Source organism: Alkaliflexus imshenetskii DSM 15055, from assembly GCF_000517065.1.
GTDB classification, from domain to species: Bacteria; Bacteroidota; Bacteroidia; order Bacteroidales; family Marinilabiliaceae; genus Alkaliflexus; species Alkaliflexus imshenetskii.
Map to the genome: position 1 here is coordinate 1098676 of NZ_KI912105.1, position 57671 is coordinate 1156346.

A 57671-nucleotide genomic window follows, 5' to 3' on the forward strand; every position below is an offset into this window, starting at 1 on the left:
TCCGCAGAGTGAAAATGCACGGGTGGCCATCAACCTGAAACTGGGAATTGGATGGGACCGACCGGTTAACACCATGCTAAAACAGATAAACGATACCACTCTGGCAGGATTTCGCTATTCTACAGGATGGGCCGAAGACCAACGCGTGTACTTCGCCATTGTGACGTCGCGCCCCATCGAAAAGCTTGAATTTGACACCGTAAACAAACTCATTTCAGACCAACAAGCTGAAGGCAACGATGTGGTAGGCGTGCTTACCTGGGCCACCGCACAGGGCGAGCAGATACAATTCAAAGTGGGCATCTCCCCCGTGAGCATCGATGGCGCCATCAACAACATACGTCAGGAAATACCGCACTGGAACTTTGAAGCCGTTAAAAAAGAGGCCCGTGACAAGTGGAACCGCGAACTGGCCAAAATTAAGGTGTCGCACAAAGACCCGGCCGTGCTTCGGACGTTTTACACCGCCATGTACCATGCCTTTACAGCTCCGGTGTTGTTCAACGACCATGACACGAGCTATCGCGGCACAGACAAAGAGGTGTACACAAACCCCGGATTTTCAAACTACTCGGTGTTTTCTCTTTGGGATACCTACCGTGCCGTGCACCCGCTATTTACCATTGTGCAGCACGAACGTGTGGACGACATGGTGACTTCGATGCTGAAGATATATCAACAGCAGGGAAAACTTCCGATTTGGCACCTGATGGGAAGCGAAACCAACTGCATGGTGGGTTACAGCGCCGTGCCGGTAGTCGCCGATGCCTTCTTTAAAGGATTTACCGGATTTGCCCGCGATTTGGCTTACGAAGCTGTGTTGGCCTCCTCCATGCTGGACGAAGAGGGCATTCAATACCTGAAGAAATACGGATTCATTCCGGCCGACCTGGAGCAAGAGTCGGTATCAAAAGCGCTGGAGTATGCCATATCCGACTGGGCCATCTCGCGCATGGCAGAGAAAATGGGCGACGAAAAAAATCAGGCATACTACCACACACGCTCTAAAGCATTTGAAAGATACTTTGACCCGGAAACCCAGTTTCTGCGTCCGGTGTTGAAAGATGGCTCATTTAAATCACCTTTCGACCCCATTGAATCGATTCATGAGGGTTACGCCTGGACCGACTACACCGAGGGCAACGCGTGGCAGTACACTTTTATGGTGCCCCACGATGTGTATGGCCTTATAGATTTGATGGGTGGCGATGCGGCCTTTGAGACAAAGTTCGACAGCCTATTTTTTGTGACCGGCGACCTGGGCCAATTTGCATCGCCCGACATTTCGGGATTGGTGGGTCAATACGCACAGGGGAATGAGCCAAGCCACCACGCGGCCTATCTCTATGCCTTCTCGGGCAACCAATGGAAAACAGCCGAGAAAACCCGATATATCATGGACAAATGGTACACCGACCAACCCGATGGTCTTCCCGGCAACGAGGATTGCGGACAAATGTCGGCATGGTACATTTTCTCTTCGCTGGGCTTTTATCCGGTGAACCCCTCAAACTCGGTTTTTGTGTTTGGCTCACCCTTGTTCGACAAAGCCACCATCAGTCTGCCAAACAACAAAACCTTTACCGTGAAAGCATTGAACAACAGCAAAGAGAATATTTACATTCAGTCGGTAACGCTCAATAACCGGCCGATTACCAGAACGTACATCACTTACAGAGAAATCATGAATGGTGGCACGCTGGTGTTTGAAATGGGCAACACACCTAACAAATCGTTCGGCAAGCTTCCTGAGGACAGACCTCTGGATGCGCTTGCTGAATAAGTTGAGACCTCAATTTTTTAAAAAATGTCCCGTCCCATTTTGAGGCGGGACATTTTTTTTGATGGGTTGATGGGCGCACCGTGAGGTGAGCAAGTTCGGTAGAAATTAACAGTGCATCAACAATATATTCGCGCGCTGTTAGGTGCGAAAGATCGGTAGAACATATCAACATAAAAGAATCGCCCGCCCCTTAGGGGCGGAACAAACATCTGGAATACCTTTAGACCCCGACATAAAAAAACCAAGGAGCTGCAAACACATTGCAACCCCTTGGTTTTTGTCTATTTCAATTATTTATATGCTGTTTTAATATTCGATTTGCTGAACGGCAGTGGGTCCTGTGAACAACTCCTCGTTGAGTTCATCCAGTATGGGATGGTCTAAGCCGCTGATTTCGCTTTGCCACATCTTTAGCATCTCGAACACCACCACTTCGTTCTCGCCTTCGCGCAACCAGGGCGCAGGTATATAAAGCGTTTGCTGAGGCCCCACCTGCCAATAGCGACCCACATGGTGGCCATTTACCCAGAGGCTGCCTTTACCGAAGTCACGCATGTCGAAATAAGTATCCTCCACCTTATCCAAATGGAAGGTTCCACGGCGCAGCACCGGCCAGTCGCTATGTGCTTTAGCCGACTCAGAGAAGGTGTATCCATCGATTGACTTGAACGGATAGCCAAAAATATCCCATCCGGTAACCTCTCTTCCGGCAAAAAAGACCGTTTCAGTGATTCCCTTTCGGTTGTCGGTCAAAAAGGAGCCAAAATTAATCCTGCCCAAATTCTCGATAAAAAGAGACAGGCGCGTACCGTTGTTCGGCACTTTCAGGTAGATGGAGTCCAGTTCGGTGCGGCGATCAAGTACACCTATGCGTTTGCCATCGAGCAACACAATACCATAGTCGCGAAGCTCCCTCACCTTAAGCCATCCTTCGCCCTTTGGAAGCTCTGTTTCATAAAGCACATAGCCGTAGCCCTGGTTAATATCCTCAAAACTCAATGGTCGCTCCGACTTAATCACTGCCGGGCGCTGCTGCTCTATCAACGCAATTTCATCCAGTTGAAACGATTTTACGCTTATGGATTTTAGCGGCTGAGGCACTTCAGGAATATGGTATCCCTCAGGTGCATACTTCTTCACCAACTCACGGTAGGCAAAGAATTTGGCCGTTGGATTACCCGCCTCGTTGATGGGCGCATCGTAATCGTAGCTTTGCGTTTGCGACTGATAGGGCATGTAGGTGTCGTAGTTGGCACCATTCATAAAACCAAAGTTTGACCCACCATGCGCCATGTACATATTCAGCGAGATGCCATAGTGGAAGATAGAGTCCAGGTGAGCGGTAAAATTTTCTACCGGGGATGTATGGTGTCTTTTGCCCCACACATCGAACCAAGCGGGATACCACTCAGAGACGAAATAGGGTCCGCCGCCATTGATGCGATCCTGCGTGGCAATAACCTCAGCAGGCTTGGCACCGCCGTTAACAGCCGCGTAAATTCCGGGTAGATGTCCGGCATCGATGGTATAGGGCGGGTCGCAAGTGAAAAGGTCGCAAGTAAATCCTGCCTCGATAAAGATATCGCGGTTCATGGCCAGGTACTCCTTGTCGCTGCCATAAAAACCGTACTCATTCTCGATCTGCACCATGATGATGGGTCCGCCATTCTCAATGAGCAACGGCGTTAGCTGTTTGCCAACTTCCATCACATAATCGCGATAGGCATTGATGAAACGCGGATCTTTGCTGCGCACTTTCAAATCAGACTCTTTGAGCAGCCACCAGGGATAGCCGCCAAACTCCCATTCGGCACACACATAAGGACTGGGTCGCAACATCACCCACAAATCTTCTTCCTGTGCGATACGAATAAACTCGGCAATATCTGCATTACCTTCAAAGTTGTACTCGCCCGGATAGGGTTCGTGTACGTTCCAAAACATATAAATGCTGATGGCATTCATGCCCATGGCCCTCACCATCTGTAGACGCTGACGCCAGTATTCACGCGGAATACGCGATGGATGCACCTCGCCTGAAAAGAACTGAACCGGTTCACCATTGAGCAAGAAGTGCCCGTCGGCAATTCGGAACTCATTTCTCTTTTGAGTGCACGACGTTGAGAACATCCCTGTCATCATCGCCGCTACAAAAAGCATTAAGAGTATTTTTTGCATTTCAGATAATATTTAATAACAATTGTTTTTTTGATGCTAGATTATTAGATATTAGATGGATAGATGGATAGATGAGGATGTTCAAGATTCATTTTTGTCTGCTCTATCTCTCTTTTTATCTTATATCTAATTATCTATAAAACTCCAGTTGCAACCTGTCACCCTTGCTCAGGCTCACCGAAAACATGCCCTCCTCAACCTTAATTTGGGTCTTTTTTCCGTTGATGAATGCCTTAACGCTGTTGCGATTTCCGGGCATTTTAATGACAAAGTTGGCATCCTGTTGAGCCTCCAGAGAAGCAGTGGTGATTACACCATTGCGCCACGAAGCCCCAACAACACCATCGCCCCGCACGCGCAAACCCGAAAACGAACCATCAGCAAACTGGTCGGGCAAGGCTGGTAACAGATTTACAAAACCCGCGTGACTCTGCACAAACATCTCGGCAATACCGGCAGTACCGCCAAAATTCCCATCAATCTGAAAGGGTGGATGGGCACAAAACAGATTGGGATAGGTGCCCCCCTTGTTGATATAATTCATCTCACTATCAAACACCGGTTCCAGCAGGTTTTTCAGCAATTTAAAGGCGTGGTTTCCATCGTGCAAACGAGCCCAGAAGTTGATTTTCCAGGCACGCGACCAGCCTGTGCCGCCATCGCCACGCGCATAGAGGCTTTGGCGTGCAGCCTCGGCCAACTCCGGTGTGAGTTCGGGTGTGATTTCGTTGCCCGGATGCAAGCCATACAGATGCGACACATGTCGGTGCTCAGGCTCTGCCTCTCGGTACTCGTGCAGCCACTCCATCAAACGGCCGTCGCTTCCAATTTGGTTAGGAGGCAGCAGGCTGATGGCCGAAGCCAGTTTCCCGGAAAATGGCGAATCCACATTCAGCAAAGCCGCCGCCCTGATGGTATTGCCAAACAGTTCGCGAATGAGTTGGTTGTCCATGGTTGGCCCCATGCAAATGCTCACCACCTTATCGGTATCAGGCATAAAAAATGCGTTCTCAGGCGATGTAGAAGGCGCCGTCACAAGCCATCCAGAGTTTGGATCGGTCACTAACATATCCAAAAAAAACTGAGAAGCCCCTTTCAGTACCGGATAAATCTCTTTCAGATAAACCATATCCCTGGAATAGTCGAAATGCTCCCACAGATGAGCTGCAAGCCATGCCCCGCCCGTGTTGGTTGCACCCCAGGAGGGATGCTCGCCCGGCGCCGTAAACCCCCACACATTCGTCATCATGTGAGCCACCCAGCCTTTGGCGTTATAAAACACGCGCGCCGTTTCGGTTCCCGGCTCCACGAGCGACCTGGTAAGTTCAATCAGCGGCCTGTGCATCTCCGGAAGGTTCGTGATTTCAGCAGGCCAATGGTTCATCTGCACGTTGATATTTAAGTGATAATCGCCATTCCAGGGCGTATGAATGGTATTGGCCCATAAACCTTGCAGGTTGGGCGGCAACACCTGAGCGTGGGCACTACTTATGAGGAGGTAACGTCCATACTGAAAATAGAGTTCGATAAGTCCGTTGTCGTCCGGATCATCGGCAAATGCAAGAAGACGCTCAGCCGTTGAAATCGCTTCACGCGATTCATTGTGCGACAATGAAACAGATACCCGGTCGAAAAAACGCATGTACTCTTCCACATGGGCATCCCGCATTAGGAAATAATCTCTATGCGCGGCTGCATTCAGTTTGTTATCTATTGTAGCTTTAAAATCGACATCATTAAAATCGGTGCCTTTCGAAATGATAAGGATGACCTCATCGGCATTCTTAATTTCAAGCGCATTGGCATGCGAAAGCAACTCACCGCCTTTAACCACTGGCTTAACTTTAGCCTTGTAGCGCATCCCTTTTTCATCAGAGCCATTCTTTAGCTGTCCCTGCATTACCAAAACGCCATCATCAATAAACACTTCATAGTCGCGCGGACGATCCATCTCAATACTGAAATTCAAAGCCTTCTTTTTATCGGCCGTTAGCCGGATGATTGCCACATCATCGGTAAAACTGGTGAAATACTCCCGGTTAAAAGTCACACCATCCACACTAAACGAGGTGGATGCCAAAGCATTATCGATGCTCAACTCCCGATGATAATTGGTAATTGATTGTTGCTCGTTAAACCCAAAGTTTAGCCGGAGCACACCCAGCATTTCGAAACTGCCATAGGGCACCTCGGCACCATTGCCGTGACCCGAGCCTGCACCTTTACAGACAAACGTGCGATAGACCAGTGCCTGCGCCTCATTATTAAGACCCTCAAACAGCAGCCTTTGAATTTCGGGCAGATACATCCCTGCCTTCGGATTGTTTGGGTCTTCTACCCCGCCCGACCAAAGGGTAATGTCATTAAGTATCAGCGATTCTGTATAAACACCACCATCCGGCATGATGCCAATTCGACCATTACCCAGCGGCAAAGTCTCCTCCCACACAGCAGCAGGCTCATTGTACCAAAGCTTGTAGCGCGAATCATTTGTCGGCTGATGCACATGGCAGGATATAATCAGTAATCCAACCAAAATAATAGAGAGTAGTCTCATGGGCATAGATGTTAGATGATTGTTTTTACAGAAACATAGAGACTGTTTTGCGCAAGTAAAGTGCAACTTTCATCTTAAATGCTATTCCGACAAGATGTCAATTTCAGCAGCGCCCACACGCGTTAAGCCTCCTGGAGCCTTCAGGTTTGACAGACGCAGAAATTTGGCCTGATGTGTTGCATTGAACAACACAATGCGGCGCGAAGGGTCATTACGGATGTTTCCAAATTCACCCGAGTGAATTTTTCTCCAGTTTTGACCATCGGTACTAACCTCCACATCAAACGCCTCAATGAATCCGCCATGCGCATGCGGCAGATAGGCCAACCCCGTCACCTGATGTGTCGTATTCATCTCAATGGTAAGGCTCAATGGAGCGCCAGCCACCTTCTCTTCAGAAATCCAGACAGTGTAATTGTTGCCGTCCACGGCACGTGATGCACGTTCCGACTCACCACTTGCATCATAGGCACGCCATCCGTCCTTTGCAATGCCAAGACGCAAATCTGTAACAGCCCCTAATCTATCGCCCACAATGGCTCGTGCCTTTATTTGCCCTCCAAGAGGCAAGTTGATTGGTTCTGCATACAAAACAGAACTGCTGTTTGGCTCCGAACCATCGAGGGTGTAATAAATGCTCTGGGATAAGTCAGCAGTACCATGATCTTTCCAGGCAAAACTGGTTCCAACGCCCATGGTCACATTACCGGAGACATCGCTACGAACGACCACTGCTTTTGGTGGCTCATCATAATAATGAACCGAAAAACGAGAGATCGCTGGCGCCAGTCGGGAATTTGTTATTACAAGTTTCAACTCATCAGTTTCTACAGACGGGAAACGCAGGATGCGTTTATAGCCTATAGTTTTGCCCTCAGCTACTTTAATCCATCTCCCATCGATAAAAGCCTCCAGATGGTGCGCTTCTACCCGCTCGCCACGGTGGGCAATGGCCTCCTGAATCACAACCCTGTTGACTGTTGTCTTTTGTGGCAGCTTCACCATAAACTCAGCCGTTTTGCCGGGCGCCTGCCACCATGTATCCTGATTGTTATCCATCACTTTGGGTGCAGATGACGAGCCCCCTGCCAGCAAATCATTGTCATAGACCTGCCGTATGCGGCGCCCCACTTCACGAAGCACCTCGGCATCACGTGCAGAGAACTGTCCATCTTTGTTTGGAGGGATGTTTAGGTGAAACACACTGTTGCCACCTACCGACCGCTCATAAATGTCAAACACATCGTCGGCACTGCGCACCTGCTGCTCATCATCATTTCGCCAGAACCATCCGTGGCGAATGGATGTATTCGTTTCGGCAGGATAATAGTGGAAGTATTTAGTATCCTCCGTAATCATGTCGCGCCCTGCCACATTTTCACCCATTTTATCAGGCCAATGATAGGTATCAGGCGATTGAGTGAGTGGAATCACATTGTACTCGGCCTCACGGGTGGCACCTCCCTCATTGCCACACCAGCGGGCATCCGGACCTTTGCCAAAAATAACCGCGTCGGGTGCCAGGTTACGAATCAAATCAAACCAGGCATCGTAATTATAAGTTTGTTTCGTTCCCGGTTTTGGATGCGCCCCATCAAACCAAACCTCATACACGGGGCCATACTCTGTAAGAAGCTCAAACAGTTGGTTCAGGAAATACTCATTGTAATCGTCCGCTTCATAAGTGAAAGTGCGCTTGTCGTCAAATGCACGCCCCTCCACCGGTCTTGGGATCACACGTTGGGTAAATTCGCTGCCATTGCCATATAAGCCGTTGGGAGATTCTATTTGGTATAGGTCGGCTGGTGAGAGGTAAATTCCCAGTCTCAACCCGTATTTTTCACAGGATTTGACAAGTTCTCGGAGCACATCGCCCTGCCCGTTGAGCCATGGCGAAGACGCCACGGAATAGTTCGTGTATCTGGTTTGCCATAAGCAATAACCCTCATGATGTTTAACAACCATCACCACGCGACGAATGCCTGCATCTTTCATCAGTTCGCACCACTGGTCGGTATTCAAGTCTCCGGGCACAAACAGCGTGGCATCTTCAAAACCGTTGCCCCACTCACGACCAGTGTAGGTATTGGGGCCATAATGGATAAAGCCAAAAAACTCATCCTCGAACCATTTCATCTGGCGAGGATGGGGCAAAACCCGAGCGGACAGTTCCACTTTCTGCTCATGTGTATATCCCTCCGGTACTTGCGCGGTCTGGATATAATATGTGCCATCACCCTTACCACAGGAGCTGATTAGCAACATAATGAATAAAAAAAACGTTGTAAAAAGGAATCCTAATCGTTTCATCGAGATATTATTTTTGAAAAGTTACAGACCTCAAAGTATTATTAATGCAGAAATATTCACATTACGCCATACTAAAAATGCAATACATCAAATGACAGCTCAGACCATTTTAGAAACAAAAAACAGAGATTTCGAAATAATTGATAAATTATTACAAACTTAAGCAAAATTTTCAACAAACAATTGTTTTGGCGGTTTTTTATGTATTACATATATTGCGTTTTTTTTCAAAAAAAAAGAATACATCAACAGGTTATATAAACATCTTAATTTTGAGTCTCAATAGCTTTTTAAGGAACCTTTACACTAAATAAATGAAACCGTCATACAAGCCATTAAATTCCGTACTTATTAAACCGGCAGGTCCGGATTGTAATTTAGGATGCACCTACTGCTTTTATCTGGAAAAAGCTGAGCTGTTCAAAGAGACAACCGTTCATCGTATGAGCGATGAAGTACTGGAAGAAACCATTCGCCAGGTGATGGCGCAATCGGGTAAGGAGGTGTCCATTACCTGGCAAGGTGGCGAGCCAACTCTAATGGGACTTGAGTTTTTCGAAAAGGTAATTAAGTACGAGCAAATTTATGGTAAAGGCAAGACGGTGGGCAATGGACTTCAGACCAACGGGCTTCTCATTGATGAAGAATGGGCTGATTTTTTGCAGCGGTATAACTTTCTGGTAGGCCTTTCGATAGATGGCCCGCAGCATGTGCACGACCACTACCGCCTGACCCGAAGCGGACGCCCGTCCTGGGAGACGGTTATGAAAAGCGCCAAACTACTTATGCAACGAGATGTGGCCGTCAATGCCATGTGCTGCATCACAAACTATTCGGCGGGCTTTGCCAAAGAGATTTATGATTTCTATAAAACGAATGGTTTTGAATGGATGCAGTTTATCCCCATTGTTGAAACCGACAAACAAAATCCCAAAAAAGCAGCTGATTTCTCCCTTACCGATATTCAGTACGGGGAGTTTATGATTGAGATTTTTGACCTGTGGCTAAAGGACTTTGTGAACGGCCAACCAACCACCAATGTGCGGTTTATAGATACCATTTTTCATACCTACGTGGGTCTTCAGGCACCCGAATGCACCATGGCACGCGAGTGCGGTGTGTATCTAACAATAGAGCACAATGGCGACATTTTTTCATGCGACTTTTTTGTTGACCCCAAATGGAAACTCGGCAGTGTGAAAAACGGCCACCTGATTGACATGCTCAACTCTAAGAAGCAACAACAGTTTGGCGCATTAAAAGCCCAACTTCCCAGAAAATGCAGAACATGCAGCTGGTATAAACACTGCTTTGCAGGTTGTACCAAAGACCGCATTAAAGACCCACGAGACAGCGGACTGCCGCGCTTCTGCAAATCGCAGATTATGTTCCTGGAACATGCCGATCCAGTATTTAAGCAGCTGGCCAGGGAATGGCTGAGCCAGCAAGAAAAGATTCAAGCTGGCTCAGCCCCTGGTAAAAGCTACAATGCGTGGAACGACTTTATGCAGTAACCATTGGTAAAAAGGTTACTGCTGTTAGTCCATTGGAAATGGAAACTCGGGTGATGCCACTCTGGCGCTGCGCATTATCTCAGAGATACGCGCCACCACATCTGCATAATCACTTGCAATATTTGTTGTTTCGCCCGGATCGTTATCCAGATTATAGAGTTCAATATCTCGGTTTCCATCTGTCAGATTATACCGTACGCCTTTCCATTGATCCATGCGAACCGCCTGCCTGGCTCCCAACTCATGAAACTCCCAATAGAGATACTCATGTTTTGGCTGCTTATCCGCTTGTCCCATGAACACCGGCACAAGCGAAATGCCATCGGTTTCAACGTCTGTCACTACACCGGCTAACTCGCTAAACGTTGGGAAAACATCCCAGAAGGCCGAAATGTGTCCGGTTTCCACTCCTTTTGGAATGACACCGGGGAAGCGCGCCACAAACGGAACGCGAATGCCGCCCTCGTATAAATCCCGCTTGGTGCCCCGCAAGCCGCCACTGCTATTAAAAAAAGCCGGATCGTTTCCACCTTCCACGGCAGGTCCGTTATCAGAAGTAAATATCACCAGCGTGTTGTCATCAATCCCAAGTTGAGCCAGCAAATCCATGATTCTACCCACATCCGAATCCAAATGGGTTATCATGGCAGCCAAAGCGGCACGAGGATATGGCTGCTCGCCATAGCTATGACCTGCAGGCCACGGGTTTGGCTCGGGATACTTGCCAATGAATGGCTCCAGATACTCCTGGGGCAGAACCATTTCAGCATGAGGGATGGCATAAGCCATGTAAAGAAAAAATGGCTTATCCTTGTGGTCGCGAATAAACTGCATGCCCTTGTCTGTAACGGCATCATGACTATATACTGGCTCATCGTACGATACCCGCTGCCGGTTCTCCCATAGATAATCGACAAAATAGTGATGCGCATGTCGTTGACAGTTATTGCCAAAGAAGTAATCAAAGCCCATATCGAGCGGCTCACTTCCCGAACCTGGATATCCAAGCCCCCATTTACCAACAATACCATTGGTGTAACCTGCGTCTTTCAAAACGTGCGCAATGGTTCTTGTGGTTTGAGGTAAAGGCTGCTGGCCTTCGGGCCTGTACTCCTTGTTGCCACGCACCGGCGTATTTCCGGTATGCAACCCGGTCAAAAGTGAACTGCGCGATGGTGCAGAAACAGTGCTACCACTGTAATGATTGGTAAATCGAATGCCCTCTGCGGAAAGCCTGTCGATGTTAGGCGTTGAAAATTTCTCTTGTCCGTAACAACTCAGGTCACCATAGCCCAAATCATCGGCCAGGATAAATATGATGTTGGGCGGATTAACCTCTGCCCTTTTACCGTCTTGGGCACAACTGCCAAGCGTGATAGCACCCAGAGCTGCCAGAGAGATGTTTAAGTGGTTTATAAAATACATTTATATGATTGTTTAGCAATGTATAAAGCCTGTTGAATGTGAAAACTCAACTATTTAAACTGAAACACATTAAACGGAAGCGACTCTCCCTCAACCAGCAATGCCACCACGCCATGCGAGGGCACCTCAAACAAGAGAGAAGTTTCAATCAAATTATGGCGTGATTGTTTGTCCCACAAATCTTTATAGTTATATCCTTTATGAGGATTGATGCCCACATCCGCCAGACTGAGTGATATATTTGCAGAGGATTTGGTACGGTTGAACAGTACCACGGCAATCTTCCCACTCATGGTTGAAACAAGCGGCTTTGCCCACACTTCCAATCCATCGTTGGCACTCAATCTGCGGGCCTGGTAACCCAGTTTATCCTGATTAAGCGCAATAATCTCTTTATTGGTGAGGATAGACAATGTCTCATCGCTAATGGTAGTTAGATCGTTACCAGCCAACAGGGGAGAATTCATAATACTCCACATGGTGAAGTGTGACTTATCCTCCTCATAGCTCATTCCACGGCCAACCTGCAACATATCCATATCGTTGACACTGCCCGGTGATGAATAGCGCCACAAATCGGCATTCAGATCGATGATGGCCAGGATGGAACCAAAATGGTTGTCGATGTCGCCGGAAATACGCCACGAGTCGGCCACGGCAGTCACCCATCTGCCTGGGAAACGCCATGCACAGACATTAAACACCGCATCGGGGCGTATCTCCCGAATGGTTTTGGAAATCTGCGTATAGCGGGTTTCCAGATCCATATCGAGCCATTGCCCGCCGCACCAATCTACTTTTATAAAATCATAATTCCAGTCAATAAGCATCTGCGTAAGGTCACTGCGGTCAAATCCCCACAATCCCATGCCCACACCAATGGTATCTTTGTCCCAGTAAGATGCGCAGGTGTTAATGCCGGCATCGGTATAAATGCCTGCTTTAAGACCTTTGGAGTGGATATATTCCGCAAGCGCTGCCATGCCCGAAGGAAACTTCTCAGGATGTGCGATGATGTTCCCATTTTCGTCCCGTCCACCAAAATAGCCATCATCAATATTGATATACGTATATCCGGCATCTTTCATGCCGTTGGCCACCATGGCATCGGCTTGTGCTTTAATAATATCTTCCGATATCTCCACACGATAATTATTCCAGCTAGCCCAGCCCATAAGCGGGGTTACAGGCCTTGTCGGAGCCGGTACTTCAGACGCTGACTGAGGAATGGTACAACCACTTACTAAACTCACCAACATCACGATGCCCATCAGACTATCAATCTTCCCTTTCTTCATACAAAAAGCATTAATTGGTAACAGTTATTTTTCCATCGAAAACTCCAAGCGCCAGTTCATCATTATATTGAACGATGATGCGCCTTAACTCATCCTTCATCCGTTGAATTTCGCCCTGATAACCGGCACTACCAAAGAGGTTATTCATTTCATTGGGGTCGGCTTCAAGGTCAAAAAACTCCCACGCATCCACTTCGTAATAAAAACGGATAAGTTTGTAACGACCATTGCGAATGCCAAAATGGCGATTCACCATGTGTTCATCCGGATGCTCATAATAGTGATAATAAATGGCATCGCGCCAGTTTTCGGGCTGCTCATTATCCATAAGCGCCACCAATGAGCGGCCGTGCATATCCTTAGGAACCTCCAATCCGGCTATGTCCAGAAATGTTGGCGCATAATCAATGTTCTGAACCATTTGTGACACCTCGCCCCTTCGTGCATACCCCTTTGGAAGGCGCATAAGCAAGGGTGTTCTTACAGACTCTTCGTACATAAACCGCTTGTCGAACCAACCATGCTCACCCATATAGAACCCCTGATCAGAAGTATAAACAATGAGCGTATTATCGAGCAGGCCCATCTTTTCGAGATGCTCTAAAAGTCGGCCCACGTTGTTGTCGAGCGAGCGCGTACAAGCCAGATAGTCGCGCATATAACGCTGATATTTCCATTCGCTTAACGCGTCACCTGACAGTGCGGCTGCTTTAAACTCTTCAATAATGGGAAGATAATGCGCATCCCAAGCCTCGCGCTGCTCAGGGGTCATGCGCGCATATTCGCCGGTACGGTAGTAACGTCCCAAGGGTGTTTGAATGTCACCTTTGGGGTCAGCCATTTTAAGGTCATAGACCAAATCCATATCGTGATGGATACTCATTCGTTGCAGAGTAGCCGCTTTTCGTCCCTGGTAATCGTCATAGAAAGTTTCGGGGATGGGAAAAGAGGCATCTTTAAACTCATCCAAATCTGGCAGGTCGGGCATCCAAACGCGATGCATGGCCTTGTGATGCACCAGCAAGCAGAAAGGCTTATCCTTTTCCCACATATTATTGAGCCAATCGATGCTGAAATCGGTGGTAAGGTCGGTTACATATCCTTCGTATCTTTTAGTTGTGCCCATTTCGATGAAATCGGGATTGTAGTAATGTCCCTGTCCCGGCAAAATGCTCCAATAATCGAATCCGGTTGGATCACTTTTCAAATGCCACTTACCAATTAGCGCCGTTTGATATCCTGCTTGCTGCATCAGCTTAGGAAAGGTCTGCTGAGAGCCATCAAACACATCATGATTGGTTCGCTGCCCGTTGGCATGACTGTGTTTGCCTGTCAGCATTACCGCCCTACTGGGTGCGCAGATGGAGTTAGCCACGAAGCTATTGGAGAAAATAACCCCTTCGCTGGCAATCCGATCAAGATAGGGTGTTTGAATGAAACGGTTGTCATAAGCACTCAATGTTTGAAAAGAGTGATCATCCGTCATAATGAAAAGGATGTTTGGGCGCTGTGGCTTCTGTTCTGCCGCAGGTTTACATCCGCTGGCCGTGAGTAGCGCCAGGCCGGTCATTGCAAGAATTGAATCCTTCATTTTTAATATTGTAATGAGTAATAGGTTTTGCAGATATCAACAAACAGCCAGAAATGGATTAATTTACCACTGGCCTCTCCAAGGGTTCGTTGCTTTTAACTATCACATAGCTCGAAATGGCATAGTAGGCATGTTTGTTATCGGCCGATGACTGGAAATTATTTACCCATTCGTCCAGTTCATATGCGTAAGTAAATGATTCACCTGCCATGGGCAAATCAAATTTGTCAGTGCGGACGGGGACAGCCATACCCGGGCACCAGCCTGCTCTGTCGGGGCTCCAATTACCCCTCTGATTATTAATCGGGTTGGATGCACAACCCAGTGGTTTTAGCTCGTGATAAAACAAAGGTGCACCATTAATTAACGTTGCATGAGTTCGGAAGCACCACTCTGCACATGGTCTGCCATCAGGATCCAAAGGCGTGGCATGCCCCCAGCCGGTAATAACAGTTCGAAGCGAAGTCGCCTCGGCCATTTCTGGAATAGTGACGGTGCGTGAGAGGTCAAAGCCATGCTTCTCACCATAAGGAATACCGGCAAGGCTATGCTGATTAAACGCCAAAAGATTGACTACCTGATAATACTTGTAATCCGGTGTACCTTCTGTCACCTCAAAATTAACTGTGACCAACCATCCATCGCTACCCCATACTTCAACAAAAGAACGCAAGGTTACCTCGCCTGTTAACAACGACTTAAAATCAGTCACATCAATACGAAAACCTTTTCCAACGGCGGAGTTATCAACGCCGTAAGGGGTAATATACCGTCCAATTTCAAACCAGTGATCCGAATTTGGATCCTTTACGGATATGTTGGCGTACATATCCCAGATATTACAACCTTCAGGAGGACAATTCAGTTTAACAAACATCCAGATTCGCTCCACCTTAGTGGGATCCACATGAAAATCAAACACCCCTTCTACAGCCTGGTTAAACCCATTCCCGAAGGCATGCCTTTGCTTATCAAATGTTTTTATGGTATGGACCACAGGCAATGGCTCACTATTTGATGATTTGTCGCACGCAGAAACAATACCTGTCAGTACAGTCAATAATGACAAAACATAAAAACTAAATCTTTTCTTCCGCAGAAAATAATTCTTTAAAAGTCGAGTGGAACTCGGATAAATTTGTACATCCCGATTTGTGCATAAGTCAAAACCTGATTGTTTCATAATTTGATTTGGTTAAAGATTAACATTTAATATTTTTTTCAATATTAAAGTTAGTCTTTTATTATTTTTTTACAAAACACATGTTGTTAATCGCATAATTAAGATTAAAAGGTTGAGGCCAATGCTGTCAAGTATACAGACTAACAATCCTTGAGAGGTGTAATATTTACCAGATCAATTTACTTCACCTCAATACTAATTGAGCCACTTTTCACCCCGCGCGCATTGGCTTTCACGGATAACGTGCCAGGCAATTCTCCGGCCTGAACTATCAGTGTTAACTGTCCGCTGAATAGCGGCATTCGTGGCAAATGGAACATATTCAGATCAGTTGGATCTCCGTTGGCAACCGCCCTGAACTCACCGGCTCCCGAAACAGTAAAATGAATCATTCGAGCGTCGCTGGGCACCAAATTGCCGTCTTTGTCCACCACCCGCACATTGATGTAGCTCAAGTCTTTCCCATCGGCATTAATGACAGTTCTATCAGGAATAAGCTCAATTCGGTGAGGTTTACCTGCTGTAACCATCCGGTTGGTGGCTACTGCCCTTCCGGCGCCATCATAAGCCACAACCTTCACTTCACCGGGCTCATACACCACATCCATCCACATCAAACGGTACCGATGCTGAAGTGTGGAGTCATTCTTAATCCTTAAACCATAGCTTTTCCCATTCACAAAAAGTTCGGCCGAAGGGTAATTGGTATAAACAAAAACCGGTGTTATCTCTCCATCTCTTTCAGGCCAATTCCAATGAGGCAGAATATGCAATGTTTCGGCCTCCCGGTTCCATATGCTGCGATAGAGGTAATACCTATCCTTGGGAATGGATGCCAAATCGATTATCCCAAACATACTGCTGCGGTTTGGCCAGGCATCGGTATCGTAAGGTGAAGGCTCTCCCAGATAATCGAAACCTGTCCATACAAATTGACCCATGGTCCATTCATAATCATCAGCCAGGGCAAAATCATCATCGGGAAGGTTAGACCAGGGACAATACTCCATATCATAAGATGATGATTGGTGATCCTCATACAAAGCATTGATTCGTTTTTCGGGAGGAAACTTATAAACCCCTCGTGAGCTGACCGTTGAACCCGTTTCTGAGCCAAGAACAAATCGTTGTGGAAGCCGCTCATAAGTTTCAACATATCGGTGGGTACGGTAATTTAAACCCGGAATATCGATTAGTGCTGCAAATCCATTGTCGAGCACACATGAGACCTGGTCCATACCACAATTCACCGGCCGGGTGGGATCCTCACGGTGACATATATCCTGAAGAAATTTTGCCACTCTGTAGCCTTCCGGACTGCACTGTGTAGGCACTTCATTGCCAATGCTCCACATTATGACACTGGGATTATTGCGATAGTTGCGAATCATGTTCACCAGATCCCTTTCTGCCCATTCATCAAAAAACCGATGATAGCCATTTCGCACTTTGGCCCAATCCCACTCATCAAACGACTCAACAATCAACATAAATCCCATCTCATCGCAAAGCTGAACCAACTCAGGAGCAGGCATATTGTGGGCAGTACGAATGGCATCAGCACCCATATCCTTGAGCATGGTAAGCTGTCGGCGAAGTGCCGCAGTGTTTATGGCAGCCCCCAATGGGCCCAAATCGTGATGATTGTTTACCCCCTGAAACTTTCTTCGTTTGCCATTGAGAAAAAAACCTTTCTCCGGGATGAATTGGATGTCTCGAAAACCGAATCTTGTGCGGTATTCATCCACCAACTCGTTTTTATAATATATCTGGCTGATGGCTTCATAGAGGCGGGGCGATTCGGGCGTCCACAACTCAGGATTGGTAACCAGAAAATGTTGCTCATAAGGCCTGTCTTGAAAGACCTTTTGAGAAGTTATCTGACTGGCAACCGGATTTCCCCAACGGTCGTAAATCACGGTGCTGATGGTCACGTCGGCACCATTCTGTGCATTGCTGAGTTCTGTTACAAGTTTTATCGACGCATATTCATCAGACACATGAGGCGTAGTTAGATAAGTCCCCCATACCGGTACATGCACTTCACTGGTAACAATCAGATGCACATTGCGATAAAGCCCTGCGCCGGGATACCATCTTGAGGAATGCTCCAGATTCTCGAGTCTGACTGCAAGGGTGTTGTTCATTCCATCCTCGGTGAGAAAATCAGTCACATCCAAATGAAAAGAGTTATAACCATAAGGCCAAAAGCCAACTTCAATGCCATTGACGTAAACCCGAGCCTCACTCATGGCACCATCAAAAAGCAAAGTAGCTCTCTTCTCCCCTTTGCGGAAGTCGGTCACATCAAACGTACGACGGTAACATCCTACGCCCATGTATGGCAATCCACCGGTACGTCCAGTTTTGCGTGTTGCCACTTTTTCCATGTTCTGAACCACAGCCACCACCTGAACATCGTGCTCCTCGTTAAACGGGCCATAGATTGCCCAATCGTGAGGAATAACCACCGATTCCCAGTCTCTATCAGAAAAATCAGGCAGAGCTGCTTCAGTATGATCTCCTTTAGAAAACTTCCAGCCCTTATCCAGCAAAAAATGCTGCCTAATATCCTCCAAATTCTGACCAGGCAACTTATTTGCCCATAAGACTGGCACAAAAACAAAAAATATCCCCGCCAAAATCAGGGAATAAAAGCTAATACCATCTCTTTTCTTCATGAAGCAGAGTTTATTAAAATTCCCACATCTATAATGAATTATGTCATACTTATGCAAAAGTAAGAAAAAGTTGTTAAGTATGTATAGAATCAAAGTACCTGTTTATTATTGTATAGCCTAATGATAAAATTACTGATAGAAAAAATCGCTAGGCACAAGGGTTTTCGATGGAAAGGATAAAGTGCTAAACCAACATCGGCAAACAATTAATTCTTTTCGCAGACTTAGTGGTGGAGGATTACATGAAATGCGATTTCGCTGCGGTGTTACGCCATTGACATGTTTAAGAATAAACAGTGCGCAGCAAAATCAGCAACATGTATTTATTGATTATCAGGAAGATAAAAATAGAATGTGGTTCCTTTACCTTTTTGGGAGGTGAGCCAAACATCGCCATCGAGCAAAGTAATGAGCCGTTTGGAAATGCTCAGACCCAATCCAATGCCTTCGAAGAGACGCGTTTTATTATGAAGCTTACGGAATGGAATAAATAGCTCCTCAAAAGAGGCTTCATCTATTCCTATGCCCGTATCCTGAATGAGGAAGAGATAGGCAGACGCGGGCAAATCATTGGGATCAGTGTTGAAATAATTGGCAAGTGTACTTCTTGAGACTTTCCGAACCGTAAGACTCACGTAACCTTCGGCTGTAAACTTACGGGCATTGTTTATAAAGTTAAACAACACCTGTTTTAACCTCTCTGAGTCAGTATCAATGCGATCTTTGTCGGCAATCTCATCCGAGTTAATACTGAAATCAAGATTGTTTGAGCGAAACTGAATGGCAGCAATGCGAAACAAAGAATCGAGAAATGGCTTAAGCAGAAACTCCTTTTTAGAGGTTTTAAGTTGGCCTGCTTCAATAAGCGATACGTCAAGAATGTCGTTAATAAGTACCAAAAGACTTTCGCCACTGTCCTGAATAATTTTAATGAACGATTTTTTATCATCCTCAGAAAAGAAAGGGTCAGCCAGAAGATTTGAGAACCCGATGATGGCATTCATGGGTGTGCGTACCTCGTGCGACAGGTTGGCCAGAAATGCTGTTTTGAGCCTGTCCGACTCCTCGGCCTTCTCCTTGGCTACCAGCAGATCCAGCGTGCGCTCCTTCACTTCGTGCTCCAATATGTTACGATGGTTTTCCAGCTCCTGCTTCTGCAGCCATATCTCTTCACGAGATTGTTCTAATTCTGTATTTGACAGTTCCAATTCCTGTGTGCGCTCTTTCACCAACACTTCAAGTCGCTTTTTCTGCCACAAAAGAACTTTCAAACCCAAATAATATAAAAATACGAGTATGATGACAATCAAAATAATAACCACAATACGAAACAAGCGACTTTCGAAGAAGGGAGGTATAACCTTTACAACAATTTCATTTACCTCATCGGACCAAACACCATCGCTGTTGCTTCCCTTAAAAAGAAAGCGGTACGTGCCTTCAGTAAGATTGGTATATCGTACCGGAATAATGGCCAGAGCGGTGTCCCACTTGGTATCATAACCCTCCAGCTTCCATGCAAAGCGGTTCTTTGATGACAAACTATAGCTAAGTACTCCGGGAAAGAAAACAATCTCACCATTACCTCTTTCAATCCTTATCTCTCTGGCATCATCGTATTTTACATCGAGAAAACCCTGGTTAACCAGCATCACATTCTCAAACCCGAAAGCGTAGGATGAAATCCTTACGGGAGGAACAAACGTATTAAACTTAAAATCACATGGATTAAATTCGACAAATCCATTGGAACCACCAAACATCAACAGCTGACTATCAGCTGACTGGTAGAATGCGCCTTCATTAAACTCGCTGCAAAATGTTCCTTCTGCTGCCTCATACTGACGGATGTTGCGTATGTCAGGTTCATAGACACATACACCAAAGTTATTGCTGATCCAGAGACGCCCGTCACAATCACTGATTACACCAAAAACATCACTCGCTAAAAAGTCTTTGGCGTGACTAAAATCTGCTTTTCCGGTAATTTCATCAAACCGCAACAACCCAGAACCATAGGTCCCCAACCAAATTCGTCCTCTTTTATCAATGGTGACCTTGGTGATATGGTTTGACTGCAAAAAACCTCCACTGCCTTCGGCTACCTGAAACCACTTAAAATCTCCGGTTTGGACATTTAATTGGAAGAGGATACCATTTTGAGATCCAATCCACAATATAGAGTCGCCGGCCAACGCTACATCGGTTAATCTGTAGTGCCCGTTGCCCATAAAAATATGTGGCAGAGGATAATGGTCGTAATCATCACTTTTTGTATTATACCTAACTACACCGCAATCGGTACTCAACCAAAGCACATCTCCATCACCTTTTATCATACCGTTTATTCTATTCAGATAATCTGAATTTATGTGAGGCTGCGACAGGCGAATCAATCTATGCCTGCCGGTTAGCAAATCCAAGTTGATTATGCCATCAAATGTACCAATCCAGAGATTTTTGGAATCGTCTTCCACCATCCTTGTAAAGAAACGGATATCGTACCTGGTGTCAAACTTACTAAATTGAGTTTCGCTGGCACGCTTTAAATAGAGCCCATCGAAAGTAGAGAACCAATAGGTTTTTTCCGAATCCTTAAACAACATATAGACGCTGGGCGATGGAGAATTCGAATGCACTCTCAGGTCAAACGCTTTGAATTTAATTCGGTTATAGTCGTACTTTGCAAGGCCATTCTTAGTGCCTATCCATAAAATAGATTGGTCTTTCAGAAAAAAGAGGGTTTTTATGTCATTGTCGGGCAAGCTGAGCGGATTACCTGGATTAAAGGCAAAATTCACCACCTCACCTGTTCTGTATTGAAAATAATAAAGTCCCATGTAGCGCGTTCCAATCCAGATATTCTTCTGGTTATCTACCACATGGCCGGTAAGGTAGCTTTGAAGCTCCTCACGACGCTTTAAAACTGTGATTTGTCCGCTCGCATTTACTGATTTTAATTCATCGGGAGACGTGATGAGCATGTTTCCATCAGTCCATTCGGAGATGGAGAGCACATCTGTCTTTACAACTGTTTCAATCAGATGAAAAGGTTGATCATGATCCCCAAAACCAGAGATTTCAAACAAGCCATGGGAAGTACCCACCAACCTGCGGCCATATACTTTTTGAATGACGCTAACCCGTAAGTTGCGTTCTACATTTCCGGGAGATAGAATTTGAACCTTCCCTGATGATAATTCAACCGCAAATAGTTTCTGACTGGTTCCCACAAAAGCCCAGCCATCTTCAACAAACAGGGCGTTGATTAATCCGCCATAAGCCTGTTGCGCATCGCCGTGAACCGCTATTTCACGAAAATGATAAGATGCCAGATTGAGCTGCACAAGACTGCCTTTATTTGTTCCCAGCCAAAGGGCGTTTCCGGATGGGTCGGCATAGATAGCACGGATGCCATTGGATGGAATGGAGAGCGAATCATCAGGTTGGTTGCGGAACACATCAAAAGCCACGCCATCATACCTGTGAAGTCCTTCCGAAGTTCCAATCCACATATACCCCTGGTGATCCTGCGCCACAGAACGTATAAAAGGATGCACAAGCCCCTGCGATTTGTCATATAACTCAAAGCGCACACTATCAGAAACATAACGACCATAAGCCGCACCATTCCCGAAGTACGCCATCAAAACAAAAACAATTACAACATTATGGATTAATCGCCCCATCAAACCAATTGTATTATATTCCTGCAATCCACCAAAAAAATACTTCACGAAACCACGCAGTTATGCTCTCTAAACGCTTCAATTTTTCCAATCTTATTCGAATATAGTAAAAATGAAGGTTATCACTAAGTCACAGATTCAGTACATTGACTTAACAGCGATTTCTGTCATCGACGAAAAGCAGCCAAAACACTAAAAAAAAGCGTCAAGACGGTGGATTTAAGAACTCGAAAAATATCAGGAATAATTTGACAAACTGATAAAAAAATGGTGTCAACGATTTTTATTGCCTCTTCAAATTAACATCAAAAGTGTTTTTCGGGTTATGCTGGTAATTGGTTTTTGATGATAGATAGCCAGACGTAAGATAAATAGATGCGTCGAAGCTTGCCATCACATAAAAATTAATGAATGACAACTGCATCAATCGCAGATTTCTCTATCCGCAAATCAGTATCAGGATTGAACGTGAAGTCGAACGCATTTTCGTGGATCTCCACATTATTCACCCTTTCAAAAAAGAACCTGTGCGTATTCCAATGAAAAGGCTCAAACGCCATATTTGAAACCACACGGTTATTGCGAAAAATTAATCCATCAACCGATTTAGCATAAACCAGTGGTCTGTCGAAGGTCTCAAACAGATTATCCTCAATCACAATTCCGGAATGAAAATATTTTGTTTGTCCAGCCAAATCAGGAATTTCAGGATAAATAGATATTACGGCGTTGGTGAATTGGTAGTAGGCTGTTAGCGCATTTACAAACCGGTTACCCCGGATAATGACTTCGCGACAGGCACCGGTTTCGTACCATCCATTGGCATCGCCACACAGCAAAATGGCAGTGCCATGGGTATGGTCGAACAGATTATGCTCACAAATCACCCGCTTGGGCGTGCTAAAGAGAACGCCTCGTGCCCGGTTATTGCGCACCACATTGTTGCTGAATACCACTTCGGGTGTCCATGTAAGATTTTCAACAGCCATTTCATTCTCCACCCTAAACCCTTCGCCCAAAGGCTCGCTAAAAACAATCAAAAACTCCCGGGCGCCATGCGTAGCTTCACAATCATAGGGTTCAATACGCTTTATAGTGTTTTTTACGCCAGCCAACTCCATTCGGGTGGTTTGCACAAACTGAACCGAATCGCCAGGCTCGCCCCATAAAAACCCCCAGGCCTGATGGTGCATGTATCGGCCAATCACCGTATGGTTGTCAAGCTGGTCAGTAATTTTCAAGTAGGTACCGTGTACATTGATGGCATCATCGGCCATGCCTTCATACAATCCGTTGCGGGAAATGATGACACCTTTGCAGGCCGAGAAATGGGTAGCATCGGCCTGAGTGGTAAAAACACGGCGACTTCCTTCACGTAATGCCACATTAAAACCATCGAGCAGAAAGTTTTCGCTCATCTGTGCCAATAAGCCCATACCTTCGGCATAATGAACGGTAACATTTTCGAAACCAGTATCTTTAGACAGTGAAACAAAAACTCCAGGTGTGGGGCGATAATAGGAGCGCAGCACAAACCTGTCGCCCGGCATAACAACATCGGCCTGCCAACCCTCAATCTTAAGAAAATCCGCGTTGAGCTCGTCCACATTACTGGGATTAAAAGTCACGACACTTCTACGGTAGGTTAATCTACCATCCTTACTGAACGACATGCTGCTTTGCGGCGCAATCTCATATTTGACTCCTGTGAATGATAACCGGCCATCTTCATTTATCAGATAGTTCCCTTTGGGATAGACATCAGCAGTAAAATAGCCATTTTCTGAATCAACTTCAACAACCTCGAGCTGACGAATATGAGGCAGCTCAAAATCGATGGATAGATTCTTCATCAACACGTTGTTGCAGTTTACTATAGCCACCGGCAGCATGCGCCCATGGAAAATAAAATCGGCGCCTGCCCCATCAATGGTCACGTTTGAAAGATTCTCGAATGCAAAACCCACCGTTTTGGGGTTATCCTGATCATGGTTAGAGATGTAGTACTCGCGAAGGGCAGCGCCATCGGGATAAAAATCATATCTGATGGGTTCAAACCTAACAATTACAGGTTTTTCAGATTTTCTTTCCTTTAGATAATCTGTGAGAGCCTGAGCAGCAACAGAAGCATTTCCATCGGAAGCAGAAGCTTCCAGAAAATGAGAAAAACAGATTACTTCCGGTTTATTGCAAGCTGCAAAAACCAATACAAAAATGAGAGATAAATACTTCATACTAAAGACACTATTTCCGACTGTTGTTTTTCAAATACAGATTGATTCAAACATTTTGAGGCACAGACGAATTGAAGCGCTCGTGAATATCTAGTTGCGATGCAGCTTCGCACAAGCTAAACAATCCCTCCTGCACCACACTCCATGGCGCGCCAATATTCATACGCATAAAACCCTCACCACCCGTTCCAAAGCACATACCATCATTGAAACCAAGGCGTGCTTCCTTCACAAGAAAACTCTTCAATTCCTGTTGAGTCATTTGCCATGAACGGAAATCGAGCCATAACAAAAAGGTAGCATCCGGTTTGACAACCTGCACCGAAGACAGGTTGTTTTTAATAAAATCTATCGATTGAAGAATATTATTCTCCAGATACAATTTAAGTTCACTGAGCCAATCATCGCACATGCAATAGGCCGTTTGCATAGCCAGCGTACCAAAAATACTTGCTGTATTCACATGGCAGCCCCGCATGAGCCTGCGCATGCTTTTCAGAAGTGACGGGTTAGACGCAATGAGATATGCAGTTGAAAGTCCGGCCAAATTAAAAGTTTTACCCGGCGACATACATGTGACTGTAATTTGAGCTACATCATGCGACATCGAAGCCATGGGCGTATGTTGGTTGTCAAAAAGCGTGAGGTCACAATGGATCTCATCAGAAACTATAATCACATTGTTATTAAGACAAATTGCACCAATACGTTCCAATTCAGAAGGGCGCCACACCCGTCCGACCGGGTTGTGCGGATTACATAAAAAAAACACCTTCACATCATCTGGTCTGGTGATCTCCTCCAGATTATCAAAGTCAATGACATATCCGGTTGCTGTTTCACGAAGGGGATTCTCAATTACCCGGCGGTCATGCTCACGTATCACGCTAAAAAAGGGCGGATAAACCGGTGGTTGAACCACAACCCCATCACCAGGCATGGTAAACGCCTGCACGGCATACGACAACAGTGGCACTACGCCTGTGCTGAACTCAATCCATTCAGGCTCTATTTGCCAGCTGTAGCGTTTAAAAACCCAATTGCAAATAGAGTCATAACACACATTCGGCGTGCCGGTATAACCAAACACCGGATGCGCAGCTCTTTTCATAATGGCATTGTGGACAGCTGGCGGCACTTCAAAATCCATATCCGCTATCCAAAATGGCATCACGTCAGGCTCACCAAACTCACACTCGCGATTGTCGTATTTCACAGATTGGGTTCCCTCACGGGATATCACCTTATCAAACTGATACATGCAATAGATGTTTTTTTGAATAAGAAAGGGAATTAAAGCATTTTTTCCTTATTCAAATTTACAAATTTTTACTCGAACAGATTTGACTTTTTGTAATATTTTGCAAATCTATCTAAAATAACAAAATCATCCCTTCCTTATTGTCTTCCAGGTGAAGCCTCCCAGCTCATTTTTGTTGGGAAAAATAAAACTCATAATCCAACCTATTGCCACGCTGGAAAACATGCCAACAAAGCCATACATGAGGAAGCTAAGCGAAGTATGGTTTTTGACCACTACCAGAACGATTAAACCGGCGGCCACACCAATCAATGCAGCAACACTGCCAATTCGTTTGAAGAAAATACCCATGATAAACAGTGCGCCTAAACCACCTGTGAGCAGTCCCAGGAAGGTGTTAAACTGGTCCCAAAGCGAGGCAATGTTCCAGGTAGCCAGAATCAGCGCCATCCCGATACCAAAAACACCAATTAAGATGCCGGACCAGCGCGCCACCTGCATACTTTTTCGGGATTCAACCCGAGTACTTAGCGTTTTATAAAAATCGTTGGTGACCACAGCCGATACTGAATTGATATTGGAAGATAAAGTTGACATGGCCGCTGCAAAAATTGCTGCAATCAATATTCCGGCAACGCCAGATGGCATTTCTGACACAATAAACTGAGGAAATACCGAATCGATGTTGGGGTTTACTACGCCTAACTGAGCTGGATTGGCAATATAAAACGCGTAAAGACCGGTACCAAGCAAAAAGAACAACAAAGAAACCGGAATACTCAGAAAGCCATTCAACCAGATGCTGCGCGCCGTAGCCTTTTCGTCGCGAGTGGTCATGTAGCGCTGCACCACACTTTGGTCGCTGGTGTAAGAGATTAGCGTATTGGCCAGGCCGCCAATAAGTACAACCCAAAAAACGGGCTGTGTAAAGTCAAATCTAAAATCGAAGGTTCGAAATTTATCATTATCCATGGCGTTGCTCCAGAAGGTACCAATACCTCCATCGATGCCACTCATCATATAAAAAAATGCCACGAGTGCGCCACCAACCAGGATAAACCCCTGTATCACATCGCCCCACACCACAGCCTCGATGCCGCCGCTGGTACAATACACAATGGTGACAACCCCCATGATAATGATAGCAAAATAGACATTGAATCCTGTGACTGCATGAAGCGCCAGCGAAGGCAAAAAGAGTACAATGGCAATGCGGCTCACCATAAAAAAGATGAACAAAAGCGAAGCAAGCCAACGCACCGTGCGGTTAAAGCGCATCTCAAGGTATTGATAGGCTGTATCGAAATTAAACCGTTGAAAAAAGGGAAGAAAAAACCGAATGACCACCGGCGCAATCAATATGATGGTTAAGTTGAATACGAGCATGCGCCAGTCGGCCGCATACGTTTTTGCAGGAATGGCAATAAAAGTGATGGCACTGAGAGTGGTGGCGAAAATACTGATACCGGCGGCCCACCAGGGGATGCGTCCACCAGCTTTAAAAAAGTCGTTGGTGTCATTCTCACGACTCATAAAATAAAAGCCCAGCATGAGCATACCAATAAAGTAAACGCCCAACACTAGATAGTTGACCCATCCAAAACCGGTATGAACTGACAGTGTTATCTCCTGCACAAATGCACTGCGGATGCCAGGCCTCTGTTCCCCTCCGGTTATCCACACAGTGTTTCCGCGCCACACAGGAGTGGCCACCGCCACCGGACTGCTAAGCGCACCAGCATCGAACCACGCGTCGGTCACGGTGTTATACACCAGCAATCTGTCGAAAAAACCAGAATGATTTATCCAAAGGCTGTCGCGACGTAGGATGGCATTTTCATCGCCCGTTGCGATGGCGTTAATGGCTGCCTCAACCTGATTGAAAACAGTTCCCTCATCGCCGCCGGCCAGTAAAACGTGCGAGGCTCCAATTGGCACGGCAGTGGCCATTGCCAGAGGCAGGTGATTCCCTTCTTCATCCCGTATTGCTTTTCTCTGTATCCAATTTCCGTTTGATGGCCGGTAATGATACACTGCAGAATAAAAAGAAGTTAACGGCTCAGACGCATGCCTTGCGCGTCCGCCAAACAGAAACAGAGCCACCTCTTCGCCATCCATTTGAGCCACAAGAGATGCGCCACTCAAAGCGACCGGTAACGATGGTAATCGTTGCCAACTGGCATCCTGCCTCATCAAATCCATCATAAAAAAACCATCTGACGGGCCGTCAGGAGATTCACCACCAGCCACATAAATACGGCTACCGATAGCCGCAGCAGAGCTACTTCGGAGCGACTGCGGCAAATCGGGCAGTGAGGTAACCACAGGCTTCAGGCCGTCAAAAGCAAGCATAAACACCGAGCGGCTATGCCCATCACCAGTCTGACCACCAATACACACCAAACCACCTGGCAGCGAAACAGAAGCGCCCTCACCAACGGCCATTGGCATGTCGTGGCTCTGATAAACCATTTGCCATTCGCCATTTGTATCGCGTTCGAGAACCGTTATGACGTCAGAGAAATACTTTATGTCACCTTCCCACGGCTTACCGTTGGGAAACGCAGTGCCGCCGGCCATGATAAGCCGCCCATTTTGCAAGCCGGTGAAACTGCCAGCCAATCCTTCCTGCAACTCTGCAACTCCGGAAAGATTATATGTCCACGCCTTATTTTGTGAGACTCTGTTAATGCCCATCTCGTTGGCAGCCGTGGCTATGTTAATCATGATAAAAATTGCCAACAAACACCAAACACCTCGCATTCTCAATATCGTCATAACTTACTTTTCAAACGTTTGAAACTCTTTATAATTAGTGTGGAGATTGTTCTATCGCCTCAAGTGTTTTCCATACCTGTAACAATCCGCGCGGCACATGGAAACAACCTTTCCATTTCCCGCCTTTCAGAGGAAGAAGCACTTCACCACGGCGATTCAGGTAGCCAAACCACTCACCATGGTCGGCATCGGTAAAATGCGACCAGGTATAGTTGTGCACCCGCTCAAACCACTCGCGACACTGCTCGTTACCAGTTAGTTGACAACCTTTTATAAGGCTGATGAGTGTTTCAATGTGAACCCACCACAACTTTTGGTCCCACTCGAGTTGTTGTGGCGGAGCACCTTTCACATCCAGGAAATAAAAAATACCATCGTGCTCCTTGTCCCAGCCATACTCTAAGGTGCGCAAAACAATCTGCACAGCCTTTTCAGCCAGCTCCGGTCGTCCAAGCCGAACAGACAAATCCATCACAAACCACATGGCTTCGATGCCATGGCCGGGATTGATTAGTCGTCCTTCAAACGAATCGGAAAAACTACCATCGGGATCCACATTCTCCAGAATTAAACCGGTTTCCTGTTGATAGAAAACCTCCATCACCTCATGCAACACCTGCTCAATGGTTTTCTCAACCAAATCAGAAGGCAGTAAATGTTCAATTTCGAGTGCCAGGTTGCACAAAATCATTGGAAGCGAAAACCCCTTAAGTGGCCGTGTATCAGGAAAAGTCTTTGTAAACCGGCCTTTGGGATTATCAGCTCTTTTAAGGATATTCTCAAAAGTTGATTTGGCAATGTGTGCATACTCGTCGTTTCCGGTGGCTTTGAACAACTGTCCAAAAGCCATTGTGGCAAAGCAATCAGAGAATATGTTGTAGGGTTCGATTAATGGTTTCCCTTCACGCGTGAGAGAAAAATACCAGTTGTAAGCTCCATCGTGACCATATTTCTTTAAAAATCCGGCTCCCAACTGGGCCATATCGAGCCATTGCTCTTTTTGCTCCACACGGTTAAACAGGGTGGAAAACATCCACACCTGACGACCTTGCAGCCAGATAAACTTATCTGTGTCAAACACCCGCCCGTCGCGCTCAAGACAGGTAAAATAGCCCCCATGTACGCGGTCGGGTGAGTGCTTTTCCCAAAAGGGAACGACGTTTTGCAACAACTCGTCTCTATATTGTGATTTCAGTCTTGAAAAATCCATTGTTAAGATATTAGATAGCTAGATGTTAGATGGTTAGATTTATAGATGTTAGTTTTTGGAGAGATGAGAAGTTGTGAATGAACCATGTATCTACAAATCTCACCATCTAGTATCTAATCATCTTAAAATTATCTCACCGAAAACAAATCTTTCATATCAAGGGCATCCACATCGCTGCGGAAACGCTCGTAAGCTTCATCGTCCATGTTGCGAACCGGTGAACGGAATTTTCCAAAATCAAATCCCATATATTTCATGTAGGCTTTTCCGGTAGCAATACCGCCATACTTTGGCAGCAGACGAATCATGTCAATGGATTTCTGCTGAAGCAGACGCGCGCGGGACAAATCGCCCTCAGCAAAACTACGAATCATTTCCAGATAGAGCGGAGCTGCGTAGTTAAAAGTGCTTCCCACAGCTGCCCGTGTTCCCAGCACCAGTGCCGAAAGTAAGTTTTCATCACGTCCCCAAAGCATGTCAAATCGTCCATCTTCCAAATGGATACAACTCAGAAAATCCATAAAATCTTCGTGTGTATATTTCACGCCGGCAAGGTTGGGAATTTTACCCGATGCTTCCACCAGAAAATCGTACATGGAAATGTTGCATCCGGTAAGCACCGGGATATGGTAAAAATAGACAGGTAAATCGGGCACCGACTCCGCTACAAGCCTGCAAAACTCAACCAGCTCACGCGCTGTTGGCGGTTTAAAATAATATGGCGCCATAATGGCAATGGCATCTACACCGGCCGATTGCGCATGCTGTGCATTCTCGATGCTTTCCATGTAAGAAGTACCACCAACCAATGAAATCACCTTCACCGAACTGCCCTTTGCGGCCGATGTCCAGGCCACAGTGGTTTCCCGGCGTTCGCGTTGCGAAAGTGAAACCCCTTCGCCGGTGGAGCCGTTGATAAACACGCCTGCCACACCGTTTTTATTCAAAAAATTAAAGTATTCGGGAATTAAATCCGTCACTACATCTCCATTATTATCCATCGGGGTGAACGGAGCAGCTATAAGTCCTTCAAATTTATACATTAGAGTAGTTAAAATTAATAGTAAAACAACCTTTAGAAACAGCTAAAAATTGAGTGTGACCTAATCACCCTCCATAAAAACTCTTTGTTATTAAACCAAATACGACTTTCATTATAATCCCACTTGCCATGTGGGGGTGGCAGGTCATTTTCGAACCGGCTATAATTCTGAAACCCGGCATAAAGGCCGGCCTCCATTGGTTCATTGGCATATACCCAGGTGTAAGCATACACCGTATGATTGGGCTCTGGCTTCTCAAAAAAGGCAGGCCTACATTGCAACTCCATTCTTACTTCACCAACTCGGAAACAGGTACTTTTTGAAAAAACAGATCCTTCACACCTTCGTAGACAATGCCCACCACTTCGTTGTTTACCATTGTCATACATGAATAGCCAAAGCCAGGTGTTTCGTTTAGCTCAACTTGATTAATTTCCGGCCAGGTATGACCACCATCAAAACTTGTTTTAATGGTCATGTTGGTGCGGTGCGTTTTGTGATTTGGATTAGAAAAGAAAAGCACCTGCTGATTGCGTCCATTTACAACTACCTGATGGTCGATTAGGCTGGCCATGCAGTTAGGTTCATGCAGAGTGCCATTGGTTGATGGATGTGCTATCCATGTTTTACCCAAGTCATAGGTTACCGAAACAGCACGTCCGTTGGTCTCCCCTTTTTCAATCCGGTTAAGATCATCGCGCATATTCAGCATCAACCCACCATCGGCCAGTTGAACCACCTGAGCTTCGGTGGTATTGGGCTTTGCACCGGTTCCAATATGCCATGTTTCGCCACCATCCTTGCTATAAACAATTGTAGAATGGCATGTGAATTGTCCGCCATCGATGGCTTTTGTGCCAATATCTTTTTTAAACTGGGCAGGAATAATGATGGTGCCATCATCAAGTGTGATGCCACGTCCGGGGCCTGCCAGCAGAAGTTGCCATTCCGGGTCTTTTATCTGCTCGGTGATGTTGATTGGGTCTGACCATGTTTTTCCATCATCGGTGCTTTTTATGAGCACAAACTGACCGGTCTCCTCGGGCGACATGCCGGGCTTTGAGTCCCACCACAACATTTTATCGGGTGATGAACCACTTATCCACAACGCAGCTACCCAAATGGTGTTGGTCGTATGGTCAAAAATCACACAAGGATCGCCAATGCCGTTTAGTCGCTGAGAACGCCCACCCCATTCGCCCATATCCATAATCACCTTCATGGGTTCCCAGGTTTGTCCGCCATCGGTGCTGCGACTCATACCTACGTCAATGTCTTCCTGTAAATCTTTACTGTTGTTATACCGGTTGTCGTAAACGGCTATGAGCGTTCCGCGGCTTGTAGTCACAAGACCCGGGATACGATAGGTATCGCAATTATCCTCTCCGGCGGCACGCAAAACCGTAGCAGGGCGAAAACGAAACTGCTCACTGGGGCTCAATTCCAGACGACCGCCTCCGGCAAATGACAAACGTATCGTTTCCACAGAAAAACTCTTCTCGAGCAATGCCGATTTGTCTGCAGTAAAATCAAAAACCAGACGGTGATGACCTGGTGACAAGGTGACACTGGTGGCAAGACGCGAGCGTTGCTTCACCTTTTCAATATCGCCCAACAGAGATGTTTTCTCCACTTCGCCGGAACCATCCACTATTTCGTGTCTTACAGTGATTGATGAGAGAACTTCCGGATTGTCGCCGCTTCTGGTGAGCATTTCAACACCGGATAAACGGGGTATATTGGCGCCAACCTCAACCATAAGATCAATCGACACAAGACCACTATTCTCCCTGTTAATAAAAACAGGCACTCTCTTCTGTGTAATAGCAGATGAGCTGATTTCAGGAACATCCTTCCCTTCGGCACAACCCGCCAAAACCACAAACAACACTACTAAAAACCTACTTAAAACCCTCATATCTAAATTTTATTAATGATTACATCGCTTACGCCATCAAACCCGAAACTCTAAATTTATAAAACAAGCATCCCGAAAACCAGCAGTTAAAACAATACGTGATTCATAGGGTTTGAATAACTTATCAATTTGACAAGATTATATGTCATACATAATTACAAAATTAATTTCTAATTGGATAAAAACAAATTTTAACACACTTTTTTCATAGTTTTGCAACATGAAAACCGATGAAATAAAAAATGCCCTAACGGCCATTGACACACGTAGCTTAGTAGATAAGGCAGAGATGAATCTTATCCGTTTGTTTATTGACCAAAATCTGAAAGCTGGAGACTTAATCCCAAAAGAGATGGAGCTGGCCGAAGCCATGGGAGTAAGCAGAACGGTTATACGTGAATCACTGAACCGTCTGAAAACCATGGGGCTTATTGAATCGATAAAACACAAAGGCACCATTATCACCAGCCCGGATATGTCTATTGTATTGCAAAAGATGATGATTCCGGCAATACTCGACAGCAACACATTGAGAAACGTGTTTGAAATGCGGTTGATAATTGAGGTTGGAATGGCTGATTTTGTAGTTGCCCGTGCCACCGACAAAGACATTGAAGACCTCAGGCACATTGTGAGCAATGAGATATCGCCTTCTCGTGACACTTTTTTTGATGTGAACTATGAGGTTGAGTTTCACAGCAGACTGTACGCCATCACAGGCAACGAGACGCTTAAAGGTTTTCAGCAACTGCTTCTGCCTGTGTTTAGCTATGTGTATACCAGTGGGCTCATGAACACAAACGCCTCTGACAGAACATACGTGTCGCACAAGGAACTCGTCGAAATTTTGGCTCAAAGAGATGCCGACAAGTTTCGGGACGCCATGCGTAACCACCTGGAAAACCACTTCGGAAGGGTTCTGAAACCCTGATGTCCGCGTCAGGGATTTACCGGTTTTATAAATGTTTTTGATTCCGAACATTTACTCCAAACCATATCTCCGGAAATATTGAGTTTTGCCGTCAACATAATATCTTTTTGGTATAGATATTTCCAAACTTTAATAAGGCCATCAGAAAACTTTGAACTCCCATCCCAATCATTACGCACACATTTTTTCTGCCGATATTTTGCCCCTAACGGGGCAATGTGCCGATGCAAATCATTTAAGGCTGGCCTCGATGATGGCGATTTCTTCGGGGGTTAAATCGTAAAGTTGGTAAACCAATTGGTCGATTTGGGTTTCGAGGGCAGTGGTGTCGGCAGAGGGGTTATGTTTTTTTGCTTCAATAATTTCATTAACCAAACCCTCGACCTGAATGCGCACACTTTCATCACCTTTTGCAATTGGAATTTGACTGAAATATTTCCAAATTAACTGATACCCATTTTGAATAGCCGTGCAATATTTAGAAATTAACCACCAACCAGTTTTTGAATTTAATATACCCAACAGAACTTTGTCATCAGAAGGAATAAACCACATTGAATTATTACAATACATTCCGCTACTATCGAAAATAAAACATGGTTTCACCTGAAATACCTGATAAAGAATCTTAGGTTTTTCAAATTTGTCGTAATAATCACAAGCTCTCAATTCCCACCAATAATCGCCTTTGTCGGTTCTTGCTTCAGCTTTATCTCGATAATTGATTAAGTGCCCTGCTACTCCCGGATAGTTTTTCATAAGCCATTCCCACGCTTCTTCATATTCAATAAATCCGTATCTGGGCATTGGCTCCGCTACATAATAAGGGTTATCGGGTGGGAGATTTCTTTTTATTGTAAATCCTTTAGGAATAAGTATAAGCCAGTTTTTATTGTCTTCTGTAGCATAAGGCTTAACGTCCCTGCCAAGCAGAAAAGGTTTAATTAATCTGGCTGAATTTGTATCCGAAGAAATTATACTATTCTTTGTTTCAGTGTCGATTAAAAATGCTTCTGTAAGCCCGGTAAGCACACCTCGTTTTGCACCATCGCCAATATATGTCTCTAACTTCTCTCCTTTTGCCCGCATTCTCTGTAAAAGAGTTTGGGAGGCAGAATCTTCGATTACCCAGGTTTCGGAAGTTAAAGAAGATTGTTTAATTACATTGCTGTTTGAAACAACATAGTTTGTGAAATTATCAGTAAAACCTGATGTTTTTATCTTAACAGAAGTAAATTCATCATTTGGCACTTCCTTTCCTGCTCGCAAGATGCAAGGGTATGTTGTTGCCTCGTCAAACACCTGAAAGTCGCCAAAATCTATAATCTCTAAAAGGTTTTGCTCCAATAAAAATATACGGGCAGGCTGTCCATATCCCGCTTGCATAAATTTATTAGGCATAATGTATGTAAAAACGCCTTTGCTCTTTAACACATCAAAACCTTTTTCGATAAAATAGACATATATATCGGTAGTACCTGAATGGAACTTGTAATTCTCTTTATAATATCCCTTAAATTCCTTTAACTCCTCCTGCCTGATATACGGCGGATTCCCAATCACCACATCAAAACCTATGAAATCACCCTCATCATTTAGCACTTCGGGGAACTCGAAGCGCCACTCAAAGGCGTTATCAAAAATTTTGTTGCTTTTAATCTCTTCAATTTCGGCTTCGAGCTTTTTGGTGTCGGAGGTTAGTTTTTCAATTTTTTTGTTCCAGTCGGCTATCTCCTTTTTGCTCATCTCAAACAGTTGCTGCTGGTTGGTAAAGTGAAACAGCTCGCCACTGAGCTTATTATGGCGTTTTACCTTGGGGTCGTTTTGCGTTATCTCGCTTCGGAAGTTGGACTTAATATCGTTAATCAACCTCTCCATTTCGCGCTTTTGCTCTTTGTTTTGCGCGTTGCGATAGGTTTGTACCGCAACGCGGTATCCATCAATGGTCCATTTGCTCGCACTCTTTCTTAACGCTTGCTTTAAATCAGAATCCAAAGCAAAGCGGCTCACCAGTGAGTTTCCACATTTTATGTTGATGTCGATGTTGGGGAGGGTTTGCAATTCCATTGGAATTGCATGAGACACATTGCAATGCGTCTGTACGGATGAATCCTGAATATAGTAGGCATTTTTCAAGAGTTCAATCCATAGGCGCAAGCGGCAAATTTTCACGGAGTTTGGGTTTATGTCTACCCCAAACAAGCAGTTTTCGATGATGGTTTGTTTTTCGTGAAAGAGCGTCTCCTGTATGCGCTGGCTCTCTTTGTTTTGGGGGTTATACTCAAACAGTTCGCCATCTTCGTCGGTTACAATCATCTCGTCGTTCACCACTTCAAAATGATACTCTTTCAGTCGCCGCCCATCGCGGTCTTGAAGTATTCTCAGGTCGCTTTTAATGGCAATTATCTCGTTAAGAGCCGATACAAGGAAATGCCCTGAACCCACAGCGGGGTCGCATATCTTAAGGTCGTTGATGATGGTGTTGGCCTCGTTGCGGTCTTCAATTCTATTGTACAGCGTGTCTAAATCGGTACAATTCCAACCTTTGGCATCGTTAAATTTCTGAATCACGGCCTTGCGGATGGTTTCGCGACACATATACATGGTAATGAAACCTGGCGTAAAAAACGAACCATCCTTATAGCCGTTAATCTTCTCGAAAATAAGCCCCAGCACCGACGCGTTGATAAGTGTTTTGTTTTCTTCCTGGATCTCCTCGCTGCCTTCGCAGGAGAAATCGTAAGCACTTAAAAACCGGAATAGGTAATCAAGTGTGCTAAGTTCTCCGGTGAGCCGTTTGCCTTTGTCGTCCTTCAACACGGTTTGCGCATAGACAGGCATTGTTTTCTCGTCGCGCAGGTTGCTGATAAACAGCATCATGTGCTCCATCTCGGTAGGTTCAAACAGTGAGCTGTTCAAATAAGGCACTTTGGCAAACATTTCGCGCACATCATCGCTGCGTTCGTTGTGTTGACGTGCCAGCACCTGAAAAAAGAGGCTGTTCAGATCGTCGTAATTCTGTATTCTCCCGGTGTTTAGAAACTCGTATGATTTGTCGCCCTTATGGTAGGTAATCAGTTGCCCTTCGAGTAATTTAAGGAACAAAATGCGGTTAACCCATGTAATGCTGAGTTCAAGCGCCACGTTAAAAAGTCGCTCCTGCATGTTTGCGCCAAACTGGGATGGCGTTTCGAGCCGCGAAATTTTATCGAGGCTGTCTAACTGCACAATGGCATTCTCGATGAACGACCCCGAGTGCCTTTGTCCTTCTTTGTTTCGTTCAATGATTTTTTTGCCGCCATCTTTGGTTTCGGTCAACCCTATAAGATGGAGCAATTCGCCATAAAAGCGCTTGTCGAGGCTGTTGCTGTCGTTGGCAAACGGGAGGTTTAGAAGATGCTCGGGCGAAAGCAGTTTAAACAGCGCGATGAGTTTATTGTCGTCGGTTTTATCATTGTTGCGCAACGGCTTTTCGTAGTCGCGTATGTCGAAATACGTAAATTCAATGTCGCTTTTCATCTCTGCGATGAATGGCTCTGCAACCTCTCTGTAAAACACATCGGTGGTTTTACCGCTGTTGGCAAACACCTGAAACTGTTTTACCAGACTCTTATTTTGGGCAAAGAGGCGCTCAAAAAGCTTCTCATCAAAAATGAACCATTCATATACGTTTGAAACAATCAGGTATTTGATGTTGTGGTTTTTCCCGGTGATTCGCTCTCTCAGGTAGTACAGGAGCAGCTCGTGAAAGGCTCTTTTGTTGATGTCATTGGTTCTGATCATCTCCGATTTGTTGCCCGGCCGCTTTGCTTCAATAATCACCCCCACATCCGATTTGTTGGTTTTACCGTGGTGAATAACCAAATCCTTGGAGTCTTTGGTATTTATTTCGTATAAATCTTTGTAATAGGTGTCTCTTAAGAAATCTCTTAAATGATTCTTTTGATTCTCTTCTCGTTCTATCTCATCAATTTTCCCGATTAATCTAATCAGATTGCTCTTGAAACATTCTATTTCGGTTCTGCTGGGCTTAACTTTCAGAAAGGCTTTGTTCAGTGCTTTCCGTGGTTTCAAGATTTTGATTTGCTCACTCATACATTAATTTCAATTGTGTACGCGAACCGCAAGCGGCTTCTATTTATCAAAATTCAGCGATAAGGTAATCAATAAACACAAATATACAATTATATGTGGGTGGGTCATCTAAAAAGAGAGCGTATAACCAACTTTCGATTTACTAATTTTTGTTCCCTTTTGCATAGCGCAAGCACGCCCTTTTTGCTTGTCCATTATTTTCTTTATGCTAACTTATATCATTATAACTGGGCATATCCTGCTTTTCTATTCATCAACTGGCATCATTTACTACTTACACCTGCCTGTCCAGAAATAAAATATAAAGAAATCAGCGCTTAGATAAAAGGATGTCTTACATTGACTAACAAATACTTACAAGGCACATATTACTATAAAATGCACCCAAAAGAGCTATGGTGGGTTTTACACTTTTTAAAAAAAATGCGATATTCTTTTATTATTTTTTTTCAAAAGATTAACTTTATACCCAAATTTTTACACAATCACACCAACTCAACACACACAACATGAAGCAGCACTGGTATTTTCTTTTGCTCCTGGCCGGCATTCTTGCCTGTAGCCAATCCAACGAAGATTTAACCAAATATGTGGATCCGATGATTGGCACCGACGCACACGGGCACACATTTCCCGGAGCCACAACACCTTTTGGCATGGTGCAGCTAAGCCCCGATACCGGCATTGAAGGCTGGGACTGGTGCAGCGGCTACCACTACTCCGACAGCTCCATCATGGGCTTCTCACACACGCACCTGAGCGGTACCGGTGGCGCCGACCTGGGCGACATCCTGATTATGCCGTTTACCGGCCCGCACAAATGGGAACCCGGCTCAAAAGCCAACCCCGACGAGGGTTACCGCTCAAGATTTTCACATGATAGAGAGCATGCCCGCGCCGGATACTACTCGGTTTACTTGCAGGATTACGACATCACGGCAGAACTAACCGCTACACCTCGTACCGGCATTCACCGCTACTCCTACGGTTCGCAAACTACCTCATCGGTTATAATCGATTTAAAACACGGCATTTCAGACCAGCCACGCGAGTGCTTTATCCAAATAAATGACAACAACGAAGTGGTGGGGCTGCGCCGTTCGCAAGGATGGGCTGCCGACCAGTATGTCTATTTTGCCATCAGATTCTCAGCTCCTTTCAAGGCATATACCCTGATGGCCGACGATGAAATAGTAGAAGGCGTAAATCGGGCAGAAGGACGCAGCGTGAAGCTCATCCTGGACTTTGAACCATTGAAAGACAATGAACTGATTGTAAAAACAGGTATCTCTGCCGTAGATGTGGATGGCGCCATTAAGAATCTAAATGCCGAAGCGCCACACTGGAAGTTCGACAAGTATCTGAAAGATGCCACCCAACTGTGGAACCAGCACCTCAACAGAGTTACCATCAAAGGGGCTTCGCTTGAACAAAAGAGAACGTTTTATACGTCACTTTACCACGCACAGATTGTACCAAATCTCTATACCGATGTGGATGGCCGCTACCGTGGCATGGATAAAAACATCCACAAGGCAACAGCTTCGCATCAGATGTACACCATCTTTTCGCTGTGGGACACCTTCCGTGCCGTGCACCCGCTCTACACCATCATCGACCCCGAGCGTAATACCGAGTTCATCAACACCATGCTCACACAGTATCAGCAGCATGGCTTATTACCAGTCTGGGAACTAATGGCCAACGAAACCGGCACCATGATTGGATATCACTCCATCCCTGTGATTTGGGATGCCTGGCAAAAAGGACAACGTGGATTTGATGCCGAATTGGCACTGGAAGCGATGATTACATCAGCCATGATGGACCACATCGGTCTGGCCGACTACAAATCAGTGGGATTCATCCCAATGGAGCGTGAAGGCAACAGCGTTTCGAAAAATGTGGAATACGCCTACGACGACTGGTGCATTGCCCAAATGGCCAAAGCACTTGGAAAAGATGACATATACCGGGAGTTTATCAAGCGGTCGCAAAACTACCGCAATGTGTTTGACACATCCGTTGGGTTCCTGAGAGGTCGCCGTGCCGACGGAAGCTGGCGCGTACCTTTCGACCCCATCGAGAGCAGCATTTTAGGCTCAGGTGATTTCACCGAAGGCAACTCATGGCACTACACCTTTTTTGCGCCACACGATGTATCCGGCCTGAAGCAACTCATGGGTGGAGCTGATGCCTTTGCCGCCAAAATTGATGAGATGTTCGACCAGGAGCCGGTGGTGACCAACGAGCATGCACATGACATCTCCGGCCTCATCGGTCAATACGCGCAGGGCAACGAACCCAGTCACCATGTGGCCTACCTCTATAATTTTGCCGGTCAGCCCTGGAAAACGCAGGAAAGAGTGGCCTTGATACTCGACTCTCTCTACACCGACAAACCGGATGGCATCAGCGGAAACGAAGATTGCGGACAGCTTTCGGCCTGGTACATCTTCTCTGCGGCAGGTTTTTATCCGGTAACTCCGGGAAGTGGGGAATATATCATTGGCACACCATTGTTTGAAGAAACCACTTTCAACCTGTCAAAAGGAAAAAAATTCACAGTAAAAGCCAAAGGGAGAACCCCAAAAGCATTTTACATTCAATCGGCCACCCTCAATGGCAAACCGCTGGAACGCTCATTTATCCGTCATGAGGAGATTATGAATGGTGGTGAACTTGTTTTCGTGATGGGCGAAAAACCTAACAAACAATGGGCCAGCCAGGCGGAAAATCGTCCGGTGACCTCCATCCCGGCTGATTTGAGACTTTCTCCCATCGAAGAGAGAATGGTGTTCGCACCCTATATCAAAGAGACACAATCACTCTTTGGCAATGAAAAAACCATAGAGATTTTGTGCAACACACCGGGCGTGAACATACACTATACAATGAACGGACAGGAACCAACCACTGCCGACCCATTGTACACTTCTCCTATTCGCCTCAACAAAACGGCGTTGATTAAAGCACGCGCTTTTAAAGATGGTATGACGCCCAGCGAATTGCTCACACGGGAATTTATCAGAGCCCATTTCAATAGTAGAGGAACCGGTTTCCCTTCCATTAAATACAACATTCCCGCATCGCGTCCTTACACAGCAGCAGGCGAAATGGCGCTTATCGACGGTTACCGTGGCACAAAGGATTTCCACGATGGCCGATGGCTCGGCTTTAACCGAAACATGGATGTGACAGTTGATTTGGGAGCGGCCAAACCGGTGACACAGGTAAGGGTATCGTTTAAGAGGAATGTGGGCTCATGGATTCTGATTCCGCAACAGATAGAGATTTTTGGCTCCAACGACAACCGGAACTTCACTTCCATTGGCAAAACAATCACCGAGACCTTGCAAGGCGAACATGAATCCATTGTACGTGAATTTGCTTTTCCGGTAAAACAAACCTACAGGTATTACCAGATAAAAGCCACAAGCATGCCACAACTGCCCGATTGGCACATGGGTGCCGGCAACAGACCCTGGATTTTTGCTGATGAAATTATTTTTGAATATTAATGGCTTATCATAGAAACAAAACAATGCATAACCATAAGATTTTCATCTTTATATTGATTGCAATCCTAACCGGATGTTCCGTCACGGAGCATCCGGGCGAGGAGCGCCTTACCTCACTCGTAAATCCATTCATGGGAACCGAAGGACCGGGTAATACCTATCCGGGTGCCACCGTTCCGTTTGGGATGGTACAGCTGAGTCCCGACATCGGATATTCGGGCTGGGACCGCATCGCTGGCTATTACTGGCCCGACTCTATCATCACCGGATTCAGCCACTTGCACCTCTCAGGAACCGGCGCCGGCGACCTCTATGACATTCTTCTGGCACCGGTAAATAGCAAAGCCACAAAAACAACACCCGAAAACGGTAACCGCCCCTATTCACTTTTCAGCCACGACAACGAACATGCAGAACCGGGGTATTATCAGGTATTTCTTCAGGATTACGGCATAAATGCCGAACTCACCGCCACACAACGCACCGGCATCCACCGCTACACCTTTCCCGAAGATGACAATTCAGGCTTCATCATCGACCTGGGTTATGCCCTAAATTGGGACCGTCCGGTGGAGACATTTATCCGCATCGAAAACGAAAGAACCATATCGGGCTACCGATACTCCTCAGGATGGGCCGCCGACCAGCGCGTCTATTTTGTGGCAGAATTTTCAAAACCTGCGAAGCATATCAAGCTTTTCCTTAACAACGAATTGGTTGATACCAACGATGTGAAAGGCGTAAACACAAAGGTCGACCTGCGTTTTGCCACCACTTCGGGTGAGCAGGTTGTGGTGAAGGTGGGCATATCCAGCGCAAACATTGAAGGCGCCGCAGCAGCCATAAGAAAAGAAGCTGCCGGATGGGATTTTGACGCCATCCGTAAGGATGCATCTGATGCCTGGGAAAACGAACTCAGTAAAATCAGGGTAAAATCAGACAATGAGGTGTGGAAACGCACCTTCTACACCACCCTCTACCAATCCATGCTGGCACCGACACTATACAGCGATGCCAACGGAAATTATAAAGGTGCCGATGGCAACTATCACTCTGCCGATGGTTATGATAAGTATGACACCTTCTCGCTTTGGGATACCTTCAGAGCTGCCCATCCGCTATACACCATCATGGACCCCCACCGGGTGCCGCACATGGTTAAATCCATGATGAGCCATTATCGTGAAACCGGACTTCTGCCAGTGTGGTCCATGCAAGGCAATGAAACAGATATGATGATTGGTTATCATGCCGTTCCGGTTATTGTGGATGCTTGGTTTAAAGGCCTGCTGGAAGGGTTTGATACAGAGGAGTTATTCGCAGCCCTTAAATCTAACGCCATGTCGGACGGGCACGGCATAAAGGAATATCGTGAATTGGGTTATGTGCCCCTCTCCTTCGACCACGAAAACTGGTCAGTGTCCAAAACCGTTGAATACGCTTACAACGACTGGTGCATCGCCATCATGGCCAAAGAGTTGGGTAAAACAGATGACTTCAACTACTTTATGAAACGTGCAGAAAACTGGAAAAACCATTTCGATGACGAAACCGGTTTCCTGCGACCAAAGTATGCCAACGGCAGTTTTCTTGAGGATTTTGTGGCTCGTGACTACACCGACCACTACTGCGAGAGCAATGCGTGGCACTATTTCTGGTTTGTGCCTCAACACATTGAAGCCCTGCGCGACAAATTGGGGCGTGACCGTTTCAGCGCCCGGTTGGACAGCATGTTCTCCTACGACCCATATCCGGAAGATGACCTGCCAATTTTCAGTACAGGCATGATTGGACAATATGTGCATGGCAACGAACCCAGTCACCACGTGGCATACCTCTATCTGCATACCGGCGAAGCATGGAAAGCACAGGAGAAAATACGTGAAATTCTGACAACCATGTATGCACCAGAACCTTATGGCCATTGCGGCAACGAAGACTGCGGTCAAATGTCGGCCTGGTATGTATTCAGTTCACTGGGCATTTACCCGGTTAATCCGGCCACAGGTGTCTATCTCATCGGCAGTCCCTTATGGGAAGAGGCCGTGATATCCGTTGGCGACAACAAGCAGTTTGCGGTAATGGCGCCGGGCATCACCAAAGAGAAAAAATATGTCCGAAAGGTGACACTGAACGGACGTGCACTCACCAATCCCTGGATAACGCACCCCGACATCATGAACGGCGGTATCCTGGAGTTCGAAATGTCGGAAACACCTGACAAGTCGCTCTGGACAGATGTTACCAAGGTGCCCTATATGCAACTGATACCGTTTTCGGCAAAAAACAGGCAGGTCGCATGTTGCAGCGCCCCGCACAGGTGAGATTAAATCTGAACGAAACAATTAAATAAATGATAACATGAGCCGTTACTTTTTCCTTTTCAGCGCCATTGCTCTGACCCTATTGACTGGCTGTTCCAAACAGCAGTTGCTCACCGAAACCAGAGAATTACACAGCAACTGGGAATTCAGGCAGGCCGACAAAACAGTCTGGTTGCCAGCATCCGTTCCGGGATGTGTACATACCGACCTGATGGCTGCCGGCCTCATCGATGACCCATTCTTCAGATCGAACGAAGACTCAGTGCAATGGATTGGTGAAAAGGACTGGGTGTATCGCTCATCGTTCAATATTTCCCGGGCCGATTTAGCCACGCCGCGCATCGACCTGGTTTTCGAAGGGCTTGACACGCACGCCAAAGTGAAACTCAACGGGCAGGCGATTTTGGCTGCCGACAATATGTTTCGTACCTGGACGACAGAGGTAAAAGAACTTCTGACAGAGGGTGAAAACAGTCTGGAAATTCATTTCCGCTCGCCACAGCAATACAACGAAGAGAAAGCGGCCGAACTATCCTACGTTCTGCCAGAAGATGAACGGGTGCACTCGCGCAAAGCCCAATACCAGTTTGGTTGGGACTGGGGGCCTAAACTCGTCACCTCGGGCATTTGGCGTCCGGTTTACCTGCAACTGCACAAAGGGCCGCACATGCGCGATCTGTTTGTGCGTGCTCAGGAAATAACCAACGCAAAAGCAACCTATCTGGCCAGTCTGGAAGTTGATGCTATTGAATCCGGCAAAGCGATTGTAACCATAAGCAGTCCCACAAACAAGTTCAAAAAAGAGACCAAAACGATACACCTCAACAAAGGCAACAATGAGGTCGCGTTGCAATTCGCAATCAACAATCCGGAACTGTGGTGGCCCAACGGAATGGGAAATCAGCCGCTTTACGATGTGGATATCACCCTGAAATCAAACCAGGGCACACAGACCATACGCAAGCGCATTGGCGTGCGTACAATTGAACTGGTGCAAACCCCTGACCAATATGGCAGTTCGTTTGAGTTTCATGTGAACGGCATACCATTTTTTGCCAAAGGAGCCAATTTTATTCCGTTGGAGAGTTTCCCATCACGCCTCACATACAAGGATTACGAAGATGCCATTGTGGATGCTGTAAAGGCCAACTACAACATGCTTCGCATCTGGGGTGGCGGCATTTATGAAGATGATGCGTTTTACGATTTGTGTGATGAACATGGTATCTTGGTCTGGCAGGACTTCATGTTTGCCTGTGCCATGTATCCCGGCGACGAACCCTTTCTCAACAATGTTAGAGAAGAGGTTATGCAGGTAGTGAAAAAACTACGGAACCACACCTCTATCGCACTCTGGTGTGGAAACAACGAAATTCAAAACGGCTGGTTCGATTGGGGCTGGCAAAACAAGTTTGGCTATTCTGCGCAGGACAGCCTCGAAGTGTGGGGACACTACGAAAAAGTATTTCATGAAATCATTCCCCAGATACTTGAAAAAGAAGACCCCACACGCCAATACTGGCCATCCTCTCCATCATACGGATGGGGTCACAAGGAAGCAACAACCATGGGCGACAACCATTACTGGGGTGTTTGGTGGGGCAAGGAACCATTTGAAATGTACCGGAAAAGAGTGAGTCGCTTCATGAGTGAGTTCGGCTTTCAATCGTTTCCTGACTGGAGCACCATCAAGACTTTCACCCTTCCCGAAGACCGTCACTTGTGGTCATCGGTAATGCGCACGCACCAAAAACACCCCATTGGCAACGAAACCATCGATGAATACATGAAACGCTGGTATCCGGAACCAAAGGATTTTGAATCATACGTGTATGTGAGTCAGATTTTACAAGCTGAAGGCATGATGATTGGCATTGCAGCGCACCGTCAGGCCATGCCGTACAGCATGGGAACGCTTTATTGGCAGTTTAACGACTGCTGGCCCGTAGCATCGTGGTCGAGCCGCGACTATTACGGAAACTGGAAAGCCATGCACTACTACGTGCGCAAAGCCTTCGACAACCTCTTCCTCTCGCCGTTGGAAGAGAATGGCCAGCTCTCACTATTCCTGATTTCAGACCTTACAGAATCATCGGCCGCAGAGATGAAAATATCGCTCTTCGATTTTGAAGGAAACAGACTAAAAGAGATTGTTAAGCCCATTGAAATTAAAACCAACAGCCACCTTGTTTTTGAGAGTCCGGTGAAGGAACTTCTTGCCGGAGCTTCTGCAAAATCTTCGGTAATGAAGGCTGAACTAATGCAGAATGGCTCTCTGCTGGCCGATTGTCACCACTTTTTCGACCTCCCCAAAAATCTGGCGCTTAAGCCTGTTGTTGTGGAAGCAAAAACAGAAAAATCGGCCAAAGGTTATGAAGTTACCGTTTCGGCAGACTATCTGGCCAGGCACGTGTTACTTTCTGTGGATGGTGTTTCAGGATGGTGGAGCAACAACTATTTTGACCTGATTCCCGGAGAATCACAAACAGTGACATTTGAAACCAATGAGTCTATAGCCGATTTCGAAAAGCGACTCAGAATTGTTTCACTGGCAGATGCTTTTTAATGAGAACAAACAGAGCATGTGAGAATTTGGATGTGAGTCACCACACCTCTAATCATCTAACATCTGATTATCTAACATCTAACCATCTCACATCTAATTATCTTACATCTATTTCCCTAAACCCGTTGCCCTCATTCGTAGAAGTGAAATTTTAAAAAACATAAATATGTATTCAGCAGCAACCACCTCCTCTTCAGCAGCCAGTTGGTTTTTAAAACCGGTATTTTTCCTGATGGGGCTGATTTTGATGAATGCGAACCCGCTTCAGGCAAAAGAGCCTGTCGATTGGGTCGACCCGTTTATTGGCACAGCAAACTATGGCGCCACATTCCCCGGACCGGTCATGCCCTGGGGGATGGTATCTGTTGTGCCATTCAACGTAACACCGGCACAAGGCAATGAATACTCAAACACCGACAACTGGTGCTCAAATCCTTACGTGCATCCCAACAAGATAATGACTGGTTTTTCGCATGTCAACCTGAGCGGCGTGGGCTGTCCCGACCTGGGCAGCATCATTCTAATGCCTATCACAGGCGAGTTGCAGGTGGATGTGAGCAAATATGGCTCAACCTACAGCAACGAAATTGCCAAACCGGGATACTACTCCGCTCATCTCGACCGTTACGACATCACCGCCGAAGCCACCACCACCACGCGAACAGGCATCAGCCGCTACACCTTTCCTGAAGGACAATCGCACATCCTGCTGGATTTGGGGCACGGACTCACCAACGAATCGGGCGCTTTCATGAGGATGGTCTCCGACACCGAAATCGAGGGGTACAAACTGATGGGCACCTTTTGCTACAACCCGGACGCCGTTTTCCCGGTCTATTTTGTGGTTCAGTTCAGTAAGCCAGCCGAAAACCGCGGTTACTGGAAAGAGCAACAAAGATTACCTGGACACCGTCACAACTGGGACCCCACCAGCGGACAGTACAAAATTTACAACAGCTACTTTAAAGAGATGGCTGGCGAAAACATCGGCACCTGGTTTACGTTTAACACACAACAGGGTGAACAAATCGAAGTTAAAGTGGGGGTTTCATATGTCAGCATCGAAAATGCACGCCTGAATCTGCAAACTGAGCAACCCGGCTTTAACTTTGACCAGACTGCCAGTGCCGCGCGCAACGCATGGAACAAACAGCTTTCACGCATCGAAGTAGAAGGCGGAACCGATGCCGACAAAACCATCTTCTACACGGCGCTCTACCACATCCTCATTCATCCCAATGTGCTGCAAGATGTGAATGGCATGTATCCGGCCATGGAATCGCCCGACATTAAAACCGTGCAAAACCGCGACCGCTATACCGTTTTCTCGCTCTGGGACACCTATCGCAGCGTTCATCCATTCCTCTCACTGGTATATCCCAAACAACAGCTCGACATGGTGAACTCCGTGCTCGACATGTACCGCGAAGGGGGCTGGCTACCCAAGTGGGAACTCTACAGCCGCGAAACCGATGTGATGAACGGTGACCCGGCGCTCATCGTGCTTTCCGATACTTACCTGCGCGGACTCACCGGTTTCGATATCGAAACGGCCTACGAAGCCATGATGAAATCGGCTACCACGCCCGGTGCCTTCAACCGAATCAGGCCCGACAACGATTTTTACATGAAAAACCACTACGTGGCATTTACCGATAGTTTCGACAACTCAGTGGCTCAGGCACTCGAGTATTATGTGGCAGACTACAGTCTCTCTCAGCTGGCGAAACATCTCGACAAAAAACAAGACCATAAAATGCTTTATCAACGGTCGCTGGGATACAAGAAATATTTCGATAAAAACTACGGATTGCTGAGGCCGGTGAGACCCGACGGTACTTTCATGCCAGGCTTTAACCCGCTTCAGGGAGAAAATTTTGAGTCTGTACACGGGTTTCACGAAGGAAGCTCATGGCAATACTCTTTTGCCATTCCGCACGATATGCCGGGACTCATCCGCCTCATGGGTGGCGGTAAAAAATTTGTGCAGCAGCTCGAAACCTGTTTCAATGAGGGTCTTTTTGACATGGGCAACGAGCCCGATATGGGCTATCCATACCTCTTTAACTTTGTGAAAGGCGAAGAGTGGCGAACCCAACGCACTGTGAGAGATTGCATCCGCACCTATTTTCATACCGGCCCGGCCGGTCTGCCTGGCAACGACGACACCGGAACCATGAGTGCCTGGCTGGCCTACAGCATGATGGGCTTCTATCCCATCACTCCGGGAAATCCAATTTACGCCATTACCAGCCCGGTATTTGACAAGGTGACCATTCACCTGGATAAAAACCATTATCCCAACGACCGCATTGTTATCGAAACCGTGAACAACAGCCCCGAAAACATCTACATCCGTAAAATGGAGATGGGAGGCAAATCGTTACGCAACTTCTTCATCACACACGATGAGTTGATTCAAAATGGTCATCTGAAATTCTATCTGGACAAAACCAGGTAAGATGATAGATAATTAGATATTAGAGAATTAGATACTAGAGAATTAGATGCGAAAGCCGAGTAGTTTATGGTGTCGGCACAGGATAATTTAAACATGAAGTTGCCTAAACACCTTTCTCTTTCGTCTATCAGCTAATCATCTTACATCTGTTAATCATAAAACAATAAACCATCACAAATATTGAAAGTAATGTCTAAAATTAATCTTCTCGTATTACTGCTTCTGGGAACTTTCCTGTGGCAGTGCCAACAACCGGAACCAGTGAATCCGGATAGCGTGGCAATTATTCCGCAACCAACGGAAATACAAACCGGCAATGGGTATTTTACGTTATCGCCAAAAACAGCCATCGTATTCAATAGCAAGGATGAAGAGGTGGCATCGGTAGCTGCCTACTTACAGGAAGTGCTTCAACCGGCCACCGGCTTTACACTGGACACACGCAGCTCGGGACGCCGCAATGTCATCCAGCTTGTCATCGACAAATCGATAGTGGGCAATCTGGGTGTTTACAAACTGCAATCGTCACCTGCCAAGGTGGAAATTTCGGCACCCGATGCCACCGGCCTTTTCTATGGTGTGCAAACGCTTCGCCAGCTTCTGCCCGTTGAAATTGAACAACCCACCGTTCAATCGGGCATCTCATGGGATATTCCTTCGGTTACTGTGTTCGACGAACCTCGTTTTCAATATCGTGGACTGCACCTGGATGTGGCTCGCCATTTCTTCCCGGTAAGCTTCATTAAGAAATACATCGACCTGCTGGCCTTTCATAAAATGAATAAATTTCACTGGCACCTGACCGATGATCAGGGATGGCGCATTGAAATAAAAAGCTATCCCCTATTGGGAGAAATTGCCGCCGTACGAAATGGAACGCTTATTGGGCACGGTGGTCGTCCACCATTTGAATACGACAACATACCTTACGGTGGATACTATACTCATGATGAAATTAGAGAAATCGTTAAATACGCCGAAGCCAGATATATAACTGTAATTCCTGAAATTGATTTCCCTGGTCATACTATCGGTGTATTAGCAGCTTATCCCAATTTAGGTTGTACTGGTGGCCCTTACGAAGTTGCAAAACGTTGGGGCGTATTTGATGATGTTTTGTGTGCAGGCAATGAAGAGGTTTTCACCTTTCTGGAAAATGTATTTCTTGAAGTAATGGACTTGTTTCCAAGTGAATATATTCATGTTGGCGGTGACGAATGTCCCAAAACCAGATGGAAGGCTTGTCCCAAATGTCAGGCTAGGATGAAAACAGAAAACCTGCATGATGAAGATGAACTTCAAAGCTGGTTTATGCACCGAATTGAGAAATTCTTGAACAATCATGATAGAAAAATAATTGGTTGGGATGAGATAACCGAAGGCGGTCTCAGTCCCACAGCCACTGTAATGTATTGGAGAGGATGGATGAAAGATGTGCCCTACGAAGTAGCCGAAAAAGGAAACTTTATGATTATGACTCCAAGCTCTCATCTATATCTGGATCATTATCAGAACGACCCGGAAGAGGAGCCCATGGCAATTTGTTGCTTTAGCGATTTGGAGAATGTCTACTCTTATGAACCAATTCCGGAAGGCTTCACTCCAGAGCAGGAAAAACTTGTTCTGGGGGCGCAAGCCAACTTATGGACTGAATACATGAAAACCAGCGAACACGTTGAATACATGGCTTATCCCCGTGCCGTGGCACTTGCCGAAGTTGTCTGGACCGACAAATCGTTAAAGAATTATGACGATTTTGTTCGCAGACTCATGGTTCATCTCAAACGTCTGGATGGCATGAATGTAAACTACTTCGATAAAGAATTCAGATAAATAAAATAATTTACAGATGAAGTATTTATCGTTATTACTCATTGTATTATTGATAGGCACAGGCTGTCACCGCTCCTACAAGGAGCATGGCAGCCGCCATATCGTTATTTTCGACCAGGAACATCTCAATTTTGACCCGGAGGCGCATGGAGGCAGACCGGATTTACATACGGATGATGTCATCAGAATAATGGATGGCCGCATCCTGCTGCGTAAGCTCAACCTGCCTGCCTACCAGCGGGATGTAAAAGCAACCCTGCGCATCACCTTTACCTCAGCGGGTGACACCTGGGACAAATCGGGCTCATGTTTTGTAATTCCGGCCAATCAGGCTCACAACATTCTGGCAATTCACAACAGCGAAGTTGAATTTCCAATTCCAAACACTGACGAAGTTGAAGATTTCAAAGGCATTGTGGCCGGTGACAACTTCTTACCAACGGTGGAACTCATGCGTTTCATGACACCGTTTGGAGCCATCAGTGAACGAACCAAAAACCGCAAACCGGTTTACATCCCAAAATGGGAGCCGGTGGTGGTATGGGAACAGGACATCACCGACCGGCTTTCACAGCTCGAAGGAGATTTCTGGATTGGCATTTGGGCCGACACCTGGACAAAAGAGGGGTACATCTTTTCAGCCGAGCTGATTTTGGATGAAAGCCCGTTCCCATGCGCCGCAAGAACAAAAACGGAGGTCTTGCCTTTGCTCAACACCGTCTATTACATCGGTGGTCAGAGTCACGTGGACATCTTTGCCCGCAAAGACATCAATGTGAATGCCAACATCCCGGCAAACGCAAAAAACGTCAGACTCTTTTACACCACAACCGGTCACGGTGGCCATTCCGGGGGCGATGAATTTGTACCTAAAGAGAATGTCATCTATCTCAACAACGAGAAAATCTACAGTTTCATCCCCTGGCGCGACGATTGTGCCTCGTTCAGACGTTTCAACCCAAGCTCCGGCGTATGGCTGCGTCAGGACTCGGCGCTTTATCTCGACCGCACAACCCGAAGCTATCAGGTAAAAGTGATTGAGGAACGCTTGGCTTCATCTGACCTCTCAAGGTCTAACTGGTGCCCAGGCAGCGTGGTAGAACCCGAGCAGATAACACTCGACAATCTGAAACCGGGCAATCACACGTTCACCTTCAGCATTCCCGAAGCTCAGGAGGCTGATGGACATCTGCTTAACCACTGGCTGGTGGCAGCCTGGCTTGTGTGGGACAAATAAAAAGATTACACATCAATCAGATTACCGCATAGTTTTGTGTGGTAATCTGATTTTCCTTATCTTTTGGCATATTTTTATTTATATGCAATCGCCAAAAGAACCTGCGAAACAAATTATACTGCCTGGCTACCTAAAACTAACCACCATACTCCTGGGAGTAGTGTTGATTGTTTTTGTGATGAAAGTGGCAAAATCGTTGTTGGTACCGCTAATGGTTTCAGCCTTTTTCGCTATTTTAATAAGCCCCGTGACATCCTGGCTCGAAAAGAAAAAGTTTTCACCTTCATTAGCTGCCATCATCAGCCTCCTAGGCCTAATAATTGTACTATCCTCCATAATCTACTTTTTCTACAACCAGATTATTGGCCTATCACGCGACCTTGAGGGACTGGAAAAACGGTTCTCAGAACTGGTTGGAAATATCAATCATTTTATTGCCAACAACTTTGAAGGTGTCGTTCCAATCTCAATGGACAGTATTAAAGAAGTTATCTTCCAGAAACTCTATGAAAACATGGACACCCTCACCCAGGGAGTTATTGCCACCGCCGGAACATTAACAATGCTTTTTATTCTGCCGGTTTATATCTTTCTTTTTCTCTATTTCCGAGGTTTTTTAGCTGATTTCTTCAAAAAAGTATTCACTGAATTTCATGAGAAAAAGGTGGAGAAAGTAATAACAAAAGTCAAATTTGTAGTTCAGAATTATATTAAAGGTTCAATCATTGTTATCTCCATTCTGGCCGTTCTCAACAGCATCGCATTGTATAGTCTGGGTATAAAGCATGCCTTGCTGTTTGCCGTTTTTGCTGCTTTCTTAAATGTGATACCTTTTCTGGGACCTTTTATTGGTTCAGTATTGCCAATTACCTTTGCACTCCTCACAAAAGACTCTCTCTGGTATTCGTTTGGCGTATTTTTGGCTTTCTACGTTATTCAACTATTTGAAAGCAACCTCTTTACCCCAAAAATTGTTGGTGCTAAGGTATCTATGAACCCATTGATGACAATCATTGCTCTGTTTGTAGGGAATTTCATTTGGGGATTAGCCGGCATGATTCTTTTCATCCCGGGAATAGCCATCCTTAAAGTAATATTTGATGAAATCGAAGGGATGGAAGCCTACGGCTTTTTATTAGGGGCAATAGGTTCAAAACAGACCCGAACTACAAAACTTATCACTACAAACAATTGGTTTACCAAACTATTAAATCGTTTCAGAAAAAGTTGAACCTTCCACCTTCTTCTTTGTTAAATCATCATAGATGGTGAAAAAACATCCTGTATCAGGTGTATAAATTTCTTGCATTTTTTATCAAGAATGAGATGAATTATACCGCCAGGCGGGATGACAAACCGATAATTACATAAATTACATACAGATGAAATATGATTTGCTGGTAATTGGCAGCGGTCCCGGTGGATACGTGGCTGCCATCAGAGCCTCTCAACTTGGCATGAAAGTAGGCGTAATTGAACGCTCCGAATTGGGCGGGGTGTGTCTTAACTGGGGTTGTATCCCCACCAAATCGCTTCTTAAAAGTGCCCAGGTTTTTGAATATCTAAACCATGCTGCCGACTATGGTGTAACCATCGAAGGCAATGCCAAAGCAGACTTTGGAGCAATGGTAAGTCGCAGCCGTGGCGTTGCCGATGGCATGAGCAAAGGCATCCAGTTCCTGTTTAAGAAAAATAAAATTGAAACCATTCAAGGTACCGGCAAGCTGACCAAAGACCGCAAGGTTGAAGTTACAAAAGAGGATGGCAAAACAGAAGTTTTTGAAGCAAGTCACATATTGCTGGCCACCGGTGCACGTAGCCGCCAACTGCCTAATTTACCTCAGGATGGTGAAAAAATCATTGGTTACCGAAAAGCATTGACGCTGGAGAAACAACCTGAATCAATGGTTGTTGTTGGCTCAGGTGCCATCGGTAGCGAGTTTGCCTATTTCTATAGCGCCATCGGCACAAAAGTAACCCTGGTGGAATACCTTGACAACATTGTGCCACTCGAAGATGACGAAATTTCCAAACAACTTGCCCGCTCATTTAAGAAAGCCGGAATTGATGTGCGCATCAGCTCTGAAGTGACATCGGTGGATACATCGGGCAAAAAGGTTAAAGTAACCGTTAAAGACAAAAAAGGTAAAGAAGAGATAATAGAAGCCGAAATTGTGCTGTCAGCCGTAGGCATCACCCCCAACATCGAAGGCTTAGGCCTCGAAGAGGCTGGCGTGGCAGTCGAAAATGGCCGTGTAAAAGTTGATGCATTCTACCGCACTTCTGTGGAAGGTGTATATGCCATTGGCGACATAGTGCCTGGTCAGGCCTTGGCACACGTGGCATCGGCTGAGGGAATCATCTGCGTGGAGAAAATTGCAGGTCATCACCCGGAACCGCTCAACTATAACAACATCCCCGGATGTACCTACACCAACCCCGAAGTGGCATCGGTGGGTTACACCGAAAAAGCTGCAAAAGAGGCTGGCTACGAACTGAAAATCGGAAAATTCCCGTTCTCAGCTTCCGGCAAGGCAAGTGCTGCCGGTCACAAAGATGGCTTCGTGAAGCTCATTTTTGATGCGAAATACGGTGAACTGCTGGGAGCTCACCTCATCGGAGCCAACGTCACCGAAATGATTGCCGAACTGGTAACCGCGCGCAAGCTTGAAACCACCGGTCAGGAACTCATTAAAGCCGTTCACCCGCACCCAACCATGTCTGAAGCCATCATGGAAGCTGCGGCAGCGGCCTATGGCGAGGTGATTCATATTTAAGATAGACTGTTAGATGTTAGAGAAGTAGATGATTAGATAAATAAAGGGATAGTGAAGCCAGGGAAGAGGTTTAGAGGTTTTCAAATTTTGATTGTCTTGTTCCGACGCTCGGCACTTAACAATCCTCCCATCTAAACATCTTAAATCTAATCTTCTTACATCAAGTAATCTTAAATCTAACAAAAATATACTATAACAACTCTTAGCTTAAGGAGCTGTCAGTCAAGTCAGCTCCTTTTGTTTTTATACCTACATGATGCCACAATAAAATATTATGAAAAGCCCTGCGTTTTTATACCATGAAGTCTCTATATAATTGAAGGACTCATTATCTTTATGGCCATGAAGCGCATATTACCCATTATCATACTGTTGTCATCCGCATTACTCGCACTTTTTTTGCAGAGCTGTGCCGGCTCCAATCGTCTCGGCAGGGCACAGAAAGTCTATGACGTTGGTGAATACCACCGCGCCATTTCAGCTCTCGAAAGGGCCTACAAACGTGAGGATAACCGCTATTACCGGAGCGAGATTTCATTCTATCTTGGTGAGAGCTACCGCATGACCAACCAGCCACGGCGGGCAGCTGCAGCGTATGGACGTGCCATCCGTTTCGGATATCCCGAACGAAAAGCCAAACTCTATCAGGCTCAACAACTACAAAAAATTGGCAACTACGAAGAGGCACTGGCGCTTTATGAGGCATACCTTGAAGAAGTGGCAGGCGACCAACTGGCGCACAATGGCCGTGCCGCCTGTCGTATGGCGCTCAACCCGCCCCCACCAACCCGATATCAGGTAGAATCCATCCGCAGACTCAACTCCAGACAGAGCGACTTTGCCCCATTTATTGCGCCCGACGACCCGTCGCAGATTTTTTTTACATCGATGCGGCAGGCGGGCAGCAAACGCCGCCAACTGAACCGCATCACCGGTCAGGGCGCATCGCAAATCTACTCTGCCCGTCAGGATTCGCGGGGCGACTGGCAGGATTCGGAACTGCTTCTTGAGCCAGACCCTACTGCCAACTGGGAAGATGGCACCTTATCGGTGACATCAGATGGCAGGGACGCATTTTTTACCCGTTGTCGCTACGAAAGCACCGGCCCCATGGGTGCTGAAATCTGGAATGTAAAACGGATGGGCGGCAGATGGGGTGAAGCAGTTAAAGTAAATCTGGGCCCCGACAGCCTTATATTTGCCCATCCAGCCATCTCGCCCGATGGAAATACGCTCTATTTTGTTTCCGATATGCCCGGTGGCTTTGGAGGCAAAGATATTTGGATGACCACACGCAGTGGCGACAACTGGGGCATTCCCATAAATATGGGACCCGACATCAATACCGCTGGCGATGAAATGTTTCCTTATATCCGACAGGATGGCACGCTTTATTTCAGTTCCAATGGCCATCCCGGATTTGGAGGTCTGGATATATTCCGGGCAGTGAAGCTGGATGAGGAACGATGGCAGGTCTCTAACATGGGGCAGCCCATCAATTCCATGGCCGACGATTTTGGCATCACTTTTCACCGTGGTCGCGAAGCAGGTTTCTTTAGCAGCTCCAGAGACAATTCCCGGGGCATCGACAACATATTCACATTTGCGCTGCCGGTGATTCAACCCGTGGTAACCGGAAACATTGACACCGGAAACAATGAACCGCTCCCACACAACACTACCGTTCGCATTGTGGGTACCGATGGCTCCAACGTGAGGATAAACGTGGAACCTTCAGGGGTGTTTAATGCCCTGCTTGAGCCCGACAACGAATACGTTCTGCTGGTTGCATCGCCCGGCTATTTCAACCACCGCGAAAGAATCAGCACCATGGGACTCACCGAAAGCAGGCAATACACCTTAAACATCCGTATCAACAGCTCCAGAAGACCGCTGGTTTTTGACAACATTCAGTTTGATGCCGGCACATGGCAGCTGACTCAGGCCGCCCGCAACGAACTCGACAAAGTGGTTGCCATACTCAACGACAACGCCTCAGTTAGAATTAATGTGACGGCACATACGGATAGCCGCGGCGATGCCACTCAGTTGATTGAGCTGGCACAGAAACGCGCTGAAGCGGTAATGGAATACCTAACCGGACGCGGCATTGCCCGCGAGCGCCTTTCGGGACGGGGAGCCGGTGGCAGTCAGCCGCTTAAAGTGGATGCGGCGCTGGCTTCGAGGTACAACTATCTGCGCGAAGGTGAAGAGCTGAACGACACATTTATCCAGAGGCTAAACCGCCGCGATCAGGAGACAATACGCAATCTCAATAACCGGGTTGAGTTCAGTATTATCCCCTGAGGTTGATGATACCAAAAGATTGTATTATTTTTGCGGTCTGAAAACAATCAAACAATTCATTGTGAATTCCGATTCGAGATACAACAGGCGTGGCGTTTCGGCCTCGAAAGAAGATGTGCACCAGGCCATCAAAAGCATCGATAAAGGATTATATCCCAAAGCTTTCTGCAAAATCGTGCCCGACATTCTGGCCGGTGACCCCGATTATTGCAACATCATGCATGCCGATGGTGCAGGCACAAAATCATCGTTGGCCTACATGTATTGGCGCGAGACCGGCGACCTCTCTGTATGGAAAGGAATTGCTCAGGATGCCATCATCATGAACGTGGACGACCTGCTCTGCGTAGGTGCCACCGATAATATACTGCTCTCATCCACCATTGGCCGCAATAAAAACCTCATCCCCGGCGAAGTGGTTTCTGCCATCATCAATGGCACCGAGGAGATTCTGCAGCAATTACGCGACTCAGGCATCTCAATCTTTTCAACCGGTGGCGAAACTGCCGACGTGGGCGATTTGGTGCGCACCATCATTGTAGATTCCACAGTGACCTGCCGCATGAAACGAACCGATGTCATTTCAAATCACCGCATCGAAGCCGGCGATGTAATCGTTGGCCTCTCATCATACGGGCAAGCCGCTTATGAAGATGCATACAACGGTGGGATGGGCAGTAACGGTCTTACCTCGGCCCGCCACGATGTATTCTCGAAATACCTCGCGACAAAATATCCCGAAAGTTTTGACCCACAGGTACCCGACGACCTGGTTTATTCGGGCAACTACTCACTGACACAGCAAATAGAAAATCTGGGCATTGATGCCGGTAAACTGGTGCTCTCACCCACCCGTACCTACGCCCCGGTTATTAAAACCATACTGGAAAACCACCGCGACAACATACACGGAATGGTGCACTGCTCTGGCGGAGCCCAAACCAAAGTGCTCCACTTTGTTGACAA

General features: G+C 46.3%; 30 protein-coding genes (2 of these 30 only partly in view). 13 read left to right on the forward strand and 17 right to left on the reverse strand.

Features of this window, described 5'->3' with window-relative positions; genetic code table 11:
- Positions 1-1783, forward strand: partial view of a GH92 family glycosyl hydrolase gene (locus ALKIM_RS0104515; protein WP_084555800.1) — the 3' portion only. Its footprint begins 527 nt before the window's first position; 1783 of the gene's 2310 nt are visible here — the last part of the coding sequence; its start codon lies beyond the left edge, outside the window; the stop codon is at positions 1781-1783.
- A 306-nt stretch (positions 1784-2089) separates the two neighbouring features.
- Here ALKIM_RS0104515 and ALKIM_RS17620 read toward each other — a convergent pair whose 3' ends face one another.
- From ALKIM_RS17620 to ALKIM_RS0104530, 3 genes are all read right to left on the reverse strand, one after another.
- Complete coding sequence (locus tag ALKIM_RS17620) at positions 2090-3961, reverse strand: glycoside hydrolase family 35 protein (protein WP_044117744.1); 1872 nt, start codon at positions 3959-3961, stop codon at positions 2090-2092.
- A gap of 130 nt (positions 3962-4091) precedes the next feature.
- Positions 4092-6518: a glycoside hydrolase family 95 protein gene (locus tag ALKIM_RS0104525; RefSeq protein ID WP_026473604.1), complete on the reverse strand. Its 2427-nt coding sequence runs from the start codon at positions 6516-6518 to the stop codon at positions 4092-4094.
- An 81-nt stretch (positions 6519-6599) separates the two neighbouring features.
- A complete protein-coding gene (locus tag ALKIM_RS0104530) occupies positions 6600-8828 on the reverse strand; it encodes an alpha-L-fucosidase (RefSeq protein WP_026473605.1) in 2229 nt (742 codons plus the stop codon).
- A gap of 314 nt (positions 8829-9142) precedes the next feature.
- Here ALKIM_RS0104530 and ALKIM_RS0104535 point away from each other — a divergent pair, with 314 nt between their 5' ends.
- On the forward strand, positions 9143-10342 hold the full coding sequence (locus ALKIM_RS0104535) for an anaerobic sulfatase maturase (RefSeq protein WP_026473606.1): 1200 nt from the start codon (positions 9143-9145) through the stop codon (positions 10340-10342).
- Positions 10343-10366: 24 nt separating this feature from the next.
- Here the strand turns inward: ALKIM_RS0104535 and ALKIM_RS0104540 are convergent, their stop codons facing one another.
- The 13 genes from ALKIM_RS0104540 to ALKIM_RS0104605 all read right to left on the reverse strand — a co-directional run bounded on the left by ALKIM_RS0104540 (position 10367) and on the right by ALKIM_RS0104605 (position 32653).
- Positions 10367-11767 carry an arylsulfatase gene (locus tag ALKIM_RS0104540; RefSeq protein WP_026473607.1) on the reverse strand — a complete coding sequence of 467 codons (1401 nt, stop codon included), beginning with the start codon at positions 11765-11767 and terminating at the stop codon, positions 10367-10369.
- Positions 11768-11817: 50 nt separating this feature from the next.
- Positions 11818-13065, reverse strand: a complete 1248-nt coding sequence (locus ALKIM_RS0104545; protein WP_026473608.1) for a glycoside hydrolase family 27 protein — start codon at positions 13063-13065, stop codon at positions 11818-11820.
- 10 nt (positions 13066-13075) lie between these two features.
- A complete protein-coding gene (locus ALKIM_RS0104550) occupies positions 13076-14656 on the reverse strand; it encodes a sulfatase family protein (protein WP_026473609.1) in 1581 nt (526 codons plus the stop codon).
- Positions 14657-14714: 58 nt separating this feature from the next.
- On the reverse strand, positions 14715-15725 hold the full coding sequence (locus ALKIM_RS17625) for a peptide-N-glycosidase F-related protein (RefSeq protein ID WP_162148797.1): 1011 nt from the start codon (positions 15723-15725) through the stop codon (positions 14715-14717).
- A gap of 293 nt (positions 15726-16018) precedes the next feature.
- A complete protein-coding gene (locus ALKIM_RS0104560; RefSeq protein ID WP_026473610.1) occupies positions 16019-18520 on the reverse strand; it encodes a glycoside hydrolase family 2 TIM barrel-domain containing protein in 2502 nt (833 codons plus the stop codon).
- Positions 18521-18843: 323 nt separating this feature from the next.
- Positions 18844-22257: a hybrid sensor histidine kinase/response regulator gene (locus ALKIM_RS0104565; protein ID WP_052345393.1), complete on the reverse strand. Its 3414-nt coding sequence runs from the start codon at positions 22255-22257 to the stop codon at positions 18844-18846.
- Between the two features lie 356 nt (positions 22258-22613).
- The gene (locus ALKIM_RS0104575) at positions 22614-24443 is read right to left on the reverse strand and encodes an alpha-1,3-galactosidase-related protein (RefSeq protein ID WP_026473612.1); all 1830 of its coding nucleotides are present in this window, start codon (positions 24441-24443) and stop codon (positions 22614-22616) included.
- Positions 24444-24489: 46 nt separating this feature from the next.
- Positions 24490-25704, reverse strand: a complete 1215-nt coding sequence (locus ALKIM_RS17635) for a MalY/PatB family protein (RefSeq protein WP_044117746.1) — start codon at positions 25702-25704, stop codon at positions 24490-24492.
- Positions 25705-25830: 126 nt separating this feature from the next.
- Entirely contained in the window at positions 25831-28482 is a 2652-nt protein-coding gene (locus ALKIM_RS0104585; protein WP_026473613.1) for a sodium:solute symporter family transporter, read from the reverse strand.
- A gap of 34 nt (positions 28483-28516) precedes the next feature.
- The gene (locus ALKIM_RS0104590) at positions 28517-29692 is read right to left on the reverse strand and encodes an AGE family epimerase/isomerase (protein WP_026473614.1); all 1176 of its coding nucleotides are present in this window, start codon (positions 29690-29692) and stop codon (positions 28517-28519) included.
- Positions 29693-29820: 128 nt separating this feature from the next.
- Positions 29821-30735 (reverse strand): dihydrodipicolinate synthase family protein, encoded by a 915-nt coding sequence (locus ALKIM_RS0104595; RefSeq protein WP_084555803.1) that lies wholly within the window; start codon positions 30733-30735, stop codon positions 29821-29823.
- A gap of 32 nt (positions 30736-30767) precedes the next feature.
- Positions 30768-31022: a hypothetical protein gene (locus tag ALKIM_RS0104600; protein ID WP_026473616.1), complete on the reverse strand. Its 255-nt coding sequence runs from the start codon at positions 31020-31022 to the stop codon at positions 30768-30770.
- Positions 31023-31024: 2 nt separating this feature from the next.
- Positions 31025-32653 (reverse strand): sialidase family protein, encoded by a 1629-nt coding sequence (locus ALKIM_RS0104605; RefSeq protein ID WP_026473617.1) that lies wholly within the window; start codon positions 32651-32653, stop codon positions 31025-31027.
- Between the two features lie 220 nt (positions 32654-32873).
- Here ALKIM_RS0104605 and ALKIM_RS0104615 point away from each other — a divergent pair, with 220 nt between their 5' ends.
- Positions 32874-33584, forward strand: coding sequence for a FadR/GntR family transcriptional regulator (locus tag ALKIM_RS0104615; protein WP_026473618.1), 711 nt, complete (start codon positions 32874-32876; stop codon positions 33582-33584).
- A gap of 231 nt (positions 33585-33815) precedes the next feature.
- On the opposite strand, the gene ALKIM_RS0104620 is transcribed toward ALKIM_RS0104615, so the two are convergent.
- Entirely contained in the window at positions 33816-37679 is a 3864-nt protein-coding gene (locus ALKIM_RS0104620) for a class I SAM-dependent DNA methyltransferase (protein WP_026473619.1), read from the reverse strand.
- Positions 37680-38188: 509 nt separating this feature from the next.
- On the opposite strand from ALKIM_RS0104620, the gene ALKIM_RS0104625 reads away from it, so the two are divergent.
- The 10 genes from ALKIM_RS0104625 to ALKIM_RS0104670 form a co-directional block, all read left to right on the forward strand.
- A complete protein-coding gene (locus tag ALKIM_RS0104625; RefSeq protein WP_026473620.1) occupies positions 38189-41200 on the forward strand; it encodes a GH92 family glycosyl hydrolase in 3012 nt (1003 codons plus the stop codon).
- Between the two features lie 23 nt (positions 41201-41223).
- Positions 41224-43524: a GH92 family glycosyl hydrolase gene (locus ALKIM_RS17640; protein ID WP_084555946.1), complete on the forward strand. Its 2301-nt coding sequence runs from the start codon at positions 41224-41226 to the stop codon at positions 43522-43524.
- Positions 43525-43561: 37 nt separating this feature from the next.
- The gene (locus ALKIM_RS0104635; protein ID WP_026473621.1) at positions 43562-46090 is read left to right on the forward strand and encodes a beta-mannosidase; all 2529 of its coding nucleotides are present in this window, start codon (positions 43562-43564) and stop codon (positions 46088-46090) included.
- 166 nt (positions 46091-46256) lie between these two features.
- Positions 46257-48551, forward strand: coding sequence for a GH92 family glycosyl hydrolase (locus ALKIM_RS0104640; RefSeq protein WP_044117747.1), 2295 nt, complete (start codon positions 46257-46259; stop codon positions 48549-48551).
- 189 nt (positions 48552-48740) lie between these two features.
- A complete protein-coding gene (locus ALKIM_RS0104645; protein WP_026473623.1) occupies positions 48741-50384 on the forward strand; it encodes a beta-N-acetylhexosaminidase in 1644 nt (547 codons plus the stop codon).
- Positions 50385-50400: 16 nt separating this feature from the next.
- Complete coding sequence (locus ALKIM_RS0104650; RefSeq protein WP_026473624.1) at positions 50401-51621, forward strand: peptide-N-glycosidase F-related protein; 1221 nt, start codon at positions 50401-50403, stop codon at positions 51619-51621.
- Positions 51622-51703: 82 nt separating this feature from the next.
- Positions 51704-52852 (forward strand): AI-2E family transporter, encoded by a 1149-nt coding sequence (locus ALKIM_RS17645; RefSeq protein ID WP_044117748.1) that lies wholly within the window; start codon positions 51704-51706, stop codon positions 52850-52852.
- A gap of 151 nt (positions 52853-53003) precedes the next feature.
- Positions 53004-54398 carry a dihydrolipoyl dehydrogenase gene (lpdA, locus tag ALKIM_RS0104660; RefSeq protein WP_044117749.1) on the forward strand — a complete coding sequence of 465 codons (1395 nt, stop codon included), beginning with the start codon at positions 53004-53006 and terminating at the stop codon, positions 54396-54398.
- A gap of 342 nt (positions 54399-54740) precedes the next feature.
- On the forward strand, positions 54741-56705 hold the full coding sequence (gene porE / locus ALKIM_RS0104665; protein WP_026473626.1) for a PorE family type IX secretion system protein: 1965 nt from the start codon (positions 54741-54743) through the stop codon (positions 56703-56705).
- A gap of 61 nt (positions 56706-56766) precedes the next feature.
- Positions 56767-57671: the 5' portion of an AIR synthase related protein gene (locus tag ALKIM_RS0104670; RefSeq protein ID WP_026473627.1), read on the forward strand. Its footprint extends 265 nt past the window's final position; the window shows 905 of its 1170 coding nt (coding positions 1-905); the start codon lies at positions 56767-56769; its stop codon lies off the right edge, out of view.

Coding starts and splice junctions, on each gene's coding strand:
- ALKIM_RS17620 (WP_044117744.1), bottom strand. CDS start 3,961: ATGCAAAAAATACTCTTAATGCTTTTTGTAGCGGCGATGATGACAGGG.
- ALKIM_RS0104525 (WP_026473604.1), bottom strand. CDS start 6,518: ATGAGACTACTCTCTATTATTTTGGTTGGATTACTGATTATATCCTGC.
- ALKIM_RS0104530 (WP_026473605.1), bottom strand. CDS start 8,828: ATGAAACGATTAGGATTCCTTTTTACAACGTTTTTTTTATTCATTATG.
- ALKIM_RS0104535 (WP_026473606.1), top strand. CDS start 9,143: ATGAAACCGTCATACAAGCCATTAAATTCCGTACTTATTAAACCGGCA.
- ALKIM_RS0104540 (WP_026473607.1), bottom strand. CDS start 11,767: ATGTATTTTATAAACCACTTAAACATCTCTCTGGCAGCTCTGGGTGCT.
- ALKIM_RS0104545 (WP_026473608.1), bottom strand. CDS start 13,065: ATGAAGAAAGGGAAGATTGATAGTCTGATGGGCATCGTGATGTTGGTG.
- ALKIM_RS0104550 (WP_026473609.1), bottom strand. CDS start 14,656: ATGAAGGATTCAATTCTTGCAATGACCGGCCTGGCGCTACTCACGGCC.
- ALKIM_RS0104560 (WP_026473610.1), bottom strand. CDS start 18,520: ATGAAGAAAAGAGATGGTATTAGCTTTTATTCCCTGATTTTGGCGGGG.
- ALKIM_RS0104575 (WP_026473612.1), bottom strand. CDS start 24,443: ATGAAGTATTTATCTCTCATTTTTGTATTGGTTTTTGCAGCTTGCAAT.
- ALKIM_RS17635 (WP_044117746.1), bottom strand. CDS start 25,704: ATGTATCAGTTTGATAAGGTGATATCCCGTGAGGGAACCCAATCTGTG.
- ALKIM_RS0104585 (WP_026473613.1), bottom strand. CDS start 28,482: ATGACGATATTGAGAATGCGAGGTGTTTGGTGTTTGTTGGCAATTTTT.
- ALKIM_RS0104590 (WP_026473614.1), bottom strand. CDS start 29,692: ATGGATTTTTCAAGACTGAAATCACAATATAGAGACGAGTTGTTGCAA.
- ALKIM_RS0104595 (WP_084555803.1), bottom strand. CDS start 30,735: ATGTATAAATTTGAAGGACTTATAGCTGCTCCGTTCACCCCGATGGAT.
- ALKIM_RS0104600 (WP_026473616.1), bottom strand. CDS start 31,022: ATGGAGTTGCAATGTAGGCCTGCCTTTTTTGAGAAGCCAGAGCCCAAT.
- ALKIM_RS0104605 (WP_026473617.1), bottom strand. CDS start 32,653: ATGAGGGTTTTAAGTAGGTTTTTAGTAGTGTTGTTTGTGGTTTTGGCG.
- ALKIM_RS0104615 (WP_026473618.1), top strand. CDS start 32,874: ATGAAAACCGATGAAATAAAAAATGCCCTAACGGCCATTGACACACGT.
- ALKIM_RS0104620 (WP_026473619.1), bottom strand. CDS start 37,679: ATGAGTGAGCAAATCAAAATCTTGAAACCACGGAAAGCACTGAACAAA.
- ALKIM_RS0104625 (WP_026473620.1), top strand. CDS start 38,189: ATGAAGCAGCACTGGTATTTTCTTTTGCTCCTGGCCGGCATTCTTGCC.
- ALKIM_RS17640 (WP_084555946.1), top strand. CDS start 41,224: ATGCATAACCATAAGATTTTCATCTTTATATTGATTGCAATCCTAACC.
- ALKIM_RS0104635 (WP_026473621.1), top strand. CDS start 43,562: ATGAGCCGTTACTTTTTCCTTTTCAGCGCCATTGCTCTGACCCTATTG.
- ALKIM_RS0104640 (WP_044117747.1), top strand. CDS start 46,257: ATGTATTCAGCAGCAACCACCTCCTCTTCAGCAGCCAGTTGGTTTTTA.
- ALKIM_RS0104645 (WP_026473623.1), top strand. CDS start 48,741: ATGTCTAAAATTAATCTTCTCGTATTACTGCTTCTGGGAACTTTCCTG.
- ALKIM_RS0104650 (WP_026473624.1), top strand. CDS start 50,401: ATGAAGTATTTATCGTTATTACTCATTGTATTATTGATAGGCACAGGC.
- ALKIM_RS17645 (WP_044117748.1), top strand. CDS start 51,704: ATGCAATCGCCAAAAGAACCTGCGAAACAAATTATACTGCCTGGCTAC.
- lpdA (WP_044117749.1), top strand. CDS start 53,004: ATGAAATATGATTTGCTGGTAATTGGCAGCGGTCCCGGTGGATACGTG.
- porE (WP_026473626.1), top strand. CDS start 54,741: ATGAAGCGCATATTACCCATTATCATACTGTTGTCATCCGCATTACTC.